The sequence below is a fragment of the Segetibacter sp. 3557_3 genome (genome assembly GCF_004354985.1).
Taxonomy (GTDB): domain Bacteria; phylum Bacteroidota; class Bacteroidia; order Chitinophagales; family Chitinophagaceae; genus Segetibacter.
This window is the reverse complement of sequence record NZ_SMSK01000014.1, coordinates 57,672-115,342: the sequence shown is the minus strand read 5'-3', so window position 1 is coordinate 115,342 and position 57,671 is coordinate 57,672. Positions and strand designations below refer to the sequence as shown.

The window sequence follows — 57,671 nt, the reverse complement described above, 5'->3', positions numbered from 1 at the left end:
TTTTTGAACAAGCAGGGCAGCCCAACCATTTTGCCTGCTGAAGTTATTCGCAGTACTGCCGATGAAAAGGAACTGCAGGTAAGCAACCTTCAGGCCTTCCAGAAAAGGAACCAACACAAAAGTGCGGAGGCGTTAAAGCACCTGCAGGAAGTTGCCATTGCGAACGGTAACCTGTTTAATGAATTGATGGAAACGGTGAAGTATTGCAGCCTTGGTCAGATTACACATGCACTGTACGAAGTTGGCGGGCAATACCGGCGAAGTATGTAGCTACGGCCAGTATCACATTTTATGTTGAATGTTGAATTTTACATGTTGAATGGATGTGGGTGACGCGAGTTAAGAATTAAGAGTTAAGAATGCAGAGTGGAACGGTGTAGGGAGTTAAGAATTAACAGTTAAGAATGCAGAGTGGAGCAATATGTGTCAGACTATGACCCTTTATTTTATGTTGAATGTTGTATGATAAATGTTGAATGAATTTTGGTGTCGTGAGAGCAGTTAAGGGTTATGAATGGAGAGTTCAGCGTGGAGCGGTGTGGAGAGTTAAGAGTTCAGAGTGGAGGGTCAGGGGGAGTTAAGAATTATGAATGAAGAATTCAGCGTGAAGCGGTCTGGAGAGTTAAAAGTTATGAGTTAAGAATGCAGAGTGAGTAATACGTGTTAGACCATGACCCGCTATTTATGTTGAATGTTGTATGGTAAATTTTGAATGGAAGTGGGTGACGAGAGTTAAGAATTAGGAGTTAAGAATGCAGAGTGGAACGGTGTAGGGAGTTAAGAGTTTTGAGTGAACCACTGAACCAGTCAACCTATTAACCATTCAACTTTTCAACCTATCAACTAATCAACTTTTCAACTGATCAACCAGTCAACTTTTCAACTTATCAACCAATCAACTAATCAACCAGTCAACTTTTCAACGAGTCAACCTATCAACCGATCAACCAGTCAACCATTCAACTGATCAACCAGTCAACCACTCAACTAATCATCCGTTCGAAATAAAACACCACCGGTTGTTCCTGCTCAACGACAAGGCCGTAGCGCTTGGCGATTTTGTATTGGGTGTTTCTTTCGTTTAGGTGTTTCATAAACCCGGCTACCAACTGCCTGAAGTCTTCCAGCTTCATAGCATGTTTATTGATGTTGCAGCTGGCGCACGCCGGCATAAAATTCTCCATACAATCCCTTTGCGGGTACCTGCATTCACCTTTTTTGTATTGCTTTCGCCGGATCGGTTTCAAATGGTCAACGTGCCAACCGCGGGTGAGCATACAACCACAGTAAGCGCACCTGCCGTTGTATTTGTCGAAAATTAACTGTCGCTCTGCTTTAGTCACGGGTTTGGTTTATCAACGCTAATTTACAAGGCATTTTCTTTATCGCCTTTTTCGTGGGCAACTCATCCTGTCGTGTTGATTTTTCCCCAAACCTGATCCAATGGTCAACAGTGCTCAACCCTTTGTTTATTGGTCAGATACCCAATGCCGCTTTTAGTTTCGCATAGCCTGCTTTGCTCACAGGTAGTTTTTCGCCAGTCGTTAAAACCACCACGTGACTCTCTTTTTCATAAGGATCAATGCGGGTAATCAGTTGTATGTTGATGATATATGAACGATGTATCCGGAGAAAAGCCTGTGGGTTCAATACCTCCTCGAAATAGGCCATCGTTTTTTTCTTCAGAAAAGCCCCTTGTTCCGTGTATATTTTTACGTAGTCGTCGGCGCCCTCCATATACCGGATGTTTGCAGTAGGTATAATTTTAATCTTTCCGCCATCCTTTACCACGATGCGATTGGTTTGTACGGGCGAATGTGCAGCTGTTTCCAGTATCGACGCTGTTGGGGGCAGCACCTTAGTTTGGGTGATTGCCTTTTGCATTGCCTTATCAAATCGTTCCTGGCTAAATGGTTTTAACAGGTAATCCACCGCATGTGTTTCAAACGCCTTAATTGCATATTCTTCGAATGCTGTAGTAAAGATTACCTGCGGTAGCTTATCCACGAGTTCGAGCATTTCAAAGCCGGTAATTTTAGGCATTTGGATATCGAGAAATATCAGGTCCGGTTCGTGTTGTTGAATCGCTTTTATCCCTTCAAAGCCATCATTACATTCCTGTATGATTTCGATGTTGGGATATGGTTTCAGGTATTCCCGCACCAGGCTACGCGCCAATGGTTCATCATCGATTATAATCGTCTTCATACAATTTGAGGAATAGTTACAGTGGTAGTAAAATGATTTTCTTCATGCCTGGTTTGTAGCAGGTCGTTGCGGGCAAAGGTCAGGTAAAGCCTTCGCTGTATAGCGCTAAGTCCAAAACCGGTACCGGCCGGTGGAAGCGTTTCCGTGTCAAACGGATTTTGAATACTTACCCGTAGCATTCCTTTTTCAGACCTGGCCTGTATGGTTATGATAACCTCACCAACGGTATCGTATAATCCAAACTTGATGGCATTTTCAACAATTGGTTGAAGCAGCATTGATGGCAGCTTCATGGTGAGGGTATCATCCGCGATGGTTATCTCCGTTTTTAACCGGTAGCCAAAACGAACCTGTTCAATGTCGAGGTATAGCTGCAGGTAAGTTAGCTCTTCAGACAGCGTACTCCATAACAGCTGATCGTTCCTGATGGAGCTCCTAAGAAAGTCGGACAGTTGTTGAATCATATGCCTTGCCTTTTCAGGCTGGATTACCGTTAAGGCGCTAATTGAATTCAAACTGTTGAATAAAAAATGTGGCTGCAGTTGCTGGCGTAGTTTAAAAAGCTCGGCATCTTTTACAATCCGCTCTGCTTCCATCTTCCTGTCGTCTGTTTCTTTTTGTTCCTGTTGCGTGTACCATAATAAACTCATCATTGCCATGCAGGCTACCATTAAAAATGCTACCCCATAACGCAGCGATGTTGACCTAAGCAAAAGGGCCATATATTCGGTATCGGCACCTAATAAGGTCCATAGCGCAACCCGCACCATTACCAGCCATGCCGCACTTAAACCAAGACTCACCAGCAACACATACCAGTACTTTTCCTGCCGTGGCAGGTAGTAGCGCATATTGTTGCTGATCACCAGGCAGGTGGCTGCAAGCAGGGAATTGCTCACGATACTATCGACAAACGCAGGGTACGGCTTCAAGCCAAAGTCGAGCAAAACCATTAGCTGCAAGACCGACCATATGAGCCACCAAATCGCAAAGGCAACTTTAAACTTCAGGTCCGAAAGTGATGATGTTGCCAAATTTTCAATTTAATGCGGGCGCAGCGTATGAAGCAGTTTCAAGTAAGTGTGCCGAGCGCAGTTTTATAAAACGAATGTAGCTTTCTCCGTCATCCTCTTCAGCAATCCTTGAGTACACTTCTGCTCCGTCCACCAATTTATCCAATGGTTGCAATTCTGCAATGTCAATAAATTTCCAGCAAACCGGTTTGTTCACCTGGTTAAAAAAATTGTCTTCTTCGCTTTTGCCAATATACCGCGCTTTGTGATAAGCCTGCAAAAGATCCACAGCTTCAATAAGGCGTAATTGTTCATCAAATTGCGGGGTATGCGCCCCATCACCACAAACAATACGGTAAATCAGTTTCGAAATATACCATTTCATAGCGGCTGTTTTAAACGATTTAAATATTTAGGGATCCGCATAGTTTTTAATAGCTCCTGATATCAATTCCGCCAAACACTGCCGTGCCTTCCAATATCAATACTTTGGATGGATTAATATTATTTGCATTGATCGATCGCTTATCGTCAATGCCACCAAATACAACCGTCATTTCCGATTTTATTTCCCAATGACCGGGTACAATTAATTTACATCCGCCAAAAACTGTAGTAATATCAAGTGATGCTTCCCCTTGAATGTCGGCCTGTGTCAGGTCGATTTCCGCACCGCCCATAAAACAGGTGATTTCGCCACCGCGAAAATTCTTGGATACCATTATTTTTTTTACCCCGCCGAGTACGGCAGTGGTGTCAATAAAGTCGCGTTCTTCAAATCTTACCGGCATATCGTTCTGCTGATTAGTGGGCCATTCATTTGTTCCTGCTTCATTATATCGGTTCATGCGATTGCGTCTTCCTTTCCAGCCGTGCCTGGGGCGAAAAATAAAAAACAGGCCAACAACAATGATAATTATGGGAAAGATGTAGGTGCGGATGTTTAGTTCAGGCATGTAGCGGTCGATCACGTGAAACAGTCCAACAACGATTAAGATTGGTCCCGCAGGGCCTCTAAGTTTACTCCTGATACTAATGATTACGCCGATAACGATCAACGCCAGTCTCCAGGAAATTAACCATTCCGGTATGGGCGCACCCATTTTATAGGCCAGTATTAATAGGCCGGCTGCAATGAGTATTATGCCCGTAAAAACGCGACCGTTGTTTTTCTGATCCAGGGGTTCCATGATGTGTGTATTTGATTTCATAAACCAAAACTAACCGCCGGATGTTACTGCGGCAACGGCAATTAGGTTGTTGCTGGTGCAAAAGGCGGTAAACGGCGGGAAAACGACGGTGAAAGGATTAAGGCCAATCATCTGGATTCAGTAATCCGTGGACAGCACTGGCGGGAGAGAACCTTGGATCAGCATAGCAATGTTCGTGGCTTTGTAACCTGTGCCCTTAATAGTTCTTGTTTAAACGATTGGGGGCACTACAAAACAGCTTACTGCGCTTATACAGTTTTTTTTTGGTGACGAGCCGGAACGCATGGATGATACATCCTTGCTACGCTCAGTTCAACAGTTGGTTCTTTGGGGAACGAGGCTTTATTCGCGCAAGTGATTCGCGACAACCATTTATTGATTTAAGTACAGTCAATCGCTTCGTGTAAGGAGGCAGCTTTGCATAATATGTTCCGGACGTACCATCACGCCTGGTGCGACATTGTTGATTACCGCAACATCAAGGTGGAGAACAGTTAGAGCAGTTGCGAAAAATTGGGTCAGTATGGCTTCCCACATCTTCCCTTTTCTTGGAGTTGCTGTTAGGCACCATTAAGATGTTTACGCTGCTGTTTAATGCACGTGCGATCAGCCCGGCATCAGCCATTTACTATTGTGCTTTAGTTTAACTCAGCCTGCTTTTTTAGTCCTGCGCTAAGTTGTTTCAATACAAAATTTCTTCTTTCAAAAAGAACTGTGATGTCCGAAAAATCAGGCTTAATCTGTTCGTCTTCCTGTACAATCAGGGGTTCACGGCCAGCAATAATATCGAAGATGTGTTTGAAAATAAGTGACCTGTCCTGGTAGGTCAGCGGCTCTTTTGTGGAAGAGTAAACAAGGTAATTGATGTTGTAAATAATGCTGTTGAGCGCGTACTTTTTGTCCTTTGCAGTAATAAATTCCTTGGCCCACTTGTTTGCCATAAGTCTGTACTTTGCCATGTGTAATGTTTATTAAGGTGGATAGGTTGAGTCTCCCGGCAATGACAATCGTGAGGTTTGCCCGTTCGTGAAACAACATTACTGTTGTGGTACCTGTTATTTATAAACGAATTATAGCAAGCAAATATTTTCAGGATTTAATTAAAAATATCCTGTTGTGACACCTGTATGTTGGTACAAATAACACGGCAAGCTGGCTGATGTAGTTGATTGCTTCAACAATCGGTAAGCTGACTTAGATACAGGTGCAATAGTATGGGGTGGCAATGAATCACTTTCGAAGTACCGCGCAAGCAGCAGAAAGTGTTTCGAACATGCAATCGAACTTGAATGGAAGATAAGAAGACAATTGAATAATTCTGATTAAAATATATTAAAAACCTTTCGAAAAAAAATTCATTTGGAAGCATCAATGGTAGTACCTGTGTACCTGATGTAAAGCCTGAATACTGTTGCGAATCCCTGCTCGCGATTAATCCTGTTTCAAACACCTGCTTACATATATGCTGTCCTACTTATAAATGTTTTAAATGATAATTAAGCCTGAGCTTCATCACGGTAGTTTATGCATCTGTACCGGTTAAGCTGTATTCAATAAAAGTTTCCAGGGATCTAAAGATCCGCTTTTGTCAATCATAAAAGCCAGGCCTTCAACGCACAAAATTTTTTCCTATACCATCAAACGCCTATTCCCAATCTTTTTTCCATTTATTTATGTTACCGCAATATTCTAATTCTTATCCATGATGTTGATCCTGGTATGGCAGTAACTCCGCTCAGTAGCGTACAAGGCGTACAAGGGAGTAAACCCGTCCGACTGGCGCGGCCGGGCGGACAACGCTATTCAATCGGAATTCAAACCCGGGGTCGCCAAAACATTAAGCCGCGATGGAACTGATCGCTCTGGCGAGCACGTGAGTAGAGCCCGCTATAACCCGATTCGTAGCTCCCGAAATGAATAGCCTTAATTTGCGGGCAGATACGCACACCTATAACATAAACTTTTAATTTCACGCGCATGTGGAATGACCTTCAATCATACATTCACCGGTTGCCCGATTATGCATGGAACCTTTTGCTTGCCTGTTTGGCAATTATCAGTGGTTTCATTGTAAAGTGGATACTCGATATTGTTGTACATTTTCAATCGAAAGGCAGCCCGCGTTTTTCCTTTTTTCAGTCTGTTATCAATCGGCTTGGGCAACCCTTTACCATCTTTCTTCCCCTGCTTATCTTAAACCTGGTGTTGCCACTAATGAAGTTGCAGCCGGGTGTATACTACGTTATCGATAAGGTTATCGGCATCCTGCTCATCATTTCATTTGCGAACATTTTGTTGTCGATCGTAAAGGTTGCCGAAGACTATGTGTACCACTACTTCGACCTGAACAAAACGGATAACCTTAAAGAACGCAAGATCAGAACCCAACTCCAGTTTGTACGTAAGCTGGTAACGGGTTTAATTGTCATTCTGAGTATTTGTATGGTCCTGCTCAGTTTCGATAGCCTTCGCCGTGTTGGCGCGGGTTTACTTACCGGGGTGGGCGTAGGTGGGGTGATACTTGGCTTCGCTGCCCAGCGATCATTAGGCAACATTCTGGCAGGGCTCCAAATTGCATTTACCCAACCTATGCGAATAGATGATGTGTTGGTGGTTGAAGGCGAGTGGGGCAGGGTGGAAGAAATTACGCTTACTTATGTCGTCTTGCACATCTGGGATGACCGACGCCTGATTTTACCAATCAACTACTTTATCGAAAAGCCATTTCAAAACTGGACCCGGTCTTCCGCTGAAATTTCAGGAACTGCCTTTTTTTACCTCGACTACACGGTACCGGTGCAAGCCTTACGCGAAGAATTCAACCGCCTGTTGCAAGCCACCGAGCTTTGGGATAAACGGGTGAACCTATTACAGGTTACCAATACAACAGACCGGGTGATAGAAGTACGAACCCTCATGAGTGCGCGCAATTCGTCGCAGGCATTTGATCTTCGTTGTTATGTCAGGGAGAACCTGGTAAAATTTGTACAGGATAATTATCCCGACGCCTTACCAAAAACAAGAGCGGTGACCCAGGCGCAAAATCCACCCGGTGGCCCGGAAGCGCCGATTGCAAACCTAAGCCAGGGTTAGCCACTGTATGCATTTTTACAGCAGGGCACCAGAATAGCATGAACAATATACCGCAGCCTTTGTGGAGCATTTTACAGGTTTTTACCCCTGATTTATGCAGCGTTTTTTATTGATGTGAGGGCATTGTTTTTGTGTTGCTTACCAAAACCATAATATGCAAAACCAATCATTTCAGTTGATGCTCGACGGCGTTCCTTATGAAGTAAGGGTAAGTCCTTTTCAGTTTAATGAAGCTACCAGGTACAACATTAGTATAAATGGCAGTGACGAATATGTTTTTGCATACGACGACAATGTGAGTCAATATGTACCGCTTTCCGACGATAGCTCAACAATACCGCAAAACATCGAGACTGAAATCGGTTTGAGATTGTTGGCGATGAACTCGTAAACAAACAGCATGAAAGAACACGGGTAATGCAGGGTACCACCGGTTCATTTGCCTGCTTCAGAGATCTCAACACAATAGTTTTGTCGCCATTCAGGATGGCTTTAAAAAAATTGTATTTTAGAAGTGCTTCCCAGTTAGCTATTTGCTGCGCATTATCCGTGTTCGCTTTTTACTTGCAAAACGGTAGCTTCAGACCTGTGGGAATAGATGGATGTGAACACAAACACATTGTAGAATATAAAAACATTTACCCCGGATTAGAATAAGCGTAGCTGAACACCTTTCGCTTTAGCCGGCGGCTTTGCTTCGCCAAAAACGGTTCTGCCCCCGTATTTCCAACTGTCGGCGCGTTCTTTTTCGACCAACTCGTCAAACTTGTCGTTTGGTACAAAATCCTTTTCGGCTTTTGCCGCAAGCTCATGCAATTTCTTTATTGCTTCCTGCTTATCGGTCTGACCAATTTTTGATCGTTCTACGGCGTGGCGAAGGGTAGAAATGGTTTCATCGTAAACTTTAATGGGCACGGGAAAAGGATGCCCGTCTTTTCCGCCATGTGCAAAAGCAAACCTTGCAGGATCCTTAAACCTCGACGGGGTACCGTGTATAACCTCACTTACAAGAGCCAGCGATTGCATTGTTCGGGGTCCAACACCTTCGAGCAGCATAAGCGATTCGAAATCCTTCGGTTGTTTTTCATGTGCGAGCCAGAGTATACTGCCAAGGCGTTTCAGGTCAACGTCCTCGCTTCTTATATCGTGATGCCCCGGCATTATCAATTGCTGAAGTTCAGGTATAAACAATTCCGGCTTTTCCCTGGTAAGGGCAACGATAGCACTGCGGGCAGGACCGGCTCCATGTGCGGTCATGTTTAAGATATTGCCCTGGTTGATCCCGCATATGGCCGTATGCGGTTCTTCTACAAAAGACTGCAAACCGGCGGAGTGCCAGTGATAACGGCGTGCGGTTTTATTGCCGGTGTGCATTCCCTGTTGCACCACCGTCCACTCACCGGTATCTGCAACAATAAAGTTGTGGGTATACAACTGGAAGCCATCCTGTATGGCAGTATTATCCACCTTCGCACTCAGTTTACTGCAGCGTACAAGTTCAAGGCCATTTAGGCCGGTTTGTTCAGCTACGGACAACAGTTCAGCAGGTGCCTGTTTCGAATGCCTGCCTTTTCCGCCGCAAACAAAAATGCCTAGTTCGCGTGCATGTGGATTGATTGCTTTTTTCAGCGCACCCATTACTGAGGTGGTAATCCCCGATGAGTGCCAGTCCATGCCCATCACAGCGCCGAGTGCCTGGAACCAGAAAGGATCACTTAATCGCCTTAACATTTCGTGTTTACCGTATTCGGTAATCACCGACTCTGTAATAGCAAGGCCGAGTTTTGCCATTCGTTCGGCGAGCCATAACGGCACATAGCCGTAATGCAGGGGGAGATTAGCAGAGCCGGACCGTTTCATTGTTTACAAATCTACCACAGGTTGACCAACGCAAAAAACTAAATGGGCGTTGGCTATAACTCTTTGTGCGTCTGCGCCTTCGGTGTAATCATCAAAACAATAAACCTACTTTTGTGATTTACCGCTTAACTGGTTCATATGACTCTCCTGCAAGCATCACAAAAAATGTTCGATTGGAAGCACCTGCTGCTGGGTGAAGCTGAATGGACGTTTTTGTTTGAAACCGTGCTCAGAACATTTGTGATGTTTATAGTTGTTCTTGTAGCTTTAAGGTTGCTGGGTAAACGAGGGGTTAAACAGCTGTCGGTGTTTGAGCTCGTGGTAATCATTGGCCTTGGTTCAGCCGCAGGCGACCCGATGTTTTACCAGGATGTTGGTTTACTACCCGCTATCATTGTATTTATCCTGGTCATATCATTGTACACCTTTGTCACTTACTTAGTGGGCAAGAGTAAAGGGTTTGAAAACCTGGTTGAAGGCAAGCCGGTTTGCCTGATCAGGGATGGAAGATTTGCCATCGACAACTTCAAAAAAGAGGCGCTTGCACAAGACGAATTTTTTGCAGAGCTCCGCCTGAAAAATGTATCTCAACTTGGTCAGGTACAGGAGGCGATCATCGAAACCTCCGGACAAATCAGTGTTTTCTACTTCGACGAAAAAGAGGTGCGATTCGGGCTTCCCATCATGCCCGGCACGCTTGAAAAAGATGCAGTGGAGATTACAGAACCGGGTAAATATGCGTGCACCTTTTGTGGGTATACAGAAGACCTTAAACCCGCCGCACAACATAAGTGCCCCTCGTGTGAGCACAACCTTTGGATAAAAGCGAGCAATCAACGGCGTGTTGTTTAGGCTACTTCTGTACTCCCGGTCCCGGTTGCGGTTAAAACTGAATAGTCTCAATATAACAGCTATTGTTATGACACTACTATATGAGATAACCGTTCAGTGGATTACACCCAGTCAAAGATTTGCTGGAACGAATTTGAGCGTGCTAAAATGAGGGAATACAATTCTGATAAGGATCTGCTCATAACGATATACCTGCATAGTCACACGAGCCTTCCAACCATCCTGCAGAGGACAACTGGATGAATAGCTGCAAAGCGGATGAAGCAAAACTTAGTTCTGCATGCACGGACGTGCTTAAAATTTTTAACTAAGGTTGTTAATGAAAACCTGCCGCTTTTTCAACTCACCCGTGAGTGGATGATCCTCAACTTCCACCATTTCAATTAAATCTTAAGGGCAGCCTTGCCATCCATCCGGGAAAGTTTCATTATTCGGGAACACAATTCGGTACTTCCTTTCCTTTCTTTTGTTTCATACCAACCTGTGTGTAACCATCCCAACAAGGATCGCTTTTTGCTGCTGCTTTTTTCGTTGCCGCTTTCTTGGTGGCGGTTTTCTTTGGTGCTGCCTTTTTAGCGGCTGCTTTTTTTGGTGCTGCTTTTTTGGGAGAAGATTTTTTGGCGGCTGCTTTCTTTGTAGCCGTTTTCTTTGGTGCTGCTTTTTTCGCTGTTGCCATAGCTATCGTTTATTTCATCTCAACACTTACTGCTGAAGATGGTTCATAAAGAAAATGGTTTTTCGGAATATGGTATAGCAATTTATATTGCAGGAACCTGGCGCTGCTTAGCGCGATACAAGTAAAAGTGAGTGACACCCGTCCGAACGGAGTTCATTCGGGCGGGCAACGATGCCTGGTAAAGAACCAAATGCCGGTCACCAAAAGAAAGAACAACTGCTCTATAAGGACTCCAGCTTTTTGATTACTTTGTTGAGGTCGACACCCTTACCAAGAACTCCCTTGAAGATGTCCCCTTGTTCCTTTAGCCGGGCAACAGCGTTAAAGATGGTAAAGTCTTTTATGGAAAGCCCTTTCTTCACCTCGTCCCAGTGAAGCGGCATTGAAACAGTCGCACCTGGCTTTGGGCGTAAAGAATACGGGCCGGCTACGGTTGCCTGTGGGCGGTTCTGCAAAAAGTCGATGTACATTTTTCCACCGCGATCGCTGATCTTTCGTTCGATGCTGGTAAACGTTGGAAGTTCACGATGGATGATCTTTGCAAGTGCCCGGCCAAATTCCTTCGAGGCCTCGTAATCGTACTTCGCACCAAATGGAATATAAATGTGCAACCCTGTTGATCCGGAAGTTTTAGGGTAGCCGGTGACACCAATTGCATCAAGTAATTTCTTTGTAACGCAGGCTGTTTCTACAACCTGATCGAACGTGTTTTTATCAGGGTCAAGGTCGATGATACACCAGTCTGGGTTATCGGGAGTCTGCACCTTACTGCTCCACGGATTAATTTCTATACAACCCAGGGAGGCCACATATAACAGGCTTGCCTCGTCGGTAATAACCGCAAATTCCTTATCACGTCCATCGGCATAGCTGTGATAAGGAAACGTTTCTATCCAGTCCGGTGCTTTTCCTTTTACGTCTTTTTGGTAAAATGCTTCGCCATGGATGCCATGCGGGAAACGATAAAGCGTTTGGGGTTTGTCTTTTACATAAGGTAGTATAAACGGCGCGACCTGGTAGTAATAATTGAGCATGTCGCGTTTACTTACATTGTCCTCTGGCCAGTATAGCTTGCTGAGGTTTGTAAACTTCAGATCATGTCCCTGTATATTTCTCACCTGTGTTTCGTCGGTTGGATTCAGCAGGGTCTTGCGTTCCTTTTTTCCAGGGGAAGAAATCACCTTCTTTTCAACTAATGCGTTCTCAGTCTTTGGTGTAAGTTTCTTTCCCGCAGCTTCGACCGGTGCAGGAGCAGCTATTGCGGGTGCTTCCCAGCTGATGTCTTTTGCATTTTTATCTTCACGAACCCCTTTGAAAGAAGGGTGCCGGATGGCACCATCACGGGTTTTCTCGCGGTAGCTGATTTCGCAGACAACTTCGGGCTTTACCCAGGTAACCTCAGCTTTTGGTGGATTTGGTCTGAACCGGGATGGTTTGTTGTATTCGGGTTGTGTTCTAAACGGGCAATCTTTAATGATCAGGGGTTTGAACCTTTCGACCAGTTCGGCTTGTAGTTTATTGGTATACCCTGTACCAACCGTTCCAATAAATTCAAATGAGCCGTTGATGTATAAGCCAAGCAGGAGGGCGCTAAAGAGTTTGCTGGTATTTTCATTTTTGGTGTAGCCACCAATCACAGCTTCCTGCCGCTTTTCGGTTTTGATCTTTAGCCAGTCGTGGGTACGCCGGTCTGGTACGTACAAGCTGGTTGCCCGTTTGGCCATGATTCCTTCAAGACCCATCTTGTCGGCTAATGCGAAAAAGTCGCTACCCGATGCCTCAAAGTTTTCACTAAGCTTAATAAGGGAGTCAGCAGGCACAATTGCCCTTAAGATTTCACGCCGTTCGAGCAGTGGGAGGTCTAGCAACGACACCCCTTCAAGCCAAAGTACATCAAACAAGTAGTAAGCGAGGTGCCCATCGGCTTCGCTGCGCCAGCCCTGCAGGTCGCTGAAATCGGGTACCCCTTTATCATTTACCACTACGATCTCACCATCTAGTACTGCACGGATGTTCCAGTTCTTAACCGCGTCGAACACGGGATAAAACTTTTCGTTAAACGATTTATTATTGCGGCTTCTGACTTCCGTTACCTCCCCGTTCCGATACGCAAGTGCACGATAGCCATCCCATTTCACCTCATAAAACCAACCTTCATCGTCAAAAGGCTTATCCACAAGTGTCGCCAGCATAGGTTTTACATCTGTGGGAAAAGGCAGGGCGGTACCTTTTTTCAGGATTGCCTTAATGCTTCCCGGGAGAGTGTTACCATTGTTCATATGGTGATTTGTATGCACTTATAGATGTATAAATCATGCCAGCAACACCTTCCACCCTGGTGAAAAGACCCCCCGGAGTTTACAAAGCACCTGTAGAAAAAGCTTTTTACCGCTGATCATGAATTTCGACCGTTAACGGTAAAGCAATGTACTATGTTTCGCATAGTAGTTAGCTTTGACGTGTAATCAATTAAAACAAGTACTAAAATAATCAATCATGAAAAAGATCTTAATCGCCACCTTAGTTTCTGTAATGTTTATCTCTTCTGCATTTGCAAAGAAAGTTTCTGTAGTAAATAGCCAGGCCCTCAGAAGTTTCCGGAGCGACTTCGCCGGAGCAACAAACGTAAAATGGACATCCATGGATACGTATTCATGGGTTAGTTTTTCAATGAAAAACGAGCAGGTCAGGGCTTATTACGACACTGATGGTAGTCTTATCGGCACCGGTAAATCCATACAAATGGACCAATTGCCAACTGCTTCAAAAAGGGCTTTTGCAAAAAGGTACAGCGACTACAACGTTAACGAGATAATGGAGTTTACTGCTGAATATGAAACTGCTTACTTTATTTCAGCTACCAACGAAAAAGAAACCGTGATATTAAAACTTGAAGCAGCCGGTATCTCAAGGATGAAGAACAGTAAATTCTAATTAGTTGATATATGAGCCTTAAAGCTCCCCGATGGGAGCTTTTTGTGTTTTTACACGTTAAATATATGCTGCACAGCAAGATTGTTTCGTAAAGTTATGCCGCAGAACATTTTACTTAGGTGGGGGTAAGTTTCACATAGCTGCGGGGAGTATCTTTATCATTATGCAGGAGATCTTTGGCATAGTCATATTTATCCTGGCAATTTTGATCGCGCTTTCAGTGGTGGCGGATAAAATCAGGTTGCCTTACCCCATCCTGCTGGTACTATGTGGTCTCGTAGTTGGTTTTACACCATTTCTTCCCGACCTCGCGCTTGATCCGGATGTGGCTATCTATGTTTTTTTGCCACCGATATTGTATGATGCCGCTTTCAAAACATCGTGGCATGATTTCAAAAAAGAAATCCGGCCCATTTCAACTCTGGCAGTAACCCTGGTGTTCTTCACAACCGTTGCTGTCGCCGTAGCTGCACATTATACTATTCCCGGTTTTAGCTGGCCCGCTGCTTTCATTCTTGGCGCTATCGTTTCACCGCCAGATGCGGTAGCAGCTACCAGCATAACTAAAGGTCTCGGTTTAAACCGCCGGGTCATTACGATCATCGAAGGAGAGAGCCTCGTGAATGATGCTTCTGCCCTAATCGCCTACCGGTATGCCGTTGGAGCACTTAGCGGAACCTTTGTTCTCTGGAGGGCAGGTCTTGAATTTATTCTTGTTGCGATCGGCGGGATTGCAGTTGGTGTGGCTGTAGGATTTTTGCTTGTTTTTGCCCACAAGAAAATCAAGGAACATGCGGTAGCCGAAACAAGTCTCAGCCTGGTATCCCCGTTTATTGCTTATTTCCTTGCAGAACGCGTGCACGCCTCGGGAGTGCTTTCAGTAGTTACAGCCGGTTTGATGGTAGCCTGGCGTTCAAGAGAAGTGTTTTCCTACGAAACACGCCTGCAGGCTTCGGTAGTTTGGGAGACCCTTATTTTTCTGTTAAACGGGCTGGTATTTATCCTGATTGGTTTACAACTTCCGCTGATTACCCGCCAGCTTGGCGAGTCGGAGTTGTTCCGACTGGTGGGCTATGGATTGATCATCGGGGTCGTAACCATAGCTATCCGTATCGTATGGGTTTTTGCCGGGGCCTACCACCAATCGATCTTCAGAAAGCGGAAACCAACTTTTCCCTACGAGAAAGCAGAAGAAGTATCGTGGAAAAACGTTTTTATCGTAGCATGGACTGGTACAAGAGGTGTTGTTAGCCTTGCCACGGCGCTTGGTTTGCCAATCATCTTACCGGGCGGTGCCACCTTTCCACAGCGAAACGCCATCCTGTTGCTAACCTTTGTTGTCATCCTGCTAACCCTGGTTGTTCAGGGTTTAACCCTTCCCCTGCTCATAAAGGGCCTCCGCATAAAACCCGAAGAAAATAAGCAGCAGAAAGAAGAGGATAACCTGGAACTGACGCTTACAAAAAAGGTGTTGATTTTTATCGAAGAAAATTTTCCCGGCCAGTTCGAATCCAAAGTCGTCGACAAAATCAGGAAGCGTTATCGCACCGATCTAAACATCCTGCAGAAAAAAGACAGCCGCAGTGGTAAAGAAAAACAGGAAACCGCAGCACAGCATCTATACCATACCCAGGTGAGGATGGCACAGCTTGCAGTATTAAAATACGAACGGGATCTGCTGATCCAGTATCATAAGGATGGAACCTTTAATGATGAGGCCATTGCAAAGGCGGTAAAAGAACTCGATATCGAAGAGATGCGCCTACAGGGGCTTATCCAAAAGGCTGAGGAGGTGAGAAGTTTCCTCATGCCGTAAGCATAGGCTCACCGGCATGGTCGGTACATAGTTGTTCCTTCAATATAGCCGTGCTGCAACTCCAACTGAGCTTCGGCGCTTCACGAGCTTTTAATCAACCAGGAAGTTGAAAGGTTCTTCAAAGATGAGATCGACCGGGTGTAACGGTTATCCCGGCGAAATCGGTAACAGCAAGGCCGCTTACTAAACTTTAATCCGGCTGCAACTTATTACCGATAGGCAGCGCTCATGTATATGATCAATTATTACGGTTTGTTTAGCCGGAAGTGTATATTTATTCTGTCGATCAAGGAATTGGTCGATAAAAGTTAGTTTGTGCCTCAATATTCTTTTTGATACCTCCCCGGATCTGCATTCTAATAAACGACCACCTAAATACGTTTTAAGTACCCTTAAGTCGCAGTAACCTGTGTTCAAATTCGGGAGGAAAATGAAATATTTATACCTGTGTTTTCTCAGCTGCTGTTTGCTTTTTTCGTCTGGCTTGAAAGCACAAACGGATACGGCATTTTGGTTTGCAGCACCGGAGATTGCAAATGCTGTGTACGCGGGTGTCACCCTTGACAGGCCAATTGTAATGAACCTGATCAGCTACGAAAAGCCGGCAACCATTACCATCTCACAGCCCGCAGTAGGCGGTATGCCTACACAAATCTATAACCTTCCTGCAAACTCAACCCGCTCCGTCGACCTCACCACCTGGATCGATAGAATAGAAACCCGCCCAGCAAATGCTATTGTCAATAGCGGGTTAAAGATCACTTCAACCGCCCGGATTTCGGCTTACTACGAAGTGAATGCAGGCAGCTTTAATCCTGATGTATTCACGCTTAAGGCACGCAACGCACTCGGCACCGACTTCTGGATATCATCCCAGTTCAACTATGGCAATCACCCGGCTTACAGTCCATTGCCATACTCTTCATTTAACATCATTGCCTCTGAGGACAATACCACGGTAACCATTACGCCATCCAACCCCATCGTCGGTCACCCCGCAAACACGACTTTCCAGGTTGTGCTCAATAAAGGGCAATGTTATGCTGCCGTGGCTACGGGTCAGGCAGGCTTTCAACACCTTCAGGGCTCACATGTAACCAGCAATAAGCCCGTTGCAATAACCCTTAGCGACGACGAAGTTTATACCCCGGCCAATGGATTTTGTGCCGACATTATTGGCGACCAGACTGTGCCGGTAAATATCCTTGGAACTGAATACATCGCGCTAAAAGGTGACCTGAACTTCCCCGACGACCAACTGTACATTATGGCGGTAGAAGATGGCACCACCATAAGAAAGGACGGGGTAACTGTTGCAACCCTGAGCAAGGGTATGACCTACCTCTCATCACTTCAAAACTTTAGCACCTTCATATCTTCAGATAAGCCGGTTTATGTTTACCAGCTAACCGGAATTGGTTGTGAACTGGGCTCTGCTATCCTGCCCCGCCTGAAATGCAATGGCAGTACGCGCATCTCCTTTAAGAGAACATCTGCCGAAAACCTGTACATCACCTTGATCGTGGAACAGGGTGGGCAGGGCGACTTCTTGTTGAATGGAATGCCCGGCATTATCAAGTCAAGCGACTTTTCTGTAGTGCCGGGAAGTTCCGGCCAGTGGCTTGCTGCAAAAGTTTTAGTATCACTGGCAGATGTACCAACAGGCAGTATCGTTCAGGTAAACAATACGAGTCACGTATTCCATCTTGGATTTCTGCAGGGTGGCAGTTCTTTTTCAGGTACCTCTTTTGGTTACTTTAGCGACTTTGCCCAGCTTACAGCAATCGCCCGAAGCAATGATGACACCTTATGCATTGGCTCGAACCTGCTGCTGTACACAGATACGGTAATTGGCGCAACCTACCAGTGGTCGGGTCCAAACAATTTATTGATCAACCGCCCACGGGTTGAAATCAACAATGCCTTGCCCATTCATAGCGGAACTTACATCCTCAAAGCAACCATACCTGGCTGTATAGAAGTAATTGACTCGCTTAAAGTGCAGGTTTACGACAAAACCTATACAACAGTTGATACCAGCATCTGTCTTGGTCAGGCCATCGCAGGCCATAACACCAGCGGCACTTTTGTCGACACCTATGTGGGATCAAAAGGTTGCGACAGCATCCGAACCTTAAACCTGGTCGTGAGGCCGAGGATAACCACTACAATTAATCAAAGTATCTGCGCGGGCAGCAGCTATTTGGGCTACACCCAGGCAGGAACCTATACCAACAACTTTACAACAGGATCCGGTTGCGACAGCAGCCGGACACTGATCCTCTCTGTTGTTGATCGCATCCGGAGAACCGTTGATACAACCATTTGTTTTGGCCAGGGTATTTCCGGCTATACCAGCAGCGGAACTTATATCGACACCCTGCGATCGGCCAGTGGCTGCGACAGCATCCGAACCTTAAACCTGGTCGTGAGACCGAGGATAACCACTACAATTAATCAAAGTATCTGCGCGGGCAGCAGCTATTTGGGCTACACCCAGGCAGGAACCTATACCAACAACTTTACAACAGGATCCGGTTGCGACAGCAGCCGGACACTGATCCTCTCTGTTGTTGATCGCATCCGGAGAACCGTTGACACAACCATTTGTTTTGGCCAGGGTATTTCCGGCTATACCAGCAGCGGAACTTATATCGACACCCTGCGCTCGGTGAGTGGCTGCGACAGCATCCGTACCTTAAACCTGGTCGTCAGGCCTAGGATAACGAGTACGATCAGTCAAAGTATTTGCGCGGGCAGCAGTTATTTGGGCTATACCCAGGCAGGAACCTATACCAACAACTTTACAACAGCATCTGGTTGCGACAGCAGCCGCACACTGATCCTATCCGTTGTTGACCGCATCCGAAGAACCATTGACACAACCATTTGTTTTGGCCAGGGTATCGCGGGCTATACCAGCAGCGGAACCTATTCCGACACCCTGCGATCGTCGAGTGGCTGCGACAGCATCCGAACCTTAAACCTGGTCGTCAGGCCCAGGATAACCAGCACGATTAATCAGAGTATTTGCGCTGGCGGCAGTTATCTTGGCTACACCCAGGCAGGAACTTATATCAACAATTTTACAACAGGATCAGGTTGCGACAGCAGCCGCACACTGATCCTATCCGTTGTTGACCGCATCCGGAGAACCATTGACACAACCATTTGTTTTGGCCAGGGTATAGCGGGCTATACCAGCAGCGGAACCTATACCGACACCCTGCGATCGTCGAGTGGCTGCGACAGCATCCGAACCTTAAACCTGGTCGTCAGGCCCAGGATAACCAGCACGATTAATCAGAGTATTTGCGCTGGCGGCAGTTATCTTGGCTACACCCAGGCAGGAACCTATACCAACAACTTTACAACAGCATCGGGTTGCGACAGCAGCCGCACACTGATCCTCTCCGTTGTGGACCGCATCCGGCGAACCGTTGATACAACCATTTGTTTTGGCCAGGGTATTGGGGGCTATACCAGCAGCGGAACCTATGTCGATACCCTGCGCTCGGCGAGTGGCTGCGACAGCATTCGCACCTTAAACCTGGTCGTCAGGCCCAGGATAACCAGCACGATCACTCAAAGTATTTGCGCGGGCGGCAGTTACCTGGGCTACACCCAGGCAGGAACCTATACCAACAACTTTACAACAGCATCGGGTTGCGACAGCAGCCGCACATTGATCCTCTCCGTTGTTGACCGCATCCGGAGAACCGTTGACACAACCATTTGTTTTGGTCAAGGTGTTTCGGGATATACCAGTAGCGGAACATATATCGACACCCTGCGATCAGCCAGTGGCTGCGACAGCATCCGAACCCTAAACCTGGTCGTCAGGCCACGGATAACCAGCATTATTAATCAAAGTATTTGCGCTGGCAGCAGTTATCTCGGCTACACCCAGGCAGGAACCTATACCAACAACTTTACAACAGCATCCGGTTGCGACAGCAGCCGCACACTTATACTATCGGTTCGTCAACAGGTACAAACAACTATTGATACCACCATTTGCGAGGGGCAGTCCTACGCCGGGTATTCCACAGTCGGAACTTATGTAGATCGTTTTTCTGCTGTTGGTGGATGTGACTCAACCAGAACGCTTCGGTTATCCGTCCTGCGGCTGCCCAAACCGCAGCTGCAAACCGGGCAAACCATATGTCCGGGCGATACGCTTATGCTCGATCCCGGAAGCTTCAGCGGCTATCAATGGCAGGATGGCTCCGCTGCGCGCCAGTACCTGGTTACAAAACCCGGAAGCTATAGCGTTGTGGTAAGCAGTTTATGCGGTCCGGCCAGTGCTGCTGTGGTGGTGTCTGCCGGTATCTGCGGCTACTATTTTCCATCTGCTTTTACCCCCAATAACGATGGTAAAAACGACGAATTCCGGATCATCAATCCTCCGCAATTGAAATCATACCGGCTCGTTATTTACAATCGGTGGGGTGCAAAAATCTTTGAGACCGCCGATTACAAAAAAGGTTGGAATGGTTTGTACAACGGGGTACAGGCCGATTCCGGTACCTACGTATGGTTTTGCGAACTTCCGGATAAACGTATGTTAAAGGGCACTATCACGCTTATCAGGTAGCCCTGTACCGGCAAAATGGCCATTGCAATCCGGGCAACCGACTCTGGGACAATGCAAGAGAGCTGCATGCAGTTAAACGATCCGAACCCGCTTTTTTTCTTTTTGGGACGAGCATTTGGTTAAGGGTCGGCTTTACTTGCCACGCTCGCTTGTACGGTTTGATCCATTGATCGGCGGAGCTCTACTTGTAAACCGCCTGTCCCGATTACAAACTGAGCAAACTATCTATTTTGTTACGCATCAGGGGATGGCTATTCAGGTTGTTATGGGTGCCTTGCGGAATAGTAATAAACGCATCACCTTTCTTAAGTTTTTCCTGCAGTCGCTTTGCATTGCTAAAAGGTATCACGCTATCGTCGGTGCCATGAAAGATGGTGATCGGTGCAGTTACCTTTTCGAGGAAGCGATAGGTAGGAATGGTGTACTTGATCATCCAACGTGTGGGGTACATCCAAAAGTAGGTGTCTGCCATCGAAAGCATGCTGTAATAGGGGGTCTCAAGTACCAGGTGTTTGCAATCCCTCACCGAAGCGAGTTGGGCTGCAAAGCCTGAGCCTAAAGATTTGCCAAACAGGATGATACTGTCGGGAGCCACCTGTTTGCGTGCAAGGTTGTAGGCCACCAACGACCAGGCGTAAACCAATTCTTCTGAAAATTTGCCCGTGCTTTTTCCGAACCCCGGATAGTCCATCATCCATACTTCATACCCATGCCTGCTCAATGGTTCAACAAAGCCGGCGTATCGTTTAATGTTGTTGCGGTTGCCATGAAAGTATAGGATAATGCCTTTGAACGTGCTGCCGGTATGACTGAACTTTACCAGGTTGATATTGACATGCTCATCGTAATAAATATTTAGCTCCTCAAAGGGGTTCGTAAAGGTATACTTCTCGCTGTTAGGTACGACTTCGGGGTGCAGTACAAAATAGTCCTGGAGATAATATATCGCAATGCCGATGAGGCAATACACAATTATGAAGACTTTTATCCAGCCAAAAAGCCTTCGCGAACGTGGCTTCCGAACTGTAGTTAACACGCGGTCATCATTATTCATATCGAACCATTAATTCAGCAAATGTTCCCTCAGGGACTTAGTATATCCCTGATGAAATTGTGGTACTCGGGAAAGGTAGGAAGATTATTGTGGCCTCCCCCATGAATTCGGATCAGGGTTATTTTGTTTGGGTTAATCCTTTGTAATTGTTCACTGTGCCTGATCGGTATCAGCCAGTCTTTGGTGCCATGAATGATGTAGGTATGACAGTTTACTTTCCGGATCCACCGGTCAGTACGAAGCTGGTACCGCAGGATTAGCCGGTGGGGGAGGAAGGGGAGAAACCGCTCGACAACCTTTATGAAATTGTAAAATGGCGCATCGAGGATCAGGTAGCGGGGTTGGTTGTCGCTCGCAACCTTGGCTGCAAAACCGCTTCCCAAACTCCTGCCGTATACAATAATATGCTTTTCGCCATACTGCTGCTGTAAGGTCTCGTACACAACCTGCATATCATTCAACATGTCACGTTCATTTCGCTTGCCGGTGCTTTTGCCAAACCCCCGGTAGTCCACCAATACAACATCGTAGTTATAGCGAAAGAAGTCGATGGCATATTTACCCCAGCCCTTGATGCTCCTGGTGTTCCCATGAAAATACAGGATCAGTCCATCCGGTTTCTCCCGGTAAAAGTGCAGCCCATTAATTCTTACACCTGGCACAATATCGATAAACAACTCCCTGAAAGGCGTATTGTACTTATAGGCAAAGTCGGCAGCCAGCTTCTCGGGTTTAAAAATGAGCCTTTCCTGTACCAGCACATACACGACGATCACCAGCGCATAAACCAACAGGAAGTAGAGTAAGGTGGTGTTCAAAGCGATATATTGATGAGGGTTGACTTCCCTAAGCTATGCATAAACAACGACCCATAAAAGCATTGTACAAGTTGGTACACCAGCTAAACGTAAATGGGCAAACTACTCCTCTGCCAAGCTTCGTAATTGTTTCAGCTAATCGACAGGCTTAGCTGGAGCTCTGGTGTAAGTGAGAGAGCGGTTTGGACGAATGTAATTATTAAGGAATTGCATCCGGGTGTGAAGGTCCTGGCCAGCTTATGGTTTGGTGTTTGTCAAATACAGGACTACTTCGGCGGGACAAAAAAAATCACCGGTCTTGATGGGCCGGTGATAGTATTAGTGTCTGGAAAGCCTTTTAACCTTCCGGATAGTCCGTTTCTTCGTCTTCGTCCTCGTTTGAACGGAGCATAATTCGTTTAAGCTTCAGCGATGTTACTGGTGCAACAATCAAGGGAAACTTTTCAACAATAACGTTGCTCGGGTCGAGGCCAAAACCACGTTCTTCGCTTAGGCTAATCTCTTTTATGAAGAAGTGGATCTTCATCATGATCTTCTCAAGAAAGGGCAACTCATTATCCTGGCTCAGGTACTTCTCCATCACGATAAACTGGAAGTCGCCCGTAACATTGTTTCGTTCAAGGCTTTCGTACCTGCTGGTAATGTTTACCTCTTTGTTAGCTACCAGGTCGGCAACCACCTTCCTGAACATCAGGTTAATCCTTTGCTCCACTTTAAAACCAAGCCGGAACTCTATCCGGATGATATCATTCGGAATAATGTGATCAACACTGTACTCCGCAGTATAGGGATCGTCCAATACGTCTACGTGTACAAACCAATAGATGTCTGCGCGTTTTGGTTTCTTATTTAATATTGAGTAAATGATCTTGTGTTCAATCTCGTTGGGATTGTTGGCACTGGTCATATAAACCAGGTGGGTTGCATACTTGGGGATTGACTTGTCATTGCTCAGTTCCTGGATCTGCGGTATATAGTGCTCAAGCCGTACAAATTCAATGTACCGGTTTTTGATCTTTCTGGACCTGTACCATACATACATGATCACAAACATGAACATTGCGACCAACATCGTGATATAACCACCATGGGTAAACTTTTGCAACAGGGCGGTGAGGTATACCACTTCAATCAGGAAATAACTGATTAGAAACAGGTAAATCCAGCCCGCACGTATCCGGTGAATAACCATGTAATTCGCATACAAAACCGTCGTAGCAAGCATGGTGATGATGATCGCCAGCCCATATGCTGCTTCCATGCTTGACGACTTTTTGAAATACAAAACCACGATGACACAGCCCACAAACATGAGGGTATTGATGCCGGGTATAAAAAGTTGTCCCTTTGCTTCGGTTGGGTAACGGATCTTCAACTTCGGCCATAAGTTAAGGCGCATGGCTTCACTAATCAGGGTAAAAGAGCCGGAAACCATTGCCTGGCTGGCAATAATGGCTGCCGTAGTTGCGATCAATACCCCGATCAGCACAAACCATTGCGGCATGATGTCGTAAAATGCGTTGATGTTGAGCGCCGCTTTAGTTTCTTCGGTTACAGTTATGCCCAACCTGTGCGCAAGCAAATAGGAGCCTTGCCCAAGATAGTTTAGCAAAAGGCAACACTTTACAAAGATCCACGACATGCGGATGTTTGCCCGTCCGCAATGGCCGAGGTCGCTGTAGAGTGCTTCTGCCCCGGTTGTACAAAGGAAAACTGCCCCAAGCAGCCAAAAGCCACCAGGGTATACAGCCAGGAACTGAACCGCGTAGTAGGGATTAAAAGCTTTGAAAATCGACAGGTCGTCCATCACATGGGAGGCGCCCAGCACCGCCAGCATCGAAAACCAAACCAGCATGATGGGACCAAACATTCTGCCGATGCTTGCGGTGCCAAATTGTTGCATAAAGAAAAAAGCCACCAGGATCCCCAATACGATCACAACAATCGTGTTGGTTTCTATATCGTGTAGTACCGGTATTTTCCGTAATCCCTCAATGGCCGAGGTAATGGAGATCGGAGGGGTGATTATTCCGTCCGCTAAAAGGGCGGCACCCCCGATCATGGCTGGCAACACCAGCCATTTCTTTCGTCGTCGAACAAGTGCGTACAAGGCAAAGGTGCCTCCTTCGCCGTTGTTATCCGCCCTGAGAATCAGGATAACGTACTTGATGGTGGTTTGTAAGGTGATCGTCCAGATAATACAAGACAGGCTGCCGAGCACCAGCTGTTCGGTAATCGTTCGTTCAGAAATGATTGCATTAAATACATAAAGAGGAGAAGTCCCGATATCCCCGTAAATAATGCCCAACGCAATAAGTAATCCTGCCGCGCTAACCTTGTTAATTTGCTTGCCCACAAATATGGTATTGTTAATCAAAAGAAGTACAACAAATGTATAAGTAAAAACGCTGTAAAATGATAACGCATTTCAAGAATGCTGGCGTAGGGTTACCAGCTGGTTCCTGCTGTAAACTTCACCCGGAACCAGTCGCATGCAGGTTGTTAATTAAGGGAAAATTAGCGGATCCACAGTTTCACAAATCTTACATTTGTTCACTTAATCTTTTTTTTAAATGAACAAATTATTCCTGGTTGTTATTGCCATCATCTTATCCGGGACGTCCATAGGTCAACGGGTCATTTATTCTGAACCAGACAAAGATGACCTTAAGCAAACCCGGTTCGAAATCGTTGGAAAAATTGGTAGCAATATTTTAATTTATAAGGAACTCCGCGATAATCACTCTATGAGCATTTACGATGCTTCAATGAAGCAGATCGAAAGGCTCAAGCTGGATTTTCTGCCGGACAAACTCATCAATACCGACTTTATCGCGTACCCCGATTTCTGTTACATGTTCTACCAGTATCAAAAGAGGAACGTTGTGTATTGCATGGCGGCAAAGCTCGACGGAAACGGTAAAAAAATTGGCGATCCGATACAGCTGGATACCACTCAGATTACCTTCTTTGCAAGCAACAAGCTTTATTCGGTAATCCATAGCGACGATAAGCAGCAGATCCAGATTTTCAAGATCAACAACAAAAATGACCGCAACCACCTGTTAACCACATCCTTGTTCAATAAGGAACTTGCACTGCAGTACAAGCATTACATGAGCATCCCAATGCCAGACAGGAACGATATCCTTACGGAATTTTATGTTGATAACGATGGTAATCTTGTTTTTACCCGCGCCGTGCAAACAGGGCAATCCGATAACATTCAGAAATTATTCTTTATGACAAAGGAGCGTGCTAGCGATCAGTACGTAGAAAGGGAGATCAAGCTTAACAACCACTATCTCGACGACGTTCGTATTAAAGTAGACAACTACAACAAGCGGTATATCATTACTTCCTTGTACAGTAAAAGCAGGCAGGGAAACATCGACGGCCTTCATGTAAGCATCTGGGATCGTCCAAGCTCAAGCCTGAATGTTTCGAAGGGTATTCCTTTTGACGAAAACCTCCGTAACGAGGCAAAAGGCCAAAACGGAATGCGTACGGCTTTCAATGATTACTTTCTGCGCAACCTGATTGTAACAAAAGACGGTGGATTTTTGCTCGCGGCCGAGTCTTTCTACACCACGGGAAGAGCTGGTAATTTCAACAGATGGGGTTCTCCCTTCGGCTCTCCATTCCTAAGAGGAATGAATTACTACTCATTCACCCCGTACTATTATGCTTATCCATGGTCGAGCTGGAACAATTACGGCTATAATCAGTATAACAGGTACCACGCTGAGAACGTAGTAGTATTCTCATTTGATAGCAGTGCTAAAATGAATTGGAGCAATGTGATCATCAAAGACCAGTACGACGATGACGTAGACCTTTTTATCGGCTATCAACTGGTGAATACCGGCGACCAGCTCCACTTCCTGTTCAATAAGCAGGAAAAGCGGCTCCAGCTGCTTTCCGATCAAAGCATATCTCCTGAGGGCCAACTCACCCGGGTGCCAACCTTAAAGAACCTCGACAAAGGCTTTGACTTTATGCCGCGTTTAGGTAAACAAATCAGTAACCGTCAAATCGTATTTCCCTGTATGTACCGGAATTATCTTTGTTTTGCAAAATTAGAACTTTAGATAATTAGCCCCGTACACAGTGGTTGCACTCTTTAAAGACCGTTCACCGGCAAATGTCATCTGGCTCATCATTTTGAGTATTGTGGTTCACAGTCATTTTGTGTTTAGTCCACCACAGGTGCAGGCACGCGATCCCGACGGCTTGATTTCGGTCTTTTTGCTCCGCTACCTTAGCGATGCAAGTGACCTGTTTTTGATTTTAGTGTACCATACAATTGTTGTTGTACAGGCGCTGAGACTGAATTATCTCTTTAACGATCAACGGATGTTTACCCGTAATAACTTCATTACGGCAATGGTGTACATTATGCTTACCGGTTTACTGCCTGAGTGGAGCAACATCACCCCGGTACTCATTATTAATACCTTACTCATTTGGTTATTTGTAAAGCTGGTCCGGTTGTACAATCATCCAAATCCTAAAACCCTGCTTTTTAATACCGGGCTCATCATTGGCCTTTCGGTGCTGTTGTACCATCCATCCGTACTATTGGTACTGGTGGTAATATTTGCTTTGCTGGTGGTGCGTCCATTTAACCTGCCGGAACTGTTGGTGATGGTAATGGGTGTGCTTTCGCCCTTTTACTTTTTCGCCGTGTACCTTTTTCTTAATGACGAGTTCCCCTTATTTTATCGGAACCTGCCCCGGTGGTCGTTAAACCTGCCTGCTGTGGAGAACCCGCGAATGCTGCTGGTTACTGCAGTATTGTTGTTGTTGATGTTAGGTGTCGGTCTGTTTCACTGGCAGGGTCGAACCCGGCGTATGCTGATACACGTGCGGAAAAACTGGGGAGTTTTGTTGGTGATGCTGGTGGTTACCCTGCCGTTACCCTTCATCAGCATATATGAGGACCTCGACGGTTTGATGCTCTGGTTGATACCTGCAAGTCCGTTTATTGCCGAAGGTTTTCTCGGTCCCAAGAAGAACACCTTTCCCAATGCCATATTCTGGACCCTGCTGGTGCTTATTGGGGTAAATAATTGGGGTTTCCTCATCCGGCGCTAGTCTCTGCGGTTTACATTTACTGTTTATCGCAGGCGGGGTCTGCCTTTCCTTTAATCCCACGGTCAGGCACGCTATTCTGAAACTCACTCCTTGTTTCTGCTATAGATAAACTGCCGATTTCACTTTGTTTTACATCACCGGCCATAACCAGCTCCCGATAATCATTCAAATAGGTTATGTTCAACCATTGGCCATTACTTTGTACGCGTGGTGATGTCCATACAATTCCGGGGTAATTTTATGGTTTAAACCCAGGTTAGTACAGCCGACACTCAGGAGTTTCAAAGGGTAAATTCTTTTAAGCAATGGTTACAATCGATTCTGCAGATCCATCTAATGTCCCCGGGCTTTTTACAGCACAACGGCTTTACCCCCTACTTAAATGGGCCGGGGGAAAAGAACAGGAGTTGAAATATATTTTGCCAAACCTGCCTGCCAGCTATACCAATTATTATGAACCGTTTGTAGGTGGTGGAGCTGTATATACCGCCATACAGGCAAGCGGTTATTATGTCAACGACAGGTCAGGGGAACTCATTAGTGTTTACAGGTCGATCACAGATGATCAAAGAACGGTTTTCTTTCAGTCGCTTGACGATATGGTTGCGGGCTGGGATCAGCTCACAAACCTCGCAACAGCCAACCGTGAATATTTTATCACCGTCTACCGACAGTTTAGCGCTGACTGTATAACTGATGAACAGGTGGAAAGCGAGCTTGTTGGTTTTATAGAACAAAACAGGCCCATTCTGGACAGTCTCTTTTCCTCGGCGATTTCGTTTAGAAAGGAACATTTCATAACTGAATTGAATAAGAATCTCGTTAGAAAGATTAAACGCGTTAAGCTGATCGAAAAAGGTAAGGGACCACTGCCGGATGAGGACGTACTGGGCAATATGGAAACGGCGATGAAAAGTGCATATTACATGCAAATCCGGTACATCTATAACCACGTACAAGCATTTGCAGCAGCTCCGGGTGTTGCTGCAGCCCTTTTCTTATTCATTCGCAACTATGCTTACAGCGGAATGTTCAGGTATAATGGGAAGGGTGGATTTAACGTGCCGTATGGTGGGATGGAGTACAACCGGAAGAACTTCTCCAGGAAAATAGATTACCTGCGTTCAGCTGCACTCCGGAACCGGCTGGAAAACACAACAATTGAGAACCTCGATTTTGAATCGTTTTTTCAAAAATGGCCGCCCGGGCAAGATGATTTTATTTTCCTGGATCCTCCGTACGATAGTGAGTTCAGTACTTATGCCGGTAATGAATTTACGCGCGACGACCAGGCGAGACTAGCAGATTACCTGCTCAGGGATTGCAAGGCAAAATGGATGCTGATCATCAAAAACACCGATTTTGTATATAAGCTATACCACGACAAAGGGTTAAACATGTCAATGTTCGAAAAAAAATACCTGGTAAGCTTTATGAACCGAAATAACCGTAAAGCTGAACACTTATTAATTTCAAATTATTCTTGAGCCTTTTTCGCACTTCCCGGCTTGAATGAAAGGTTGAAAAGGCGCTGTCTCCTGATTTGTTGTTAGTTTTACGCCCGGCAAACGAGGGCAGGTATACTCCTCGCCAGCTTATCACTAATAGAATAGCCTACATTATGAAGTATGGTATAGTTGTTTTTCCAGGCTCCAATTGCGATCGCGATATGCAGGACGCATTGCAGCACGACATGAACAAAGAAGTTGTTATGCTCTGGCATAAAGACAAAGACCTGAGTATGTTCTCAACCGACGATTGTATTGTGTTGCCAGGTGGTTTCTCATTCGGCGACTACCTGCGTTGCGGAGCCATTGCGCGTTTTAGCCCTATGATGCAGAGTGTCATCCAGTTTGCAAACCAGGGTGGTAAAGTGCTGGGCGTTTGTAACGGCTTTCAAATTCTTTGTGAGAGCGGGCTTTTGCCAGGCGGACTTCTTGGAAACGCCAGCAGAAAATTTGTTTGTAAAAACGTACACATCCGCACAGCAGATGGCGATCCGCTTCAAATTCCGGTGGCCCATGGCGACGGACGTTACTTTGCTTCCCTGGACGTACTTGACGAACTCGAGAATGGAGGACAGATTGTATTCAGGTATTGCCACCAAAATGGCAAGATGGAAGAGTTGTCCAATCCGAACGGAGCGCTTCGAAGCATTGCAGGTATCCGGAACGCTGAAGGGAATGTTTTTGGTATGATGCCTCATCCCGAACGTGCTACATCTCCGCTGTTGGGTAATACCGATGGATTGAAGGTGTTTAAGCTGCTCGGATTAAACTGATCTTGTTCCAAAAAGACATAAATGTAAAAAGCCCCGTTTGGGGCTTTTTAGTTGGGGAGTAGAATTATCGGGTAGGATTACGTTTAGTGTTTTATTATAAGGCGATCTGTTGTTCAGTCAGCATTTTACGAAGGTTGATCAATCCGTAGCGCATGCGACCCAGTGCTGTATTAATGCTGCAATTGGTCATTTCGGCAATTTCTTTAAAACTCAGGTCTGCGTAATGGCGTAAAACAATTACTTCTCTTTGTTCCTCGGGCAACATATCGAGCATCTTGCGAACGCGCTCATGCGATTGTCCCTGCATCATCCTGGTTTCTGCGCTTTCCTCCGACAAATTGATTACCTCGAAAATGTCTCTTTCATCACTGGTTTTGATTGTTGGCGTACGTTTTACTTTGCGAAAATGATCAACACAAAGGTTATGGGCGATACGCATGGCCCATGGTAAAAACTTTCCTTCCTCCGTATACCTATTCTTACGGATTGTTTCAATAATCTTAATGAAGACATCCTGGAACAGGTCCTCAGCCAGGAATTTGTCTTTGACTAAAAACAGGATAGATGAAAAAATCTTGTCTTTGTACCGGCTGATCAGGATTTCTAATGCCTGTGTGTCGCCGTCCTGGAACGCGTGAACAAGTTGAGTGTCGGTGGCTTGGGAAAGTGTTTTCATAAAATGTTTTTGAATTAATTGGAAATAGTATAGGATGGTTGGATATTCATGTGACCTCACTTCTAAACAAAAACTCTTCTAGCCTAAAATTGTGTTTGAACTTGTTTTTATTTTCTTGGCTGGGAAGTTTCTCGTTTGTAGATGATTGTTACTATGATGACACAAAGCAACGTTAAATAATCGGCTGCATATAGTTCAAATGGTTGCATGAATACCCTTAACGGTCACAATGTGCCGGTTTAAAAAATTTTATTTCCAAACACCATTGAGAGCTTTTTACGCAGTCAGCGCCTGTATATGCCACCTTTTTGGGTCTTCTTGCAGTATTGATCGCAGTTGTAACGTAAATAAGTGGCTTGTGACGGCCTGAAAGGACACTTTCGGGAATTATTGACCTTTTAAACTCCCGGTTATCGCTGCGAAACGCAATGTCGAAGGGGTGCTCCAGGAAATCAAATTGGGTTACCGGAATGCTTCAAAGAGGTAAAACAGTGTTCCCGCAAAGGGGTTGAAGCAATAAAGGGGTTGGCAAACAAGAAAGCCTCCGGATTAGCGGAGGCTTTCTGTTAATGGCTGTTCCAGGAATGGTTACCTGTTGTTAGCCGGGTAGACTTTTGATCCGGAACTGCTACAGGCAATCCCGTGAGATATTATAACGAGGCCGTTGGATTTTCCGGGAACATCTTTCGCATGTTTATCAGGCCATACCGCATCCTGCCGAGCGCGGTGTTCACACTGCAGTTGGTCATATCGGCAATCTCCTTGAAACTTAAGTCGCCATAATGCCTTAGCACGAGAACCTCTCTTTGCTCTTTTGGAAGGGTGTCAAGATTGTCGCGAACCTGGTCGTACAATTCAGCTTGCATTACCTTAACATCTGAAGCTCTTTCAAACAGGTTTACCATTTCAAAAGCGTCACGGTCGTCCCCGATCCTGACAAAGGGAGAGTGCCTGATTTTCCTGAAGTGATCAATACAGAGGTTATGCGCAATACGCATTACCCATGGCAGAAACTTGCCATCTTCGATATACCGGTTTTTCCGGAGGGTATCAATAACCCTGATGAACACGTCCTGGAAAATGTCTTCAGCGAGGTATTTATCTTTAACAAGGTATAGTATCGATGTAAATATTTTGTTTTTATAGCGTAATACCAGCACTTCTAACGCACGGCTATTTCCATCGCGAAACAGGTGAATCAGTTGCGTATCCGACGCATGTTGAATCGGTTTCATAATGATGAAGATTTAATAAAGTTAGTTAGATAGAATTAGCGCAATAAAAACGAGTTGGAAACCCTGAAAATAGTTAAGTCGAAGTCTGCTATAGGCGCTTGATAAGTGGAGTTGATGCGGGAATGAAAATAAATTAACTTTTTTACAATCGGAACGATGAAACAAAATTTTAACACTGTTACATAGGTACTTATTTCGCTCTTTAATGCTTGTAAGCCTCAAAGCCCGTCGTTAACATGAAATTTAGCACCGATCGGTAATGGCAGCAATTATGCCACGAGTGGCGTATTTAGCATTCTTAACAACTTTGTTAAACAGAACGTTCCAAAGTTGTATTACTGCCATTCTTAAGAAATTAACAATGCTTATTTGTAATCCTTAAAAGTTATTGTTTAGCAATGGTCACAACCATTAAGGCGGGAATGTGTTTATTTTGCTAATAATTATGGCAAAAAAGACAGTAGCACAGGTGTTAGACAAGCCTGCCGGGCGAACATTTTCAAATGATTCGATCCTGGTAAAGGGAGCGCGGGTGCACAATCTTAAAAATGTTACGGTTGAATTTCCCCGCAATAAATTTATCGTTGTAACAGGAGTGTCCGGCTCCGGAAAATCATCACTTACCATAGACACGTTGTTTGCAGAAGGGCAACGCCGTTATGCAGAGAGCCTCAGTGCTTACGCGCGCCAGTTTATGGCCCGCATGAATAAACCCGATGTAGATTTTATTAAAGGTCTTTGTCCTGCCATTGCCATAGAACAAAAGGTAATTACACGCACGCCGAGGAGTACCGTAGGCAGTATGACCGAGATGTATGATTACCTGAGGTTGCTGTTTGCAAGAGCCGGTCATACGATTTCGCCAATTAGCGGGAGAGAGGTAAAGAAAGACGACGTTGCCGATGTGATTGCATTGATCAAAGAACTTCCGGAAGGTAGCAAGGTTCATATGCTTGCCACCTTTAAACAGCACGCAAACCGGCAGGTCCGGGAAGAGTTGAACATTCTGTTGCAGAAAGGTTTCAGCCGGATGTACACACTAAGTGGCGACGTTGCTGCAGGAAGGCTGGAGCGAAAGCTTTCAGGAAGCGGAACTGTAGTACGTATCGAAGATCTGTTAGAGATGACTGACGAAGACCTTGTAACAGCTGTCGGCAATTCAGCTATACAAACCGGTAAAAAGAAGATTGCAACAGCTTCAACATATATTCTTGTGGATCGCTTGGTGGTTAAGGAATTTGACGAGGACGATACCCATCGGATGTCGGATAGTATCGGTACAGCCTTTTATGAAGGTGAGGGCGATATGTTCCTTGAGATCGACGGCGAGCGGCTGGTGAACTTCAGTAATCGCTTTGAGTTGGACGGGATCGTGTTTGAAGAACCTGTGCCCAACTTGTTTTCCTTTAATAATCCATTTGGTGCCTGCCCTACCTGCGAAGGTTTTGGCCAGGTCCTGGGTATTGATGCCGACCTGGTGATCCCCGATAAGCGGCTTAGCATTTACGAGGGTGCAGTTGCACCCTGGAAGGGAGAAAAGATGGGTTTGTGGAAAGAAAACTTCATTAGGGCAGCGAAACATTTCAATTTTCCCGTGCATACGCCGGTAGCTGATTTAACTAAAGACCAGTATGATGTGCTTTGGAAGGGTAACAACCATGCTAATGGCATTAACGACTTTTTCAAAGAAGTAGAACAGAACCTGTACAAAGTACAATACAGGGTGATGCTTAGCAGGTACAGGGGTAGAACAATTTGCCCCGAGTGCGAAGGATACCGGTTAAGGAAAGAGGCGCTCTATGTTAAGGTTGGAGGTAAAAACGTTGGTGAACTTTGCGAGTTGCCGGTGAAAGATCTTGCAGTATGGTTCGGTAATCTTGAACTTAGTGAGTACGACCGGCAGGTATCAAAACGAATACTTATAGAACTTAACCATCGTATTAAAACCCTGCTCGACGTTGGGCTTGGCTACCTTACGCTAAACAGGCTTGCGAACTCCCTGAGTGGAGGTGAAAGCCAGCGTATACAACTTACCCGTAGCCTTGGAAGTAATCTTACCAATTCCCTGTATATACTCGATGAACCATCCATAGGCTTACACTCGCGCGATACGGAGCGATTAATAAAAGTGCTCAAAGAACTTCGCGACTTGGGCAATACGGTTGTAGTTGTTGAACACGACGAACTCATGATGCGCGAGGCCGACTACATCATTGACATGGGACCCTTTGCAAGTCACCTCGGGGGCGAAGTGGTGGCCTTCGGAAACTACGAGGAGTTAACCCGCAATCCCGAAAGCCTTACCGGCAAGTACCTCACGGGCGAATTCTCTATTGAGGTGCCCAAGGTTATCCGCAAATGGAACCGGAGCATAACCGTAGAAGGCGCCCGGCAGAATAACCTGAAAGACATCACCGTTGAATTTCCCTTGAACCTTTTGTGCGTAGTAAGCGGTGTTAGCGGCAGTGGTAAAACAACACTCATCAAACAAGTGCTCGTTCCCGCATTAAAGAAATTAAAAGGAGAGTTTGCTGAGAAGGTGGGCTTTCACCGGCTGTTAACCGGTGACCTGGAATACATTACCCAGATAGAGATGGTTGATCAAAACCCGATAGGTAAGTCGTCCCGGAGTAACCCCGTTACCTATATAAAGGCCTATGATGAAATACGGGACCTGTATGCCCGGCAACCCCTTTCGAAAATGCGGGGCTTTCAGCCAAAGCATTTTTCGTTTAATGTTGATGGCGGCCGTTGCGATGCCTGCAAGGGTGAAGGCGAGCAGGTTGTAGAAATGCAATTTCTTGCTGACGTACACCTGCAGTGCGAAGTATGTAATGGCAAGCGGTTTAAAGAAGAAGTGCTGGAGGTAACTTATAAGATGACGGGGATTTACGACGTGCTACAGATGAGCGTCGACGAAGCCGTAGCTTTCTTTTCGGCAACAGAAGGCGGCAGTAAAGAAGCACTCTCAATCGCCAAAGCGATACAGCCTTTACAGGATGTTGGATTGGGATACATTAAATTGGGACAAAGCAGCGATACCCTTAGCGGTGGTGAGGCGCAACGCGTGAAACTGGCCAGCTTCCTTGGCCGGGGCAAGGGTAACGGACACATCCTGTTTATTTTTGATGAACCAACTACCGGCTTACATTTCCACGACATTAAAAAACTGCTGACCTCTTTCAACGCCCTCATTGAACAGGGGCATTCCATTATTGTAATTGAACACAATACAGACGTTATAAAAAGCGCAGACTGGGTAATCGACCTTGGACCGGAAGCGGGTGACGAAGGTGGCAACCTGGTTTACAGTGGTGTGCCGGCTGGGCTCAGCGAGGTTAAGGAAAGCTACACCGGCAGGTTTTTGTAATAAGCTATGTCAATCCAGTTTAGGTTTTCGGTCCGGGAAACAAGGTTATATGGGCAGCCTGAATAAATGGGAACCCTGCAGTTTATAGCGGTTCCAAACAGCAGGGTCTTTACCTTCGCGATCCCAAAAAAGAAAGCTGCGACGTGCTGCTTTGCAAAGCTGCGGAACAAACAACCGGATGAAGGACAATAGAATAAGTGTATTGGTGGTGGGAGATAGGGCAGGAAGTGCACATGATCTTGCAGCCGGCCTGCAACAGGAAGGGTACTATATAACCGGAATTGCACGGAACACCAACGATGCCCTTAGCTTATTTCGTAACAACAAGGTTGATCTTCTCCTGTTACACATTGATGCCATGGAGCTGAATACGGGCATGGAAACCACCCTTGCTTTATTAAAGCTTCGTAAGGTGCCGGTGATTTGCCTTGGCTCGGCTGCCAGCCAGGCCGTCATGAAAAAGGTTTCATCCTTATCTGCTGTTGCCTTTATAAAGCGACCCTTTACCTTGTTGAATGTTTGCGGGGCCATTGAAGTGGCTTTAAACAACTTCACCTCGCAACATTCCCGCAACGATCTTCTGCTATCACCTGCTTTCGATGCACACAAGCCGGGGGATAATGAAAGTTTTTTCCAGGTAAACGACACATTGTTTATCAGGCAAAGCGGCCGCTTTGTAAAAGCTCACCTTGGTAACATCTTATATGTGCAGGCTGAAAATAATCATATTAACCTGGTAACTAAAGAGCAGAAATACCTGCTACCGGTATCGCTGCAATACTTTCAGAATCGGATTAGTTATAAAAGCATTGTGCGTATTCACCGTTTTTACCTCGTGAATGCAACCCTGATTAATTCATTCAACGATACGGAAGTGCAGGTACATCAAACCCGGCTTCCAATGGGCAGGAGTTACCGCGATAATTTCGTTGAGCATTTACAAACTATTTGAAGCCGTTAACTATAAGAAAAGAAGTATGCACGTCTGGGAAAAGAAATCACAAGGTTGTTCGATATAGCGCGAATGGTATGTGTGCACCTGTATTTTCAGCTCAATAAAGAACAGGTCGTACAAGGGAGTGACACAACAACTGCCTGGAAAAGAATCCATGCTGGTCCCAAAAAAGAAAACATATTGAGCGCAGTAGCTCGTACAACAGCAAAAAAAAGATCTCCTTGTGGGAGATCCTTTTCAAAATAATTTGCGCCATTCATCGGAGCCTGTCGAGGCTTCGAACAAGTTTTTGATCGCGGTTAATGCCGCGCATTGCCAGAAAGAGGAACAGCGGAACAACAAGGGAAAAGACCGCTGTAAGATCAAAGTTTCCTTCAGCAAACTTTTTGGTTTCTAAAAAATAGAGTACAATGTTAACGATGGACAGCAGCAAGGTAAGTACGGTAATGCGCAACTGCAGCTTACGGTCTTTATACAGGAACACGGCAATGAGTGCGCCAAGCCCAACAGCAACTGAAAGGATTAGCAAATGCAGCGGGCTGCTTTCGGCGCTTAGTTCGGTAAAAACTTTCTGACCATTTACCATTTTGTTTCCGCTGAAAAAAGAAAAGCGGATGGTGAGAAATGCACAGACTGCTGCCAGGAAAAGCCAAATGGATTGTATCCGTTGTATCATGATGTTAGTGTTTGATGGTTGTAGAACGCCGGAGCAAGATACTACTAACCAAGTTCGGGGTAGAGCGGAAAGCTGTTCATGAATTCGTTAACCGATTTGCGCACCGTTGCTATCGTGTTTTCGTCATCGGCATTCATAAGTACATTATCAATTGCATTTACCACAAACTGCATATGTTCTTCCTTCATACCACGGGTGGTGATTGCGGGTACACCCACCCTGATGCCGCTGGTTACAAACGCGCTTTTATCGTCGTAAGGCACCATGTTTTTGTTAATCGTGATATCGGCATTGTTAAGCACCTGTTCCGCCTTTTTACCGGTGATATTTTTATTGCGAAGGTCGATGAGCATCAGGTGATTTTCGGTGCCACCACTGATGATCTGGTAACCTTTCGCTACAAATGCACCAGCCATTGCCTGTGCGTTTGAAACAATCTGCCTTGCGTAATCGGTAAACTCATCAGACAATATTTCACCAAATGCAATTGCCTTTGCTGCAATCACGTGTTCAAGCGGGCCACCTTGTGTTCCGGGGAAAACTGCCATATCGATCAGGTTGCTCATCATGCGTATGTTGCCTTTTGCATCCTTTAGCCCAAACGGATTTTCGAAGTCTTTTTTCATCATGATGACACCTCCGCGCGGGCCGCGAAGCGTTTTGTGCGTAGTAGACGTAACAAAGTGGCAGTGTTCGAAAGGCGAGCTCAACAGGTTTTTAGCAATCAGGCCGGCAGGGTGGGCCATGTCGCAAAACAAAAAAGCACCCACTTCGTCGGCTACCCTCCTGATGCGGGCATAATCCCAATCGCGGCTGTAAGCACTGGCACCGCAGATAATCAGTTTTGGCTTTACCTTTCTCGCCTGCGCTTCCAACATCTCATAATCAACAAGACCTTCTTCGCGGGTTACCCCATAAAAGTGTGGCTGGTATATTTTACCGCTAAAGTTTACCGGGCTGCCGTGGGTAAGGTGCCCGCCCATACTTAAATCAAGACCCAGTATCGGGTCGCCCGGCTGCAGTATTGCCAGCAATAAGGCGCCATTGGCCTGTGCACCACTATGCGGTTGCACGTTTGCATATTCGCAACCAAAGATTTGTTTCAATCGCTCTATGGCCAGCTGCTCGGTTTGGTCAACAAACTCGCAACCACCATAATACCTGCGACCGGGATATCCCTCTGCGTATTTATTTGTCATCACACATCCGGTTGCCTGCATTACCTGCAAACTGGTAAAATTTTCCGATGCGATTAATTCAAGTCCGTGTCGTTGCCGTTGCAGTTCTTTTTGGATGATGTCAAATACGAGGGTATCTCTTTGCATTGCTGGTTTTTGCGCAAAAATAAACTTAAAAAAGCCAGATTTGGGTGAACTGTTTTTCCGGCAGTCAACAGCATTAACGCCGCATTGCTACTGCAGTAAGGCATTGGGGCCGTTGCGGGGCAGCGAGTGGGTTTGTTACCGGATGGCAAAAGCCCCATTGTATTGCAACTGGTCATCTCGCATAATTTGTGGGTGGAGTATGCCACATACAAGCAGAGACTGTGTGCTTGAAAATTGGGTACACAATAGGATTCTTTTGGGCCGGGCAGTGGTTTTTCATGGCCTCATTCTTGCGTCGCACACTTGTACCGCAAACCGCTGCTGAGCCCATAAGGGCAACGGCATATGCATTAATACACAGGTTGTTAAATGGGCTAATTACTTTGTTGCAATGCCTCCGTTAAGCAAACAATTGCCCACTTCGGTTGGCCAACAGGGTTGCGTTGCAGGCATTATTTTTAAATCGGTGCTCTATTGTAAAAAATTCTATTTTCACACCCCCGATGAATACTATTGCTAAATTAAAACCGACGTTTTTTTGAAGTGTCACCTGCCTTGTGAAAGTGAAAGGTTCATCAAAACTAAAGTACAATATTAATGAAAGCTATCATTCCGGTGGCCGGTGCCGGAGCAAAACTAAGGCCACACACCTATACGCAGCCTAAGGCCTTAATACCCCTTGCAGGCAAAACAATCCTCAGCTTTATAGTAGACCAGTTGCACGATGCAGGACTAAAGGAATTCATTTTCATTGTCGGATACCTTGGCGAAAAAATTGAAGAATATGTACGTGCAACCTACCCCGGCCTCAACTGCGAATTTGTTTACCAGGGCGATCGCCAGGGAACAGGGCATGCACTCGAGCTGGCGAAAGAACTTGTGGGCAACGACGAGGTTTTTATCTGCCTGGGCGATACCATCTGCGAATACGACATCAAGGAGATGATCAACAGCCCCTACAATATGCTAGGGGTAAAGAAGGTTGACGATCCAAGGGGTTTTGGCGTAGCGGAGATCGATGACCAGGGATTTATTGACCACGTGGTAGAAAAACCAGCCATTCCGAGGAGCAATATGGCACTCGTTGGATTGTATAAGATAAAGGATACCGAAATACTGTATGGTTGTATACACCTGTTGTTTACCGAAAACATCAAAAGCCGGGGCGAATACAACTTAACCGACGCGCTTGATTGTATGATGAAACGTGGTGCCCGGTTTAAGGCGCTCAAGGTAAAGAACTGGTACGATTGCGGTAAAAAGCAAACCCTGCTCGAAAGTAATGCTACCCTGCTTAAAAAGTCCGGCGGGAACATCAAAAGCGGGCACCAGTTCGAGGATACGATCATCATTCCACCCGTAAGCATTGCACTTGGCTGTAAGATTAAGAGTGCGATCATCGGCCCGCATGTAGCAATCGGGGCGAATACCAATATTCAGCATTCTATTGTGCGGGAGAGTATCATTGGATCCTATACCAATCTGTACGAGGTGGTGATCGATAACTCGCTCATCGGCAGCGATGCCTCTGTAAAAGGACTCAGCCGCAGCCTCAACATAGGCGATAACACGGAAATAGACTTTGGTTAATAAGCTGGCTGATGTTAAAAAATGACCACGGAAACCCAATGCCTGGTCAACTCTCCATTATGCATTAAGGTTTTACCCGTGCAACTTCCGCGATATTTTATGAATCTTTTTGTCGTAAACCCCACTTGACACTATCGGTTCTGGCAGGATTTTAGTTTAGTTTTGTAAGAACCTCAATACATAGCACATGAGATTTGGTAAACCCATGCTGGTTATTACAGCCATTTTATTTATTACAACAACGTTTGCGCAACAATCCGCCACATCCATCCGCGGGTCAGTTTTCTCGGGTTTGCGCAAAATGCCACTCAATGAAGCGGTAATCACCCTTACTTCCACCAATATGCCTGCAAGCCGGATTGTTCTGTCCGACTCAACGGGTAATTACACCATCAACAACGTTTTACCAGGAACATATACCCTAACGTGCGAAATGGAAGGCTATAAAACAGCCGGCAAGTCGAACGTGGTAGTTAACGATGGCGAACCTGTTGCCATCAATATCGAAATGACAAAAGGCAAGACCAGAGACCGGGACCGAACCGCCGAACGCGAACGGATCATCCAGGTTTCCGATAGAAGAGGGTCGTAATTTTTACGGCTTTTTTTGTCTCAATTAGCCTGCGAATAAGTTCACCTCTTAGTTCTTACGAAAGGTCCATTTCCACATCTCCTTCCAGGTAACCTTTTTCCCATACATTAGAATTCCAACCCGGTATATTTTCGCACTCAGCCAGGTTGTAACCAGGAATCCGCCTACGAGCAACAGCATGCTCAGGATCAGCTGCCAGTACGGAACAGTGCCCGGCACGCCAAACGGAATCCGGGCCATCATAACTATCGGTGAGCAAAAGGGAATAAGGCTACTCCATGTAGCAAGCGCACCGGCAGGGTTGGTGATGGCGTTGATCATGATTACAATTGAAATTACAATCGGCATCATAATGGGCAGCAGCAAACTCTGGGCATCCTGGGGATCCTCATTTACTGCACTGCCTACAGCTGCGAACAATGCAGCATAAAACAGGTATCCAAAAACAAAATAGAATAAGAAGCAACCGATAATCAATAACCAGTTGGCACTCCCAAGCGTATCCCTGATCTGGTTGAATTGCGTAGCAGCATTGGAGCCCATTGCGGCACCGCCCGTTTGCATTTGCTGGCTTGCCTCCTGTGCCTGTTGAAGGGTTTCACGCGAAAAAATCGCACCTGCCGCCGAAGTAAGGCCAATGATAAGAACGATCCAGATCAGAAATTGGGTTAATCCTACTGCACCAATACCCAATATTTTACCCATCATCAATTGGAAAGGTTTAACTGACGATACAATAACCTCGGCAATACGATTGGTTTTTTCTTCCATAACCCCGCGCATAACCATCGTGCCGTAGATAAACAGGGTTATATAAATCAGGAAGGCGCTTGCATAACCGATCCCGTATGCGAGGCCGCTGTTGCCTTTTTGTACCTGTGAACCTTTGTCTTTAATGGCCTGGTCGATGTCGGCTTTGGCCGCATTTTTTCTAATGGAGTCAAGCTGCCGCACATCGATGTTATAAGTTTGTTTCAGCAGGTTGTCTTCAAGCGCGCGATTAATGGTTTTTTCAACATTCGACTCGGCAATCATTCCCATTTGCTTTTTGGAAATCAACCGGTATTTTTTGGCGTTTTCAGCAGGGGTATACAGGATCGCCGAATAACCTTTTGCAGCGTAATTGGTACTGTCGACCCCCGTAGGGAAATCAAAGGTGACTGCTTTTGAGTTTTCAAGGTGGCCGCGGAAATTACCGGATTCATCGATTACCGCGATCCGCTCCTTATCTACGTTTTTTACAGAGATAACGGTCACCACTACGATCAGACCCACAAATAACAATGGAGTGAGGATTGTTGACAGGATAAAAGTCTTCTTGCGTACCCGGCTAAGGTATTCTCTTTTGATAACGAGCCAGATTTTACTCATATACAGGAAAGGTTATTAGTAGTGAGGTGGGAGTGGGGTCAGGCCTCAACAGCCTGGAACTGGCGGGTGGCCCTGGTGCCTTCCACAAGATGAATAAATATTTCGTTCAGAGAAGGCAGGATTTCATTAAAGCCTTCTATGGTTGACTGCTGTAGAAAGTACTGCAACACGTCGTTGCTGCGATGACCAGCATGAATTTTTACCGTCAGGTTATTGCTATCCTGCCGGATAACCTCGAAGGCGGGGCTGTTGATCTCGGCGGGAATCTGGCTCAGCTTGATGTTAAAGGTATTCTCTTTGAATTCCTGCTTGATGTTCTGCACCGTGCCGTCGAGGATTTTCTTTCCCTGGTTCACTAAAACGATATGGTCGCAGATCTCTTCTACCTGTTCCATCCGGTGGGTACTGAAAATGATGGTAGAACCATTTCGGGCAAGATTAAAAATTTCATCCTTGATCAGGTTTGCATTTACCGGGTCAAGGCCGCTGAAGGGTTCGTCGAGTATGATAAGCTTGGGTTCATGTAAAACCGTAATTACAAATTGCAGTTTCTGGCTCATGCCCTTACTTAGGTCTTCTACCTTTTTGTTCCACCAGCTCTCCATCCCCATACGCTGAAACCAGTACTTTATTTTGGTCATCGCATCGGAACGGCTAAGACCTTTTAGTTGGGCAAGGTAGAGTGCCTGCTCACCAATCTTCATTTTCTTGTATAAACCACGCTCTTCGGGCATATACCCGATGTAAAGTATGTCGTTGAGCGGATCAAACTTCTTATTGTTGAAGAGAATATCACCACGATCAGGATAGAATATGCCGGTAATCATGCGCAAGAGCGTGGTTTTGCCGGCGCCATTGGGACCGAGAAGTCCGAATATGCTTCCCTGCTCAACACTAAAGCTGATATCGTCTACCGCTTTTTGCGTTGCATAAAATTTTTGCAGGTTTTTAAGTTCTAAAAGGTGCATGGATAAGGAGTTGTAAGATTCTTCAAATGTAACTTTTCAACTTTTGCCACCACATAAATTATATAAGCGGTTTAATGCAAAGCAATATAGCGCACAACAATATTATATTTTACCGATCGATTCTCCTTGAAACTTCATAATCACGTATTCTTGCGAAATGAACCTGCTGAAACGAACAATCCATCCAATACTCCTTCTCTTAGTTGCTTTTAGCCTGGTGAGTTGGGGCTATCTGGTGCACCGAACTACCCACCAACTTGCTGTTTACGCCTTGCCTAAAGATATGCGGGGTTTTTATTTTAACAACATTAAATACCTGGTTGACAGTGCCCCGCGGCCCGACATGCGTCGGAATACCGATAGTCTTGAAGCGACCCGTCACTTTATCGACCTGGAACAATTTGGTGACTCTGCCGCCTACAAATTGCCGCTTACCTGGCAGGAAGCAATTGAAAAATTCTCAAAGGATTCCCTGCTCTCCTATGGCTATGTACCCTACCAGGTGCTGATGACAAAAGAGAAGCTGACTGAGGCATTCCGGAGCAGGAATGCCGATAGTATCATTTACTATTCGACAGACATTGGCCACTATATTGCTGATGCGCATGTTCCGTTGCATACCTCCATAAATTATGATGGGCAGCTTACGAACCAAAGGGGCCTGCACAGTTTATGGGAAAGCACCGTCCCGGAAATTGAAATCGGAAACTATAACCTTCGTTCCACCCACAAAGCACGTTACCTTAAAGAACCCGCCGTAGAGATCATGCGAGCGCTTCAGGCAGCAAGTGCGCTGTTGCCCGATGTATTTGCAAAAGAAATTGAGGTTTCAAAAGCGTTTACCGACTCACAGAAATACAGGGTACAGGTTCGCCGCGGGAAAGAATACAAGAACTACTCTCCTGAGTTTGCTAAAGCTTATGCAGCAAGTTTAAAAAGCACCATCAACGACCAATTGATAATGTCTTCCAACCAGATTGCTGATTTTTGGTATACCTGCTGGGTTGACGGCGGCAAACCCGATCTTGATCAACTTCAGACAGGGTCTTTTGATAAAGCCCGGAAAAAGGCGCTCAAAAAAGAACTGAAGTCAAATAAGCGAAACCGCCTTATCGTTGATGGGCTACTAAGGGCAAAAACACCTGCCGCCCCGGGTGGGGAATAGCCAAGCCCGGATTAAGTACAAGCGGTACTTAACAAGTTACCAGATTGGTAGTGCTGCACCTGCTGTAGTTAATCAGGTGAACTACTGCAATCTTTACCGTTCGCAAAACCTTTTTGCGATGTTGTATCTTCGCGCCATATGGCAAATTACGATCATGACAAAGTGGTGCCCGATAAAAGCAGCTTGCTGGGAAAGAAGCAGCAGGTTGCCAAAATGTTTGATACAATTGCATTCAGGTACGACTTTCTCAACCGGTTTCTCTCGGCCGGCATTGATGTTAGCTGGCGTAAAAAGGCGCTAAAAGAACTGAAGTCAATCCAACCACAGCGTTTGCTGGATGTAGCAACCGGAACAGGTGATGTGGCAATCCTTGCCCTTGAAATGTTACAACCGCAAAAGATTACCGGGATCGACATTTCGGAGGGCATGCTTGAACTCGGGCGCAAGAAAATTGATAAGCTTGGGGCAAACGACCGGATAGAGTTAATCAGCGGCGACAGCGAAGGTATTCCGTTTAACGATGCCACATTTGATGCGGTAACCGTTGCTTTTGGAGTCCGGAATTTTGAGAACCTGGAAAAAGGACTGAAGGAAATGCTTCGTGTACTAAAGCCGGGTGGCAAGCTGGTTGTGCTTGAATTTTCGAAGCCCAAACAGGCAGCATTCAAAGGCATATATAACCTCTATATGAATGTTGTAGCACCTGGCTTTGGAAGTATGATCGCCAAAAACAAAGAGGCATATGAATACCTGAAGGAGTCGATGCTTAAGTTCCCGGAGGGACAACAATTTGTTCAAATCCTTGATCATTCAGGTTATATCAATACCACCTGCAAGCCGTTAACGATGGGGATTTGCTCAATTTATACCGGAACAAAAAGATAAAACATTCACGGATGCTGCCTGATGTACGTTCCCGGTATATCAATCTGCTGGTTTGGTACGTTATATTAACAGCATCTTAGATCGATGGTTTAGGCCGGATGCCATCAGCCCACTAATTTCGGACCTCAAAAAAAAGCTTATTGAATAGTTTGTACGCATTTTGTATAAAGCATATTAAAATTCATAGATGATTGATCGTAAAGGGCACGTTGCCCGTCGGCGTACAATACAGCAGAGCTCAGTTTTTTTTGTGTCCCTCTTTTTGTCTCTGGCTGTTTTTGGCCAGTACCACGAACTCAACAGGCCGAACCACGACCAGTGGCCCTATTATTTCGGTATGTCTATTTCTTACAATCACTCGTCGCTGCATCCCTCAAAACATCCCAAATTTTTACAGGACGACTCGGTACTTTCTGCTGAACCAGGCAGTAGCGGGGGAATAGCCTTGGGTTTGCTTGGTACCCTTCAACTGTCTCCGAGGTTTGCGCTTAGGGCTAACCCGCAGCTGATCATTGGCGGAGCAAAATATTTTACCTATAGTTTAAAGTACCCGGGATTGGGCGAACAACTCACCGAGAAAAAAACACTTCCATCAACCATTGTCAGCTTTCCGTTCCAGGTTAAGTTCAACAGTGATCGGATCAATAATTTCCGCACCTACCTGTTGGCCGGGGTTAAGTACGACATGGACCTGGCCAGTAACTCTTCAGCACGGAATGCAGAGGACCTGGTGAAATTGAAACGGGATGATTTTGGTGTTGAGGCGGGTATCGGCTTCAACTTCTACTTCCCGTTTGTAACGTTTTCTCCTGAACTCAAATTCAGCAACGGACTTACAAACATCCATAGCCGGGATGCCAACCTTAAGTACAGTAACATTCTCGATAAACTTCAATCGAGGATGATCGTTTTCTCGATTATACTCGAAGACTAAACTGTTCAACCCTTCAATTTTATTACTTAAGGATTGCTAAAGACTTTTTGTATTGCCGCGGCTGCCAACAGAGCACGATTCGGCAAGTATTGCATTGCTACGGCCATATTAAACTTTTTAATTTGATCCGGCTTCGGGTTCCGGCATCCATTTGATCATCTTTCTCAGAAGCGGGTCCCCGCGATGATGGCCTGTGATCGTCTATATGTCGGAGAAATAGCAGCGCAAGGTTGAGTGAGTGCTAAGCAGACGTTGTTTGATTAGCCGTTTACTTTAGTTGCCGCGCAATGCTTTGCGGTACAAGAGTACGACCCGCTAACAAGTTGGGGCGCGGCGCAACGATGATCTATAGAATTATTGCAGCCGGGTCCATAAATTGCTAAACTGAACTACCAGAATTATCAGAGCAGGGATTTCCCCGGAGGACTGTGGTCTTTGAACCAGTCTGCTTAAAAGTCGAAATCGCGCCGGGCCATGTTCCACCTTACCCCTAGAGAAATGATGTTGGCTTTTTGATCTCGGCCGATTGCAGTATTGTAAGTTCTTCTTTGTAACACAGCGTCTAAAAACAGGTTTTCACGCACTTCGTAAGAGGCCAATAGTTGCAGGTTGTTGCTGGTGACCTTGTTGCCACCTCCAACAACATAACCATAGTCTCCCTGTGGCCTGTTGATATAAACACGTCTTGGATTTGCGCCATAATTCTGTGAACCCGAGTCAAGTCCCTGCCTGAAATGGATGAGCTTAGCTTGCAGGTACAATTTCTTAAAAGGCTGGTACCGTGCAATGGCCAGGTACTCCTGGAAATTTGCTCCTAAAGGATGGGCGAACGGCTGGTTATAATGCGTGTAGTCGGCTGCACTATCAAAGTGCGAATACGTAAAAGGCCGAACCCTGTTGCTTTCCACCTGCAGGTCGAGGTTGTTTATCCCAAACGCATCAATGTATTTCATACCTACCTGGTAGCCGTACTTGTTTGCCCACCAGCCCCGGTTGGTGGTCAGCTCGCTTAGTTTAAATTCATCAAAAATAAACTGCCCGTATACCTGCAACGTTTTCCTGATGTTTGCTTTGGCATCAAAACCAAGCATCGCGTTATCGGGGCTGCCTGCTTGTTGTTCAGCTGGCCTCAGGAACATAACAGGGGTTAGGTAAAGGAAGTCAAACCGGTTTCTGCGTCCAAAAGTAACCGCATCAAACAGGCCCAGGTTTAGCCATTTGGTAGGATTGATGCTCAGGTAATTACTCCTGAAATATTTCCGTGGCAACACCTTGTTGTCGTTAGAAAGGGTTGTGGCAAACTGTGGCTGCAGTTCCATAAACAGGTTTTGGTAGTGAAACTTCCAAACCCGGGTGTTAAGCTTAAGGAATACCGCATTGTTTGAGAAATCACTCAAAAAAAGGCTGCGGTAACCCGCCCCGATAAAGTTGCGGTCATAACCAAACTGCGCGTCTACATGCCGCGAAATCCTGAACGAAACAGTGCCCCGTACATCCAGGTAATCAACTCCGCCAGTGCTCATAAAAGGCTTGAAGAAACCTGCTCCGGGAACAGCATTGTTCCTGGTAATCCATTCCTGAACATACCTCGGGCTACGCTCCTGGTTATCGGTGATATAAATATTGAAGCCGATCTTCTTGTCAATCATTCCACGAGCTGTTAACCCCCGGCTGTTGTAAAAAAGAAATTGATCATTACCCGACTCTTTCGTTTGCTGGTATTGGATGAGCGGGTTAACAACCAGGAAGAAATCAGGATTATTTACTTCCAGCAGGTTCCCGGGCGACTTGTAAAAATGTTTCAGGATTGGCTTTTTGCTGCTAAAAGATTCTCTTGGTTTAGACCATTCACTATTGTTCATCAGGAACCTGTCGATGTTGTACCGATCGGTTTCCGTAAGTTTTGGTGCATTAACATCACCCGCATCGTGCAAACTATCCAGGAGCTCCACTTCATGAACAACATATTTTCGATTATAGGGTCTTATTGTCGAAAAGTTCAGTTGCTCATTTGTCCCAGCTTTTATTTCCAGCCTGTTGATCAATTGCTGCTCTTTGGTTCCCGGCAACAAATAGCCAGACTGGGCGACTACACAAAGAGGAAACAAAAAAATGAAGACACTGGATACGGATTTAATAATTTGCATGGGTTACGAATTCGAAAGAAAAATCATTTTGATGAACTACCTCCTTAAAGATATCTGGATAGTAAACGAAAATAGAACAATAGCCGGTGATGTATTTATAAAAGAAGGCCGCATCGAAAAAATCGGCCAAGGCATACAGGTTAAAGAGAAAGTCCTCGAAATAAACGGAAAAGAACAGTTTTTATTACCCGGTGTAATCGACGACCAGGTGCATTTCAGGGAGCCTGGCCTTACCCACAAAGCAAGCATCTACACAGAATCCAAGGCTGCAGTTGCAGGTGGGGTAACCAGTTTTATGGAGATGCCCAATACCGTTCCCCCGGTTTTTACCCAGGAACTACTGGAGGAAAAGTATAGTATCGCTTCAAAGTCATCCCTGGCCAATTACTCTTTTTACATGGGTACCGGCAACGACAACATCGGGGAGGTGCTAAAGACAAATGATAAGAAAAACTCGGTGTGCGGCGTCAAGGTATTTATGGGTTCGTCTACAGGAAACCTGTTGGTTGATAACCCGGAGAGTCTTGAACGGGTGTTTGCGGGCGTCGATTTGCTCATTGCCACCCACTGCGAGGAGGAGGCAATCATCAAAAGGAATTACGAAACGCTGAAGACCCGAAAAGGCCTATTGGATCCGGCGGACCACCTCATCATAAGAGACGAGGAGGCTTGCTACCAATCTTCATTAAAGGCCGTTCAGCTCGCAAAAAAGCACAATACCCGGTTACACATTCTGCACATCAGCACTGAAAAAGAACTGGACCTGTTTACCACCCTGCCCCTTAATGAGAAGCGGATTACCGCTGAAGTTTGCGTGCACCATCTTCATTTTACGGGTGATGATTATTCAGTGCTGGGCAACCGCATTAAGTGTAACCCGGCGATTAAAGCACCCCATCACCGTTCTGCTTTATGGACCGCCTTGCTCGACGGGAGGCTCGATGTGATTGCAACCGATCATGCGCCACATACCCTGCAGGAGAAAGGCTACCTCCGCAATGCCGATGGCGGACTCGACCTGGTGCCCGAAACGCTTTACGAGCACTCCCATGCCGGACTCCCCCTCGTTCAACACACCCTTTTGATGATGCTCAACTATGTTCAGGAAGGCAGGATATCTATCGGTCAGGTCGTAAGTAAAATGAGTCATGCAGTTGCAGAGTGTTTTGGTATTAAAGATCGGGGCTATATCCGCGAAGGCTACTATGCCGACCTCGTAATGGTTGATCCGAATGCAAAGCAAGTCATCACCCCGGAAAACATTCTTTACAAATGTGGCTGGAGTCCTCTCGAGCAAACAACAATGAGCGCCCGGATAACCCATACGTTTGTAAATGGCAATCTCGTATATGGAAACGGTCAATGGGATGAATCTCAAAAAGGTGAACGCCTGCAGTTCTCACGCTAATTGCGGGGTTTCTACAAAATAAGCTGGCATACTTATTCAAAGTATTGTTCATTCATTCACATCAGCCATAAAAACAGGGTTAGCCCCTACCGCGAATGCAGATTGATAAAACCACTTTAAACGACCTTTCCATTTTTCATTCGGAGGAAGAGCAATCCGTGCTACACCACCTGGATTATACCACCACCATCAGGGGAAAGGAATGGCTGCGTTTTCTACTGGCGCACCCTTTTAGTGAGTTGTCCAAAATCACGGAAACACAGCGGACCATTCAGCTGATCATCGGCAGGCTCGACAAATGGCCTGCAACGATCACCAACGGAACAGTAATGGTAATCGATAAATTTTACGACTCCTCGATTGGCGATCTTCCCGCACAGGCAAATACGCTTAACGCGCTTTCTTACAGGTTCCTGAACGCGCCTGATTATTCACTCGTTAAATATTCGGTCAATCATTTCATCGACTTCGTAAAAGGTCTTAAGTATATTGTTGATCTCTTTGGAACAGAAGAGCTCCCGCCCTTGTTGCGGAACATGCTCGAAAGGATTAGCATGTTGCTGCGCAAGCCGGTTGTGAGTGATATGCTTGCCTGGAATAAAGGGCAGAAACTTTCCGCGGCAAATGTGATCACTTTCGGAAACTTTCTTCGTCGCAACTTTAAGCAGGAAGCATTTGAACTGGTCGAGCTCTACAGCAGGCTCGACGCCTATTACAGCTTTGCCGTAGCAAGTACCAGGAAGGATTTTGTGTTCCCCGTCTTCAACAAAGAAAATGCGCCATCCGTAAAAGCTACGGGTTTATTTCACCTGATGATCCCTGAACCGGTTTCGTATGATGTGGACCTGCAGCCAGACCGCAACTTCTTGTTTCTAACCGGGGCCAACATGGCAGGTAAGAGTACCTTCATCAAGGCCGTCGGCGTTTCCGTGTACCTTGCGCACATTGGTATGGGCGTGCCTGCAACGAGTCTTGAATTAAGCATCTTCGATGGTTTATTAAGTAACATCCAGGTAGAAGATAACATTACAAAAGGCGAAAGCTACTTTTTCAACGAAGTCCAGCGCATCAAAAAGACGATCGTAAAAATCAACGATGGGCGCAATTGGCTAATTCTTATCGATGAGCTTTTTAAAGGCACCAATGTTCAGGACGCAATGAAGTGCAGCACTTCAGTCATCGAAGGGTTGCGTAAAATGAAAAATGCATTATTCATCTTATCGACCCACCTGTACGAAATCGGCGAGCCGTTAAGGCAGTTTCCTAATATCCAGTTTAAGTTTTTCGAGACGAGCGTGCAGGAAGACCAATTGATCTTTAATTACCACTTAAAGGATGGTATCAGCAACGACCGGCTGGGGTACCTGATTCTCAAAAGAGAAGGTGTTGTAAACATGCTTGAAAACCTGTAGAAATTTGTTGCCGGGCTTATTTTTTCCTGATCAGCTTAAAAACGTTTTTAACCACCGATAATACACCGGGCTTGCCGGGTCCCGACAAGAGTTTCGGACCATTGCTGTCAACAAAAAACTTATTGATCAGGAACTTTCCACCTTTCAACGCCGTATTAGTCACCTTACCCCGAAGCATCTTTGGTATCAAAGTGTTTGCGCCCGCCGCGGCGAGTTCTGCCGGTAATTCCTGCATCTTCCGTTTCAGATCAGCCTCCTGCTGGTTCAAGCTATTGCGAATCACCCTCTTTTCTGTTCGCAACGTTTCAAGGCTGTTAATATGCGATAAGTCATGCGTCATGGTGTACTTCCCCGTTTGATTTTGAAAACATCATTTTAACGATCATGTTAGCGAGTGCCTGTTTAATGTAGCGCTTGTACAACAATATCATCACAAAAAAGATTACGATGTATATGCCCAGGATAATCCCAAAGCCCGCGAATACGCTGCCGGTTAACAAGCTAAAGAAATAGCCCAACAAAAAGCTTGCAATCATTACGATAAAGAAGCCAATAAACGCCAGCGCCAACACAAGAAACATCTTCGGGGCCACACCGGCAATCTTTTCAGTCGCTTCCAGTTTTGCCAACAGGAGCCTGTCTTGTACATAACGCTCTACCCTCTGTTGCACGTCTTCAAAGAAGGTTTTCTCGGTTTCCATTTTCGAATCTTTAGATTGAACGAACTTCAGGAGGTTGTATAAAAATCCGGCCATGCGAAACATATTTTTTTGATAAACCCAGCTGTTAAACAATGTTATATTTGGGCTTTTCAAATTTACCGATTTCGTACAAACCGCTGCTAAATATACAGTATGGAGGAAAAGCCCCTCGACCAAAAGATCAACCGATACATTTTCCTTTCCATAATCATCATTTTTGGATTGCTGTTGTATTACAGCCTGTCCCAATTTTTTACGGCATTTCTCGGCGCCGTAATCTTCTACATACTTAGCCGCAGGCTGATGGACCGGCTCGTTAAAAAAAGAGGTTGGAAGAGAACGGCGGCAGCCGTTTACGTGATGTTTATTTCTGTGATCATTATCATGGTCCCGATCTTCATCATCAGCTACCTGTTGTACATGAAGGGTAAATATTACCTCGCCAATCCCGACCTCATGGTACAAAGCCTGCATTCCCTGCAGGATAGAATTCAGCACCAGTTCAACATCGCCGTTCTAACCGAAGAAAATATTGCAGGCATAAAGGCCAAGGCAACCGGGGCCATTTCATCATTGCTAAATGAAGGGCTCAACTTCTTCGGTACCATCACCATGTTGTATTTTTTCCTTTACTTCATGCTCATCAACATCAACCGCATGGAGGCTGCAATCGTTTTTTACCTGCCTTTCAAGCGGGAGAAAATCGAATTGTTTGGAAAAGAGCTGGTCAACCTCACCTTTAGTAATTCAGTCGGCGTGCCGGCAATTGCGGTTGCACAGGGGCTTTGCGGCTACATTGGCTACCTGATTGCAGGAGTTCCCGAAGCCGGTTTTTGGGCGGTAATTACCGCATTTTCATCTATTGTGCCACTAATTGGTACTGCATTGGTCTGGTTGCCGGTAAGCGTTTACCTTTTCACCATGGGCCACAGTTGGCAGGGCTCCTTCTTATTGGTCTGGGGATTAATCGTGCTTGGCCTTACCGACAACGTGGTTCGTTTTGTACTGGCTAAAAAGATGGCCGATGTGCATCCGATTATTACCGTTTTGGGTGTAATCATGGGTATAAAGTATTTTGGCATTTCCGGTCTTGTGTTTGGTCCGGTACTCATATCGTATTTCATCATCCTGCTTAAATTATATTACCTGGAGTTCCAGAGTGGTAAACCTGCCGTGCAGCGCAAAAGAACAATTCCGGTTCGGTTTAACCTCCCATTTCTGGGTCAGCCAACAAAAAGGAAAAAAGTTTACCATGAAAGTGATCGAAGTCGGGAATAGTTCAACGGCAAGGGAGTTTATACAGATTAACGTTAGCTTAAACCGCGCAAATCCCAAATACATACAGCCAATTACAAAAGAGGTTGAGGACGTATTTGATCCAAAAACAAATAAGGCCTTCAGGCACGGTGAAGCAATCCGTTGGATTCTTCAATCGGATGAGGGTAAAACCATTGGCCGTATTGCCGCATTTACGTCTGAAAAATATACCAACAAAGGCGACACGTTCCCGGCCGGATGTATCGGTTTTTTCGATTGTATAAACGACCAGGCCGCCGCAAACCTGTTGTTCGACACCGCTAAAAAATGGCTCCAACAAAAAGGTAAGCAGGCTATGGATGGACCCGTTAACTTTCTCGAACGCGACAAATGGTGGGGTCTCATGGTCGAAGGTTTCAACAAAGAACCTATGTATGGCATTTCGTTCAATCCGCCCTATTACGAGCAGTTGTTCGAAGCGTATGGCTTCAATAATTTCTACAACCAGTTTTACTACACCTTACAGGTATACGGCACACTCAGCGAAAAGTATCCCGAACGGCATGCAAAGTTTGCGGCCAAACCCGATTATGCGGCAAGGCACATCGAAAAAGATAAACTCGAAAAATACGCCAGCGACTTCTCCGAAATCTACAATGCCGCCTGGGCACAACACGATTCCGGCAAAGAAATTTCCGCTGCACAGGCTTTGAAGATCTTCAAGAAAATGAAGCCGGTCATGGATGAGAGCCTCGTCTGGTTTGCTTATTACAAAGAACAGCCGATAGGCATGTGGATCAACATTCCGGATATCAACCAGTACTTTAAATACTTCAAGGGCCGGTTCGGATTGCTGCAGAAGTTATGGTTCCTTTGGCTGAAGAAATTTAAACCTTCGCGTAAAATCAATGGGGTAGCCTTTGGCATTGTCCCCAAGTTCCAGGCCCTGGGCATCGACGCGTTCATGATCTACTCAGGTACCCTTGTTATTCGAAAAGAAGCCAAATACGACCTCATCGAAATGGGTTGGGCCGGCGATTGGAACCCCCGGATGCTGGGCATTTATAAGGCAATCGGTGGAACACAAAGCCGGCGCATGATTACTTACCGCTACATCTTCGATCCAGCCATCCCTTTCCAGCGACATGAGGTGGTGCTTTAGTTGAGGCCGGCGGGATGACCATGGGCGACAGTGGTTGCGACGCTCCGTTTAACAGGGGTTCAATCTTCTGCACCCGTCTGTTTGGCTCACGTCTAAGCTTTTATTCGTCAGGCTGCCGTTCAATGGGGTTATTTGGGTCAGCGATTAGACCCTATTCTGAAGCCAGGCTGCAACGTGCAGCGCAACAGATTGCTACATCCGGTGTTGCCGATCCCCAAAAAGCATGGCTAAATCTGCCCTGACTCAGAGCTTTGTGGCTCGCCGGGGCGGCTTTGCCTGGCTGTCGGCACGCATGCGATTTAGGCAGAAGAACTACACACACCGGGGCGGTTGAATTGTGCAAAACATGCCCTGCCTTCTTGTGCAAAGTTTGTTATTTTGCAGCCCTACGCTGCTGTCTTTTTAGCGGCGATCGCTGTACAAATGGATAAATTCATCGTCTCGGCCAGGAAATACAGGCCCCAGAATTTCAATACGGTGGTTGGTCAGGCTCATATTACTACCACCCTCAAAAATGCTATTCGTAACCAGCAACTCGCCCATGCCTTCTTGTTTTGCGGGCCGCGGGGTGTAGGTAAAACCACCTGTGCCCGTATACTTGCAAAAACAATCAACTGCGAAAACCAGACAAAAGAAGGCGAAGCCTGCAACGTTTGTAATTCATGCGTTTCCTTCAACGAGGGAACCTCCATGAACATTCACGAACTGGATGCTGCAAGCAACAATTCCGTCGACGACATACGTTCACTGGTTGAGCAGGTAAGGTTTGCGCCACAGGCGGGCAAGTATAAGGTGTATATTGTAGATGAGGTGCACATGTTAAGCGCAAGCGCTTTCAATGCTTTTCTTAAAACGCTTGAAGAACCCCCACCTTATGCGATTTTTATTCTTGCAACCACGGAAAAACACAAGATCCTTCCAACGATTCTGAGCCGTTGCCAGATATTCGATTTTAAAAGAATCACCAACAACGATACTGTTGGGCATCTGCAGGAGATTGCCGATAAAGAAGAAATTCACGCTGAGAAAGCAGCACTACAGGTTATTGCTCAAAAAAGCGAAGGCTGTATGCGCGACTCGCTCAGCATCCTCGATAAAATAGTAAGCTTTACAAACGGCCAAGTTACCTACCAGAATACACTTGAACACCTCAACATTCTTGACCATGATTATTTTTTTAAGCTGTTAGAAGCACAGCTGAACGAAGACATGGCCACTGCAATGTTGCTTTTTGATGAGATAAATCGTAAGGGTTTCGAAGGCGACCTGGTGCTTGGTGGATTTGCTGAATTTATCCGCAACCTGCTGGTTTGTAAAAACGAAAAAGCCGCAGCATTACTCGATGTTGTAGAAGGTCTGCAATCGAAATACATTGAAACTGCCAAAGCGGTACATCCTGCATTTATGGTTGGCGCCCTCAATATTCTAAACGAGGCTGAGATCAATTATAAAATGGCAAGAAACAAGAAGTTGCATGTTGAGCTTACCCTTATAAAACTTACTTTTCTTCAACAAGCCATCGACCTGTCGTTTGATAACCAGACAGCGTCTTTGGTAAAAAAAAAGCGGGTTAGCGGCCCGGTAGCTTATAAGGCCACTCCGCTGCAATCGCTCCAGATACTTGCCCCCGAAACACCAGCTCCACTTCCTGCTGCAAAACTTCATATTGAACCGCCGCTGCCTGCTCAGCCGCCCCAACCAGCTGTTACCAGGACCGCACCCGAGCCAGTTTTCAACCCGTCTAATGAATCACTCGGGAATTCAGCATTTTCGTCTACTGCTGTTGCTGTCGCACCCAAACAGCCCAAAACAGCAGCGCCGGGTGCAAAAAGGAGTTTACTGCAAAGCCTCCGCGAAAAGCAGGGAAATGCAAAAGCTGAAGAGGTTAAAGAATGTATATCACTCGACGATAGCTGCCTGAAAGATGCTTTAAAGGAATATACTGAACTGCTCAAAGGGCAGCCTTCAAAGAACCCGCATGTAACCGCTTTTAACATAGCACGGCAGCGGGTGGTAGACTTTCAAAACTTCACCTTAACGGTATCTACAACAATAGAAAAGAAGTTTATCGAGCAGGAGAAAATGAACCTATTGGAGTTCCTGCACCGGAAGTTTCAGAACAACAGCATCAGGTTTACAATAGAGTTGGAGGATGCTCCATCAACAGCAACACAAACAGCTGCGCCGCTAAATACCCGCGAGAAATACCAGCGACTTGTAGAGCAATACCCGCTTATAAAAGAACTAAAAGACCGGCTGAAGCTGGAGCTGGATTATTAATAGGTATTTTATCACGTCGGTTTTTTGATGTGGGCTGCTAGATGTTTGGTGTCTATTCATCTATGAACTTGAGACCTTCATGTTGTATCACAGTGCTGTCCCTTACGAATTAGCCCATATTAGATCTGAAAGGGGAATAAGTGTTGTAATACTCTAAAACGATGGCTAACTTTAGCACAACTGTATACTGCTAACGTGCGCTATAAAAGAAGGCTCTTCATCTCAGCCGTGCTCACCGTCGTAATGATCGGGGTAATGCAATACCAGGGCGTCTTGCTCAAAACCCCTCAAACCCCTATGGGTATTCTCGACCTTGAGTTTGCCGGAACGGTTGAAAATGCCACCCGTCTTTACAATACCTGGCTGCCTGTTTTGGCGATCGCATTGAATAACGTACTTATCGACTTCCTGTTCATTATTTGTTATACCCTATTGTTGCATACTGCTTTGCTTTTGATCAGAAAACGGGGTGATAGCCTTTGGCGGCGATTTGGTAACTGGATGGTCAGGGGTGTAATCATCGCCGGGTTTTTTGATGTGGTTGAAAACATCTTAATGCTTCGCACACTGAACGGGCACATCAGTAAAGAAGTAGTCGCATCTACCTTTATGTTTGCTGCAATTAAGTTTTTACTGATCGTACTCGCCATTGCCTATATACTACTCACCCCACTTGTAATGCGCAAAAAACGCGTACAATCCAACACGCTTTTGAACGACCTTCAATAAGGTGTTCGGACCAAATTTCATCTTCTTATACCCCTGTCACATGTGCTCGAATCGAAACGGTTTGCCTGTAAAAGTCTGCTTTTTACAGCGAGCTTACATTGGCTTTTAACGCGTTTTCAGCTGGTTTTCAGGAGCAACAAAAAATAAAAACTCCATATTGCGAATAGGTATTTTACTGTAATTTCACGTCCTTGATTTTTTGCGGCATTTCGTGCCGTTACCTTTAAAAACGTTCGGTAAAAAGCATAAAAAACAAATATGGCAGAAGCGATATTAATGCCCCGGCTAAGCGATACGATGACAGAAGGTGTTATTGCAGCATGGCATAAAAAAGTAGGTGACGCAGTGAAGAAGGGCGACCTTCTGGCGGAGATCGAAACAGACAAAGCCACTATGGAACTTGAGAGTTACCAGGAAGGTGTGTTGTTGCACCGGGGTGCTGATGACGGACAAAAATTACAGGTAAACGATTTGCTGGCTATTATAGGAAAGGGTGGGGAAGACGTATCTGCACTGGTGTCTCAACATTCCGGTGGCAGTAATGGTGTTGCTGCCGAACCGCAGGCTGCACCTGCACAGGAGTCAGCCGCTCCGGCAAAAGCTGCTGAACCGGAAGCACCAAAAGCTACACCGGCTCCCGGCAAATCTTCCGGAGTGGATATCTCTAAAATGGAAGAGGTGGTTCTGATGCCAAGGTTAAGCGACACCATGACGGAAGGCGTAATCGCCGGCTGGAACAAGAACATTGGTGATGATGTTAAAAAGGGAGATGTACTTGCGGAGATAGAAACCGATAAGGCCACCATGGAACTCGAAAGTTACAAAGATGGTAAACTGTTATACCAGGGTGCGCAACCCGGTGAAAAAATCCAGGTAAACGACCTGCTGTGTATTATTGGTCAGGAAGGATTGAATATTGATGAAATTGTTGCAGCAGCAAAAGGGGGGGCAACAACAAGTGCTCCGGCACAACAGGAAGCTCCGGCGGCTGAGGCTACACCAAAAGAACAGCCCGTACAACAAACACAGCAGGCCGCAGCTCCCGCAGTGGTAAACGAAGGCCGAATATTCGCCTCTCCACTAGCAAAGAAAATCGCCGAGGAAAAAGGGGTTGATCTTAAATATGTAAAAGGAAGTGGCGACAATGGTCGAATAACAAAAGAAGACATTACTAACTTCAAAGCGCCTGCTGCACCTGTACAGCAAGCACCTGTACAGGAAGCACCTGCACCTAAACAGCAGGAGGCAAAACCAGCTGCCACACCGGCGCCGGCGGCTGCTGCAGCATCTGCAGGACAAGTGAGCTTCGATGAAGTTCCTGTT

46 protein-coding genes (2 of these 46 cut by a window edge) are annotated in these 57,671 nt (G+C 45.8%); 25 read left to right on the top strand and 21 right to left on the bottom strand.

All coding sequences use genetic code 11. The features are described from left to right. Positions 1-270, top strand: the final stretch of a protein-coding gene (locus EXU57_RS18485) for a methylmalonyl-CoA mutase family protein (RefSeq protein ID WP_133269722.1). The gene continues 3,189 nt to the left of window position 1, outside the view; 270 of the gene's 3,459 nt are visible here — the last part of the coding sequence; its start codon lies off the left edge, out of view; its stop codon occupies positions 268-270. Between the two features lie 713 nt (positions 271-983). On the opposite strand, the gene EXU57_RS18480 is transcribed toward EXU57_RS18485, so the two are convergent. The 6 genes from EXU57_RS18480 to EXU57_RS18455 form a co-directional block, all read right to left on the bottom strand. Further along, the gene (locus tag EXU57_RS18480) at positions 984-1,343 is read right to left on the bottom strand and encodes an HNH endonuclease (RefSeq protein WP_207955527.1); all 360 of its coding nucleotides are present in this window, start codon (positions 1,341-1,343) and stop codon (positions 984-986) included. Between the two features lie 133 nt (positions 1,344-1,476). Beyond that, positions 1,477-2,208 (bottom strand): LytR/AlgR family response regulator transcription factor, encoded by a 732-nt coding sequence (locus tag EXU57_RS18475; RefSeq protein WP_133269721.1) that lies wholly within the window; start codon positions 2,206-2,208, stop codon positions 1,477-1,479. Next, positions 2,205-3,242, bottom strand: coding sequence for a sensor histidine kinase (locus EXU57_RS18470; protein WP_243745649.1), 1,038 nt, complete (start codon positions 3,240-3,242; stop codon positions 2,205-2,207). The genes EXU57_RS18475 and EXU57_RS18470 overlap by 4 nt, the downstream gene beginning before the upstream one ends. A 4-nt stretch (positions 3,243-3,246) precedes the next feature. Further along, positions 3,247-3,606: a DUF4288 domain-containing protein gene (locus EXU57_RS18465; protein WP_133269720.1), complete on the bottom strand. Its 360-nt coding sequence runs from the start codon at positions 3,604-3,606 to the stop codon at positions 3,247-3,249. 46 nt (positions 3,607-3,652) lie between these two features. Further along, positions 3,653-4,432, bottom strand: a complete 780-nt coding sequence (locus EXU57_RS18460; RefSeq protein ID WP_133269719.1) for a LiaF transmembrane domain-containing protein — start codon at positions 4,430-4,432, stop codon at positions 3,653-3,655. 638 nt (positions 4,433-5,070) lie between these two features. Further along, positions 5,071-5,391, bottom strand: coding sequence for a hypothetical protein (locus EXU57_RS18455; RefSeq protein WP_133269718.1), 321 nt, complete (start codon positions 5,389-5,391; stop codon positions 5,071-5,073). 1,018 nt (positions 5,392-6,409) lie between these two features. Between EXU57_RS18455 and EXU57_RS18450 the strand changes: the two genes are divergently transcribed. After that, positions 6,410-7,525, top strand: coding sequence for a mechanosensitive ion channel family protein (locus EXU57_RS18450; RefSeq protein ID WP_133269717.1), 1,116 nt, complete (start codon positions 6,410-6,412; stop codon positions 7,523-7,525). A gap of 154 nt (positions 7,526-7,679) precedes the next feature. Further along, the gene (locus tag EXU57_RS18445) at positions 7,680-7,916 is read left to right on the top strand and encodes a hypothetical protein (RefSeq protein ID WP_133269716.1); all 237 of its coding nucleotides are present in this window, start codon (positions 7,680-7,682) and stop codon (positions 7,914-7,916) included. Positions 7,917-8,173: 257 nt separating this feature from the next. Here the strand turns inward: EXU57_RS18445 and EXU57_RS18440 are convergent, their stop codons facing one another. Continuing rightward, the gene (locus EXU57_RS18440; protein WP_133269715.1) at positions 8,174-9,385 is read right to left on the bottom strand and encodes a DUF763 domain-containing protein; all 1,212 of its coding nucleotides are present in this window, start codon (positions 9,383-9,385) and stop codon (positions 8,174-8,176) included. Between the two features lie 138 nt (positions 9,386-9,523). Between EXU57_RS18440 and EXU57_RS18435 the strand changes: the two genes are divergently transcribed. Then, positions 9,524-10,237, top strand: coding sequence for a DUF421 domain-containing protein (locus EXU57_RS18435; protein WP_207955526.1), 714 nt, complete (start codon positions 9,524-9,526; stop codon positions 10,235-10,237). 427 nt (positions 10,238-10,664) lie between these two features. Here the strand turns inward: EXU57_RS18435 and EXU57_RS18430 are convergent, their stop codons facing one another. Further along, positions 10,665-10,913, bottom strand: a complete 249-nt coding sequence (locus EXU57_RS18430) for a hypothetical protein (RefSeq protein ID WP_207955525.1) — start codon at positions 10,911-10,913, stop codon at positions 10,665-10,667. 221 nt (positions 10,914-11,134) lie between these two features. Continuing rightward, positions 11,135-13,192, bottom strand: coding sequence for a DNA ligase D (ligD, locus tag EXU57_RS18425; RefSeq protein WP_133269714.1), 2,058 nt, complete (start codon positions 13,190-13,192; stop codon positions 11,135-11,137). 217 nt (positions 13,193-13,409) lie between these two features. On the opposite strand from ligD, the gene EXU57_RS18420 reads away from it, so the two are divergent. The 3 genes from EXU57_RS18420 to EXU57_RS18410 all read left to right on the top strand — a co-directional run bounded on the left by EXU57_RS18420 (position 13,410) and on the right by EXU57_RS18410 (position 20,260). Then, the gene (locus EXU57_RS18420) at positions 13,410-13,847 is read left to right on the top strand and encodes a hypothetical protein (RefSeq protein WP_133269713.1); all 438 of its coding nucleotides are present in this window, start codon (positions 13,410-13,412) and stop codon (positions 13,845-13,847) included. Between the two features lie 163 nt (positions 13,848-14,010). After that, a complete protein-coding gene (locus tag EXU57_RS18415) occupies positions 14,011-15,663 on the top strand; it encodes a Na+/H+ antiporter (protein ID WP_133269712.1) in 1,653 nt (550 codons plus the stop codon). A gap of 430 nt (positions 15,664-16,093) precedes the next feature. Then, positions 16,094-20,260, top strand: a complete 4,167-nt coding sequence (locus EXU57_RS18410; RefSeq protein WP_133269711.1) for a gliding motility-associated C-terminal domain-containing protein — start codon at positions 16,094-16,096, stop codon at positions 20,258-20,260. Positions 20,261-20,465: 205 nt separating this feature from the next. On the opposite strand, the gene EXU57_RS18405 is transcribed toward EXU57_RS18410, so the two are convergent. The 3 genes from EXU57_RS18405 to EXU57_RS18395 all read right to left on the bottom strand — a co-directional run bounded on the left by EXU57_RS18405 (position 20,466) and on the right by EXU57_RS18395 (position 24,488). Next, on the bottom strand, positions 20,466-21,314 hold the full coding sequence (locus EXU57_RS18405) for an alpha/beta hydrolase (RefSeq protein WP_133269710.1): 849 nt from the start codon (positions 21,312-21,314) through the stop codon (positions 20,466-20,468). 29 nt (positions 21,315-21,343) lie between these two features. Beyond that, positions 21,344-22,132, bottom strand: coding sequence for an alpha/beta hydrolase (locus tag EXU57_RS18400; RefSeq protein WP_207955524.1), 789 nt, complete (start codon positions 22,130-22,132; stop codon positions 21,344-21,346). A 337-nt stretch (positions 22,133-22,469) separates the two neighbouring features. Continuing rightward, complete coding sequence (locus tag EXU57_RS18395; RefSeq protein WP_133269708.1) at positions 22,470-24,488, bottom strand: KUP/HAK/KT family potassium transporter; 2,019 nt, start codon at positions 24,486-24,488, stop codon at positions 22,470-22,472. A gap of 217 nt (positions 24,489-24,705) precedes the next feature. Between EXU57_RS18395 and EXU57_RS18390 the strand changes: the two genes are divergently transcribed. The 4 genes from EXU57_RS18390 (at position 24,706) to purQ (ending at position 29,510) form a co-directional block, all read left to right on the top strand. Then, on the top strand, positions 24,706-26,223 hold the full coding sequence (locus tag EXU57_RS18390) for a hypothetical protein (protein ID WP_133269707.1): 1,518 nt from the start codon (positions 24,706-24,708) through the stop codon (positions 26,221-26,223). Between the two features lie 19 nt (positions 26,224-26,242). Next, the gene (locus EXU57_RS18385; protein WP_133269706.1) at positions 26,243-27,229 is read left to right on the top strand and encodes a hypothetical protein; all 987 of its coding nucleotides are present in this window, start codon (positions 26,243-26,245) and stop codon (positions 27,227-27,229) included. Between the two features lie 305 nt (positions 27,230-27,534). After that, complete coding sequence (locus EXU57_RS18380; RefSeq protein WP_133269705.1) at positions 27,535-28,716, top strand: DNA adenine methylase; 1,182 nt, start codon at positions 27,535-27,537, stop codon at positions 28,714-28,716. Between the two features lie 134 nt (positions 28,717-28,850). Then, a complete protein-coding gene (gene purQ / locus EXU57_RS18375; protein WP_133269704.1) occupies positions 28,851-29,510 on the top strand; it encodes a phosphoribosylformylglycinamidine synthase subunit PurQ in 660 nt (219 codons plus the stop codon). A gap of 94 nt (positions 29,511-29,604) precedes the next feature. Here purQ and EXU57_RS18370 read toward each other — a convergent pair whose 3' ends face one another. Then, on the bottom strand, positions 29,605-30,186 hold the full coding sequence (locus EXU57_RS18370) for an RNA polymerase sigma factor (protein ID WP_133269703.1): 582 nt from the start codon (positions 30,184-30,186) through the stop codon (positions 29,605-29,607). A 650-nt stretch (positions 30,187-30,836) separates the two neighbouring features. Beyond that, positions 30,837-31,421, bottom strand: coding sequence for an RNA polymerase sigma factor (locus tag EXU57_RS18365; protein ID WP_133269702.1), 585 nt, complete (start codon positions 31,419-31,421; stop codon positions 30,837-30,839). A gap of 445 nt (positions 31,422-31,866) precedes the next feature. Here EXU57_RS18365 and uvrA point away from each other — a divergent pair, with 445 nt between their 5' ends. Both uvrA and EXU57_RS18355 read left to right on the top strand, forming a co-directional pair. Further along, positions 31,867-34,791 carry an excinuclease ABC subunit UvrA gene (uvrA, locus tag EXU57_RS18360; RefSeq protein ID WP_133269701.1) on the top strand — a complete coding sequence of 975 codons (2,925 nt, stop codon included), beginning with the start codon at positions 31,867-31,869 and terminating at the stop codon, positions 34,789-34,791. A gap of 178 nt (positions 34,792-34,969) precedes the next feature. Continuing rightward, positions 34,970-35,743: a LytR/AlgR family response regulator transcription factor gene (locus EXU57_RS18355; RefSeq protein ID WP_133269700.1), complete on the top strand. Its 774-nt coding sequence runs from the start codon at positions 34,970-34,972 to the stop codon at positions 35,741-35,743. A gap of 259 nt (positions 35,744-36,002) precedes the next feature. Here the strand turns inward: EXU57_RS18355 and EXU57_RS18350 are convergent, their stop codons facing one another. Then, the gene (locus EXU57_RS18350) at positions 36,003-36,422 is read right to left on the bottom strand and encodes a DUF4293 domain-containing protein (protein WP_133269699.1); all 420 of its coding nucleotides are present in this window, start codon (positions 36,420-36,422) and stop codon (positions 36,003-36,005) included. A 44-nt stretch (positions 36,423-36,466) separates the two neighbouring features. Next, positions 36,467-37,747 carry a serine hydroxymethyltransferase gene (gene glyA / locus EXU57_RS18345; RefSeq protein ID WP_133269698.1) on the bottom strand — a complete coding sequence of 427 codons (1,281 nt, stop codon included), beginning with the start codon at positions 37,745-37,747 and terminating at the stop codon, positions 36,467-36,469. A 597-nt stretch (positions 37,748-38,344) separates the two neighbouring features. On the opposite strand from glyA, the gene EXU57_RS18340 reads away from it, so the two are divergent. Together EXU57_RS18340 and EXU57_RS18335 are read left to right on the top strand one after the other, a co-directional pair. Continuing rightward, positions 38,345-39,337: a sugar phosphate nucleotidyltransferase gene (locus EXU57_RS18340; protein ID WP_133269697.1), complete on the top strand. Its 993-nt coding sequence runs from the start codon at positions 38,345-38,347 to the stop codon at positions 39,335-39,337. 187 nt (positions 39,338-39,524) lie between these two features. Then, complete coding sequence (locus tag EXU57_RS18335; RefSeq protein WP_133269696.1) at positions 39,525-39,929, top strand: carboxypeptidase-like regulatory domain-containing protein; 405 nt, start codon at positions 39,525-39,527, stop codon at positions 39,927-39,929. A 48-nt stretch (positions 39,930-39,977) separates the two neighbouring features. Here the strand turns inward: EXU57_RS18335 and EXU57_RS18330 are convergent, their stop codons facing one another. Together EXU57_RS18330 and EXU57_RS18325 are read right to left on the bottom strand one after the other, a co-directional pair. Further along, positions 39,978-41,300, bottom strand: a complete 1,323-nt coding sequence (locus EXU57_RS18330; RefSeq protein ID WP_133269695.1) for an ABC transporter permease — start codon at positions 41,298-41,300, stop codon at positions 39,978-39,980. 38 nt (positions 41,301-41,338) lie between these two features. After that, positions 41,339-42,268, bottom strand: a complete 930-nt coding sequence (locus EXU57_RS18325) for an ABC transporter ATP-binding protein (protein ID WP_133269694.1) — start codon at positions 42,266-42,268, stop codon at positions 41,339-41,341. A 157-nt stretch (positions 42,269-42,425) separates the two neighbouring features. On the opposite strand from EXU57_RS18325, the gene EXU57_RS18320 reads away from it, so the two are divergent. The 3 genes from EXU57_RS18320 (at position 42,426) to EXU57_RS18310 (ending at position 45,252) form a co-directional block, all read left to right on the top strand. Further along, entirely contained in the window at positions 42,426-43,433 is a 1,008-nt protein-coding gene (locus EXU57_RS18320) for a zinc dependent phospholipase C family protein (protein WP_243745648.1), read from the top strand. Positions 43,434-43,571: 138 nt separating this feature from the next. Beyond that, the gene (gene ubiE / locus EXU57_RS18315) at positions 43,572-44,318 is read left to right on the top strand and encodes a bifunctional demethylmenaquinone methyltransferase/2-methoxy-6-polyprenyl-1,4-benzoquinol methylase UbiE (RefSeq protein WP_133269693.1); all 747 of its coding nucleotides are present in this window, start codon (positions 43,572-43,574) and stop codon (positions 44,316-44,318) included. A 187-nt stretch (positions 44,319-44,505) separates the two neighbouring features. Then, entirely contained in the window at positions 44,506-45,252 is a 747-nt protein-coding gene (locus EXU57_RS18310) for an outer membrane beta-barrel protein (protein ID WP_133269692.1), read from the top strand. 449 nt (positions 45,253-45,701) lie between these two features. Here the strand turns inward: EXU57_RS18310 and EXU57_RS18305 are convergent, their stop codons facing one another. Further along, complete coding sequence (locus EXU57_RS18305) at positions 45,702-47,399, bottom strand: capsule assembly Wzi family protein (RefSeq protein ID WP_133269691.1); 1,698 nt, start codon at positions 47,397-47,399, stop codon at positions 45,702-45,704. Between the two features lie 31 nt (positions 47,400-47,430). Here EXU57_RS18305 and EXU57_RS18300 point away from each other — a divergent pair, with 31 nt between their 5' ends. Beyond that, positions 47,431-48,807, top strand: coding sequence for a dihydroorotase (locus tag EXU57_RS18300; protein WP_243745647.1), 1,377 nt, complete (start codon positions 47,431-47,433; stop codon positions 48,805-48,807). A 95-nt stretch (positions 48,808-48,902) separates the two neighbouring features. Continuing rightward, on the top strand, positions 48,903-50,219 hold the full coding sequence (locus EXU57_RS18295) for a MutS-related protein (RefSeq protein WP_133269690.1): 1,317 nt from the start codon (positions 48,903-48,905) through the stop codon (positions 50,217-50,219). 16 nt (positions 50,220-50,235) lie between these two features. On the opposite strand, the gene EXU57_RS18290 is transcribed toward EXU57_RS18295, so the two are convergent. Together EXU57_RS18290 and EXU57_RS18285 are read right to left on the bottom strand one after the other, a co-directional pair. Continuing rightward, a complete protein-coding gene (locus tag EXU57_RS18290; RefSeq protein ID WP_133269689.1) occupies positions 50,236-50,559 on the bottom strand; it encodes a hypothetical protein in 324 nt (107 codons plus the stop codon). Beyond that, the gene (locus EXU57_RS18285; protein ID WP_165958200.1) at positions 50,549-50,974 is read right to left on the bottom strand and encodes a phage holin family protein; all 426 of its coding nucleotides are present in this window, start codon (positions 50,972-50,974) and stop codon (positions 50,549-50,551) included. The genes EXU57_RS18290 and EXU57_RS18285 overlap by 11 nt, the downstream gene beginning before the upstream one ends. A gap of 99 nt (positions 50,975-51,073) precedes the next feature. On the opposite strand from EXU57_RS18285, the gene EXU57_RS18280 reads away from it, so the two are divergent. The 5 genes from EXU57_RS18280 to EXU57_RS18260 form a co-directional block, all read left to right on the top strand. After that, on the top strand, positions 51,074-52,198 hold the full coding sequence (locus EXU57_RS18280; RefSeq protein ID WP_133269687.1) for an AI-2E family transporter: 1,125 nt from the start codon (positions 51,074-51,076) through the stop codon (positions 52,196-52,198). Next, complete coding sequence (locus EXU57_RS18275) at positions 52,173-53,339, top strand: hypothetical protein (RefSeq protein ID WP_133269686.1); 1,167 nt, start codon at positions 52,173-52,175, stop codon at positions 53,337-53,339. Before EXU57_RS18280 ends, EXU57_RS18275 begins: the two co-directional genes overlap by 26 nt. Before the next feature lie 378 nt (positions 53,340-53,717). Next, positions 53,718-55,619, top strand: a complete 1,902-nt coding sequence (locus EXU57_RS18270; RefSeq protein ID WP_243745646.1) for a DNA polymerase III subunit gamma/tau — start codon at positions 53,718-53,720, stop codon at positions 55,617-55,619. A 195-nt stretch (positions 55,620-55,814) separates the two neighbouring features. Continuing rightward, the gene (locus EXU57_RS18265) at positions 55,815-56,348 is read left to right on the top strand and encodes a hypothetical protein (RefSeq protein ID WP_133269685.1); all 534 of its coding nucleotides are present in this window, start codon (positions 55,815-55,817) and stop codon (positions 56,346-56,348) included. A gap of 258 nt (positions 56,349-56,606) precedes the next feature. Then, positions 56,607-57,671, top strand: partial view of a pyruvate dehydrogenase complex dihydrolipoamide acetyltransferase gene (locus EXU57_RS18260; protein ID WP_133269684.1) — the 5' portion only. Its footprint extends 657 nt past the window's final position; only the first 1,065 of its 1,722 coding nucleotides appear in the window; the start codon lies at positions 56,607-56,609; its stop codon lies off the right edge, out of view.

Coding starts and splice junctions, on each gene's coding strand:
- EXU57_RS18475 (WP_133269721.1), bottom strand. CDS start 2,208: ATGAAGACGATTATAATCGATGATGAACCATTGGCGCGTAGCCTGGTG.
- EXU57_RS18465 (WP_133269720.1), bottom strand. CDS start 3,606: ATGAAATGGTATATTTCGAAACTGATTTACCGTATTGTTTGTGGTGAT.
- EXU57_RS18460 (WP_133269719.1), bottom strand. CDS start 4,432: ATGAAATCAAATACACACATCATGGAACCCCTGGATCAGAAAAACAAC.
- EXU57_RS18455 (WP_133269718.1), bottom strand. CDS start 5,391: ATGGCAAAGTACAGACTTATGGCAAACAAGTGGGCCAAGGAATTTATT.
- EXU57_RS18450 (WP_133269717.1), top strand. CDS start 6,410: ATGTGGAATGACCTTCAATCATACATTCACCGGTTGCCCGATTATGCA.
- EXU57_RS18445 (WP_133269716.1), top strand. CDS start 7,680: ATGCAAAACCAATCATTTCAGTTGATGCTCGACGGCGTTCCTTATGAA.
- EXU57_RS18440 (WP_133269715.1), bottom strand. CDS start 9,385: ATGAAACGGTCCGGCTCTGCTAATCTCCCCCTGCATTACGGCTATGTG.
- EXU57_RS18435 (WP_207955526.1), top strand. CDS start 9,524: ATGACTCTCCTGCAAGCATCACAAAAAATGTTCGATTGGAAGCACCTG.
- EXU57_RS18430 (WP_207955525.1), bottom strand. CDS start 10,913: ATGGCAACAGCGAAAAAAGCAGCACCAAAGAAAACGGCTACAAAGAAA.
- ligD (WP_133269714.1), bottom strand. CDS start 13,192: ATGAACAATGGTAACACTCTCCCGGGAAGCATTAAGGCAATCCTGAAA.
- EXU57_RS18420 (WP_133269713.1), top strand. CDS start 13,410: ATGAAAAAGATCTTAATCGCCACCTTAGTTTCTGTAATGTTTATCTCT.
- EXU57_RS18415 (WP_133269712.1), top strand. CDS start 14,011: ATGCAGGAGATCTTTGGCATAGTCATATTTATCCTGGCAATTTTGATC.
- EXU57_RS18410 (WP_133269711.1), top strand. CDS start 16,094: ATGAAATATTTATACCTGTGTTTTCTCAGCTGCTGTTTGCTTTTTTCG.
- EXU57_RS18405 (WP_133269710.1), bottom strand. CDS start 21,314: ATGAATAATGATGACCGCGTGTTAACTACAGTTCGGAAGCCACGTTCG.
- EXU57_RS18390 (WP_133269707.1), top strand. CDS start 24,706: ATGAACAAATTATTCCTGGTTGTTATTGCCATCATCTTATCCGGGACG.
- EXU57_RS18380 (WP_133269705.1), top strand. CDS start 27,535: ATGGTTACAATCGATTCTGCAGATCCATCTAATGTCCCCGGGCTTTTT.
- purQ (WP_133269704.1), top strand. CDS start 28,851: ATGAAGTATGGTATAGTTGTTTTTCCAGGCTCCAATTGCGATCGCGAT.
- EXU57_RS18370 (WP_133269703.1), bottom strand. CDS start 30,186: ATGAAAACACTTTCCCAAGCCACCGACACTCAACTTGTTCACGCGTTC.
- EXU57_RS18365 (WP_133269702.1), bottom strand. CDS start 31,421: ATGAAACCGATTCAACATGCGTCGGATACGCAACTGATTCACCTGTTT.
- uvrA (WP_133269701.1), top strand. CDS start 31,867: ATGGCAAAAAAGACAGTAGCACAGGTGTTAGACAAGCCTGCCGGGCGA.
- EXU57_RS18355 (WP_133269700.1), top strand. CDS start 34,970: ATGAAGGACAATAGAATAAGTGTATTGGTGGTGGGAGATAGGGCAGGA.
- EXU57_RS18350 (WP_133269699.1), bottom strand. CDS start 36,422: ATGATACAACGGATACAATCCATTTGGCTTTTCCTGGCAGCAGTCTGT.
- glyA (WP_133269698.1), bottom strand. CDS start 37,747: ATGCAAAGAGATACCCTCGTATTTGACATCATCCAAAAAGAACTGCAA.
- EXU57_RS18340 (WP_133269697.1), top strand. CDS start 38,345: ATGAAAGCTATCATTCCGGTGGCCGGTGCCGGAGCAAAACTAAGGCCA.
- EXU57_RS18335 (WP_133269696.1), top strand. CDS start 39,525: ATGAGATTTGGTAAACCCATGCTGGTTATTACAGCCATTTTATTTATT.
- EXU57_RS18330 (WP_133269695.1), bottom strand. CDS start 41,300: ATGAGTAAAATCTGGCTCGTTATCAAAAGAGAATACCTTAGCCGGGTA.
- EXU57_RS18325 (WP_133269694.1), bottom strand. CDS start 42,268: ATGCACCTTTTAGAACTTAAAAACCTGCAAAAATTTTATGCAACGCAA.
- EXU57_RS18320 (WP_243745648.1), top strand. CDS start 42,426: ATGAACCTGCTGAAACGAACAATCCATCCAATACTCCTTCTCTTAGTT.
- ubiE (WP_133269693.1), top strand. CDS start 43,572: ATGGCAAATTACGATCATGACAAAGTGGTGCCCGATAAAAGCAGCTTG.
- EXU57_RS18310 (WP_133269692.1), top strand. CDS start 44,506: ATGATTGATCGTAAAGGGCACGTTGCCCGTCGGCGTACAATACAGCAG.
- EXU57_RS18305 (WP_133269691.1), bottom strand. CDS start 47,399: ATGCAAATTATTAAATCCGTATCCAGTGTCTTCATTTTTTTGTTTCCT.
- EXU57_RS18300 (WP_243745647.1), top strand. CDS start 47,431: ATGAACTACCTCCTTAAAGATATCTGGATAGTAAACGAAAATAGAACA.
- EXU57_RS18295 (WP_133269690.1), top strand. CDS start 48,903: ATGCAGATTGATAAAACCACTTTAAACGACCTTTCCATTTTTCATTCG.
- EXU57_RS18290 (WP_133269689.1), bottom strand. CDS start 50,559: ATGACGCATGACTTATCGCATATTAACAGCCTTGAAACGTTGCGAACA.
- EXU57_RS18285 (WP_165958200.1), bottom strand. CDS start 50,974: ATGGCCGGATTTTTATACAACCTCCTGAAGTTCGTTCAATCTAAAGAT.
- EXU57_RS18280 (WP_133269687.1), top strand. CDS start 51,074: ATGGAGGAAAAGCCCCTCGACCAAAAGATCAACCGATACATTTTCCTT.
- EXU57_RS18275 (WP_133269686.1), top strand. CDS start 52,173: ATGAAAGTGATCGAAGTCGGGAATAGTTCAACGGCAAGGGAGTTTATA.